40 protein-coding genes are annotated in these 43,529 nt (G+C 43.0%); 12 read left to right on the top strand and 28 right to left on the bottom strand.

The window, feature by feature from the left end:
• The 24 genes from HUU58_14175 to HUU58_14060 all read right to left on the bottom strand — a co-directional run.
• A partial coding sequence (locus tag HUU58_14175) for a hypothetical protein (protein ID NUN46820.1) occupies positions 1–1,409 on the bottom strand: 1,409 nt, incomplete at its 3' end.
• A gap of 9 nt (positions 1,410–1,418) precedes the next feature.
• Entirely contained in the window at positions 1,419–2,945 is a 1,527-nt protein-coding gene (locus HUU58_14170; protein ID NUN46819.1) for a hypothetical protein, read from the bottom strand.
• Entirely contained in the window at positions 2,942–4,009 is a 1,068-nt protein-coding gene (locus tag HUU58_14165; protein NUN46818.1) for an undecaprenyl/decaprenyl-phosphate alpha-N-acetylglucosaminyl 1-phosphate transferase, read from the bottom strand. Before HUU58_14165 ends, HUU58_14170 begins: the two co-directional genes overlap by 4 nt.
• A 21-nt stretch (positions 4,010–4,030) precedes the next feature.
• Positions 4,031–4,831 carry a WecB/TagA/CpsF family glycosyltransferase gene (locus HUU58_14160; GenBank protein ID NUN46817.1) on the bottom strand — a complete coding sequence of 267 codons (801 nt, stop codon included), beginning with the start codon at positions 4,829–4,831 and terminating at the stop codon, positions 4,031–4,033.
• A complete protein-coding gene (locus HUU58_14155; GenBank protein ID NUN46816.1) occupies positions 4,828–6,552 on the bottom strand; it encodes a hypothetical protein in 1,725 nt (574 codons plus the stop codon). Before HUU58_14155 ends, HUU58_14160 begins: the two co-directional genes overlap by 4 nt.
• Positions 6,533–7,723, bottom strand: a complete 1,191-nt coding sequence (locus HUU58_14150; protein ID NUN46815.1) for a delta-aminolevulinic acid dehydratase — start codon at positions 7,721–7,723, stop codon at positions 6,533–6,535. The genes HUU58_14155 and HUU58_14150 overlap by 20 nt, the downstream gene beginning before the upstream one ends.
• 27 nt (positions 7,724–7,750) lie before the next feature.
• The gene (locus HUU58_14145; protein ID NUN46814.1) at positions 7,751–9,988 is read right to left on the bottom strand and encodes a Gfo/Idh/MocA family oxidoreductase; all 2,238 of its coding nucleotides are present in this window, start codon (positions 9,986–9,988) and stop codon (positions 7,751–7,753) included.
• Positions 9,989–10,024: 36 nt separating this feature from the next.
• Positions 10,025–11,884 (bottom strand): asparagine synthase (glutamine-hydrolyzing), encoded by a 1,860-nt coding sequence (asnB, locus tag HUU58_14140; GenBank protein ID NUN46813.1) that lies wholly within the window; start codon positions 11,882–11,884, stop codon positions 10,025–10,027.
• Between the two features lie 43 nt (positions 11,885–11,927).
• Positions 11,928–12,089, bottom strand: a complete 162-nt coding sequence (locus HUU58_14135) for a hypothetical protein (protein ID NUN46812.1) — start codon at positions 12,087–12,089, stop codon at positions 11,928–11,930.
• Between the two features lie 28 nt (positions 12,090–12,117).
• On the bottom strand, positions 12,118–12,840 hold the full coding sequence (locus HUU58_14130; protein NUN46811.1) for a glycosyltransferase family 2 protein: 723 nt from the start codon (positions 12,838–12,840) through the stop codon (positions 12,118–12,120).
• The gene (locus HUU58_14125) at positions 12,827–13,984 is read right to left on the bottom strand and encodes a glycosyltransferase family 4 protein (GenBank protein NUN46810.1); all 1,158 of its coding nucleotides are present in this window, start codon (positions 13,982–13,984) and stop codon (positions 12,827–12,829) included. Before HUU58_14125 ends, HUU58_14130 begins: the two co-directional genes overlap by 14 nt.
• A 1-nt stretch (position 13,985) precedes the next feature.
• Positions 13,986–15,194, bottom strand: a complete 1,209-nt coding sequence (locus tag HUU58_14120; protein ID NUN46809.1) for an SGNH/GDSL hydrolase family protein — start codon at positions 15,192–15,194, stop codon at positions 13,986–13,988.
• A 5-nt stretch (positions 15,195–15,199) separates the two neighbouring features.
• Positions 15,200–16,603: a hypothetical protein gene (locus HUU58_14115; GenBank protein NUN46808.1), complete on the bottom strand. Its 1,404-nt coding sequence runs from the start codon at positions 16,601–16,603 to the stop codon at positions 15,200–15,202.
• Positions 16,596–17,726: a glycosyltransferase family 4 protein gene (locus tag HUU58_14110; protein ID NUN46807.1), complete on the bottom strand. Its 1,131-nt coding sequence runs from the start codon at positions 17,724–17,726 to the stop codon at positions 16,596–16,598. The genes HUU58_14115 and HUU58_14110 overlap by 8 nt, the downstream gene beginning before the upstream one ends.
• 84 nt (positions 17,727–17,810) lie before the next feature.
• Complete coding sequence (locus HUU58_14105; protein NUN46806.1) at positions 17,811–19,034, bottom strand: hypothetical protein; 1,224 nt, start codon at positions 19,032–19,034, stop codon at positions 17,811–17,813.
• A 107-nt stretch (positions 19,035–19,141) separates the two neighbouring features.
• The gene (locus HUU58_14100) at positions 19,142–20,251 is read right to left on the bottom strand and encodes a glycosyltransferase (GenBank protein NUN46805.1); all 1,110 of its coding nucleotides are present in this window, start codon (positions 20,249–20,251) and stop codon (positions 19,142–19,144) included.
• Between the two features lie 47 nt (positions 20,252–20,298).
• Positions 20,299–21,423 carry a dTDP-4-amino-4,6-dideoxygalactose transaminase gene (rffA, locus tag HUU58_14095; GenBank protein ID NUN46804.1) on the bottom strand — a complete coding sequence of 375 codons (1,125 nt, stop codon included), beginning with the start codon at positions 21,421–21,423 and terminating at the stop codon, positions 20,299–20,301.
• Between the two features lie 9 nt (positions 21,424–21,432).
• Positions 21,433–22,221 (bottom strand): hypothetical protein, encoded by a 789-nt coding sequence (locus HUU58_14090; protein ID NUN46803.1) that lies wholly within the window; start codon positions 22,219–22,221, stop codon positions 21,433–21,435.
• A complete protein-coding gene (locus HUU58_14085) occupies positions 22,205–23,152 on the bottom strand; it encodes a glycosyltransferase family 2 protein (protein NUN46802.1) in 948 nt (315 codons plus the stop codon). Before HUU58_14085 ends, HUU58_14090 begins: the two co-directional genes overlap by 17 nt.
• A 3-nt stretch (positions 23,153–23,155) precedes the next feature.
• Positions 23,156–24,025, bottom strand: a complete 870-nt coding sequence (gene rfbA / locus HUU58_14080) for a glucose-1-phosphate thymidylyltransferase RfbA (GenBank protein NUN46801.1) — start codon at positions 24,023–24,025, stop codon at positions 23,156–23,158.
• Positions 24,026–24,040: 15 nt separating this feature from the next.
• The gene (locus tag HUU58_14075) at positions 24,041–25,459 is read right to left on the bottom strand and encodes a hypothetical protein (GenBank protein ID NUN46800.1); all 1,419 of its coding nucleotides are present in this window, start codon (positions 25,457–25,459) and stop codon (positions 24,041–24,043) included.
• Positions 25,449–26,147, bottom strand: a complete 699-nt coding sequence (locus tag HUU58_14070; GenBank protein NUN46799.1) for a class I SAM-dependent methyltransferase — start codon at positions 26,145–26,147, stop codon at positions 25,449–25,451. Before HUU58_14070 ends, HUU58_14075 begins: the two co-directional genes overlap by 11 nt.
• 14 nt (positions 26,148–26,161) lie before the next feature.
• Positions 26,162–27,310, bottom strand: coding sequence for a glycosyltransferase family 4 protein (locus tag HUU58_14065; protein NUN46798.1), 1,149 nt, complete (start codon positions 27,308–27,310; stop codon positions 26,162–26,164).
• A complete protein-coding gene (locus tag HUU58_14060; GenBank protein ID NUN46797.1) occupies positions 27,300–28,028 on the bottom strand; it encodes a PASTA domain-containing protein in 729 nt (242 codons plus the stop codon). Before HUU58_14060 ends, HUU58_14065 begins: the two co-directional genes overlap by 11 nt.
• A 153-nt stretch (positions 28,029–28,181) precedes the next feature.
• Here HUU58_14060 and HUU58_14055 point away from each other — a divergent pair, with 153 nt between their 5' ends.
• Genes HUU58_14055 through HUU58_14045 form a run of 3 tightly spaced genes read left to right on the top strand, consistent with a single transcriptional unit; the run spans position 28,182 to position 30,363 of the window.
• On the top strand, positions 28,182–29,330 hold the full coding sequence (locus tag HUU58_14055) for a response regulator (protein ID NUN46796.1): 1,149 nt from the start codon (positions 28,182–28,184) through the stop codon (positions 29,328–29,330).
• On the top strand, positions 29,327–29,680 hold the full coding sequence (locus HUU58_14050) for a hypothetical protein (protein NUN46795.1): 354 nt from the start codon (positions 29,327–29,329) through the stop codon (positions 29,678–29,680). Before HUU58_14055 ends, HUU58_14050 begins: the two co-directional genes overlap by 4 nt.
• Positions 29,677–30,363 (top strand): ComF family protein, encoded by a 687-nt coding sequence (locus HUU58_14045; protein NUN46794.1) that lies wholly within the window; start codon positions 29,677–29,679, stop codon positions 30,361–30,363. The genes HUU58_14050 and HUU58_14045 overlap by 4 nt, the downstream gene beginning before the upstream one ends.
• A 161-nt stretch (positions 30,364–30,524) precedes the next feature.
• On the opposite strand, the gene HUU58_14040 is transcribed toward HUU58_14045, so the two are convergent.
• Entirely contained in the window at positions 30,525–32,453 is a 1,929-nt protein-coding gene (locus HUU58_14040; protein NUN46793.1) for an ABC-F family ATP-binding cassette domain-containing protein, read from the bottom strand.
• 5 nt (positions 32,454–32,458) lie between these two features.
• Positions 32,459–33,568, bottom strand: coding sequence for a M48 family metallopeptidase (locus tag HUU58_14035; protein ID NUN46792.1), 1,110 nt, complete (start codon positions 33,566–33,568; stop codon positions 32,459–32,461).
• A gap of 171 nt (positions 33,569–33,739) precedes the next feature.
• On the opposite strand from HUU58_14035, the gene HUU58_14030 reads away from it, so the two are divergent.
• The 7 genes from HUU58_14030 (at position 33,740) to HUU58_14000 (ending at position 40,170) form a co-directional block, all read left to right on the top strand.
• On the top strand, positions 33,740–34,822 hold the full coding sequence (locus HUU58_14030; GenBank protein NUN46791.1) for a class I SAM-dependent methyltransferase: 1,083 nt from the start codon (positions 33,740–33,742) through the stop codon (positions 34,820–34,822).
• A 126-nt stretch (positions 34,823–34,948) separates the two neighbouring features.
• Positions 34,949–35,734, top strand: a complete 786-nt coding sequence (locus HUU58_14025; protein ID NUN46790.1) for a hypothetical protein — start codon at positions 34,949–34,951, stop codon at positions 35,732–35,734.
• A gap of 8 nt (positions 35,735–35,742) precedes the next feature.
• Entirely contained in the window at positions 35,743–36,114 is a 372-nt protein-coding gene (locus tag HUU58_14020) for a sulfurtransferase (GenBank protein ID NUN46789.1), read from the top strand.
• An 80-nt stretch (positions 36,115–36,194) separates the two neighbouring features.
• Positions 36,195–36,587 (top strand): hypothetical protein, encoded by a 393-nt coding sequence (locus tag HUU58_14015; GenBank protein NUN46788.1) that lies wholly within the window; start codon positions 36,195–36,197, stop codon positions 36,585–36,587.
• 10 nt (positions 36,588–36,597) lie between these two features.
• Positions 36,598–37,179 carry a hypothetical protein gene (locus tag HUU58_14010; GenBank protein ID NUN46787.1) on the top strand — a complete coding sequence of 194 codons (582 nt, stop codon included), beginning with the start codon at positions 36,598–36,600 and terminating at the stop codon, positions 37,177–37,179.
• An 8-nt stretch (positions 37,180–37,187) separates the two neighbouring features.
• Positions 37,188–38,279 carry a response regulator gene (locus tag HUU58_14005; GenBank protein NUN46786.1) on the top strand — a complete coding sequence of 364 codons (1,092 nt, stop codon included), beginning with the start codon at positions 37,188–37,190 and terminating at the stop codon, positions 38,277–38,279.
• A gap of 190 nt (positions 38,280–38,469) precedes the next feature.
• Positions 38,470–40,170, top strand: coding sequence for a sodium:solute symporter (locus HUU58_14000; protein ID NUN46785.1), 1,701 nt, complete (start codon positions 38,470–38,472; stop codon positions 40,168–40,170).
• Positions 40,171–40,239: 69 nt separating this feature from the next.
• On the opposite strand, the gene HUU58_13995 is transcribed toward HUU58_14000, so the two are convergent.
• Both HUU58_13995 and HUU58_13990 read right to left on the bottom strand, forming a co-directional pair.
• A complete protein-coding gene (locus tag HUU58_13995) occupies positions 40,240–41,280 on the bottom strand; it encodes a DUF2911 domain-containing protein (GenBank protein ID NUN46784.1) in 1,041 nt (346 codons plus the stop codon).
• Positions 41,281–41,294: 14 nt separating this feature from the next.
• Positions 41,295–42,119, bottom strand: a complete 825-nt coding sequence (locus HUU58_13990) for a DUF2911 domain-containing protein (protein NUN46783.1) — start codon at positions 42,117–42,119, stop codon at positions 41,295–41,297.
• A 124-nt stretch (positions 42,120–42,243) separates the two neighbouring features.
• Here HUU58_13990 and HUU58_13985 point away from each other — a divergent pair, with 124 nt between their 5' ends.
• Both HUU58_13985 and HUU58_13980 read left to right on the top strand, forming a co-directional pair.
• A complete protein-coding gene (locus tag HUU58_13985) occupies positions 42,244–42,939 on the top strand; it encodes an NAD(P)H-binding protein (protein NUN46782.1) in 696 nt (231 codons plus the stop codon).
• A 21-nt stretch (positions 42,940–42,960) separates the two neighbouring features.
• Positions 42,961–43,529: MBL fold metallo-hydrolase (locus HUU58_13980; GenBank protein NUN46781.1), on the top strand; the 569-nt coding region annotated here is incomplete at its 3' end.

Genomic DNA, 43,529 nt, shown 5'->3' with positions numbered 1-43,529 from the left:
TCGTAATCCACGTCAAAATAATCCGTCATTTTTTCACGCAAAACGCTCGGCGCAAACGGGCGGAATGATTCGCGGTATTTGATCTTCAGGTTCATTACGGATTGCATTTTCGTAGAACGGGCGTCGCCGATGATACTGCGTGAGCCCAATGCACGCGGGCCGAATTCCATACGGTTTTGAAACCAACCCACGACCTTTTCGTCGGCTAGGATGCCGGCGACGGATTGTACCATAGCAGAGCGATCGTGTTTTTTGTAAGGGATATCGTGGGATATTAAATAGGCTTCAATTTCGGCGTCCGTAAAATCAGGACCGAGGTACGAAGCAAACTGTGTATCATTTTTATTATCGGCGTTGCGCGGGTTGTTGGCATATTGATACCAACCGAAAAGTGCGGCACCCAATGCGCTGCCTGCGTCGCCTGCGGCCGGTTGTATCCATACATTTTCAAAAACACGTTCTTTGAGAAGTTTGCCGTTGGCCACGCAATTGAGCGCCACCCCGCCGGCCAAACAGAGATTTTTTTGACCGGTGATTTTCCGTACATGTTTGGACATACGCATCATTATTTCTTCGGTGACCACTTGCACGGACTTGGCTAGATCCATTTCACGTTGCCCCAGGCGGCTTTCCGGTTTACGCGGCGGTCCGCCGAAGATTGCGTCAAATTTAGCATTGGTCATTGTGAGGCCTGCGGCGAAATCAAAATAGTCCATATTCATCCGAAACGACCCGTCTTCTTTGAGGTCAATCAGATGTTTGTAGATCAGATCGACGTATTTGGGTTCGCCGTACGGAGCAAGACCCATGACTTTGTATTCGCCTGAATTAACTTTAAATCCCGTATAATACGTAAATGCGGAATACAAGAGACCGAGTGAATGCGGGAAATGAATTTCGTAGTCTATTTGTATTTTATTCCCGCGCCCGGTTCCAAAACTGGTCGTAGTCCATTCACCGACACCATCGATCGTCAAAAAGGCGGCATCTTGAAACGGAGACGGGAAAAAAGCCGCTGCAGCGTGCGATTCGTGATGTTCCGGATATATGATTTTTCCTTTAAAGCCCGGTAACTCCTCCAGCAGAAGCTCCTGCATCCAGAGTTTTTTTCTGATCCACTGCGGCATGGCCTTGATAAACGAATTGAATCCTATCGGCGCATAAGCAAAATAAGTACGAAGCAATCGTTCAAATTTGACGAGCGGTTTTTCATAAAACGCGACGACGTCAATTTGCGACATATCAATACCGGCTGTTTTAAGACAAAATTCCACGGCGTGTTTTGGAAAATTATCATCGTGTTTTTTTCGAGTAAAACGCTCTTCTTGTGCAGCGGCGATGATCTTTCCGTCGCGTACCAAGGCGGCCGCCGAATCATGATAAAAACAGGATATGCCGAGAATGTTCATTGCTTAGTCCTATATGTTAAGATATCGATCTATCTGATAATTAAGTGAAACAAATACATTCAAGTAATGCCGCAGAGGAGTTTTTTTGTTAGAACGGTTGCGGACATTGTCAGTTGATATTTTACAAGTAGCCCAGAAATTATGAGCGTGAAAATAATCGGCCTGAATGCCTAATCGCCACGTTTTTTCGACTAAACCTCTGGGAAATTTGCCCACGGTCATGGTCGAATCGGTAAAATCATGACTGCTCAAATTGCGCTCGCCTTGGCGAAAAAAACCACTTTCCAAAGACAACAACCAACGCTCAAAACCAAAATAGCGCCACATCAGTATCCATGCATCGCGATCATTACGCGGGCTGCCAAGACCCAATCCATTATGGGTGTAGGATTGCCATGGACGCGATGATTTAATGTTGTACGTATAAGAGCTGACACGTTCGTAATCGAGCTGGGCTTGAGACGATGGGAGACCGGGATTATTAATAATACCTGTGATCAGAAATCCCAGCCGATCCGGCGATGTCTTTCGATTCGGCGCCGGTTTGTCCGGGCCGTCGAGAATCAAATCGTCGACGAGGAACTGACCTTTAAACACAAACCGACCTAACGGTACATACGCATCGAAAGCGATATTTTCATTCGCATCGCCGCCGCCATTTAATTGCGCTTCGGCAAAAATATTGACGGGATTGAGGTATTTCCAATTTATCGGCTGTGTCTTATCGGCATTTCCATGAATAACGGATTCGGTGATACCCAGATTAATACCGTGAGGCAGACGAATATCCATCCTGTGCGCAGAAAAATACCGCCCCGCATTGTACGCGTGATCTAACTGCGCAACAAAGCTTCGAATAGATATCCTTCTTGTAGTCCAAGATAGTTCGATCCGCTCATAGGGATACGGATTGGCAGACACAATGAGGCTTTTATTTTCAAAAGGTCCCCAGTTTGTCGAATAATGACCGACGGTTAATCGAACATTCTTCCATTGAAGAAGAGCATAGGCATCGGGGAGATATGCGCCACCGATACTTTGTTTACGCCCCTGATAATTGGTGTCCCGGCGCAGTGCATGATCTATGCGCGCGCGCAAATGTATGGCGAAATTATCCGATGATATTTCGAGGTTGGGTTTCACAAAATAATCGCCATGCGTATCTTTTTGCTGGCGACGCAGCGATAACCGGCCTTCCAATGAAGTGCGAATCAGAGTCGTATCCACACAGGCGACCTCTTCTGCAACATCCGATAATTCTTCCCGGATATGTTGGATCCATTTTTTTTCAGCAGAAGAAAGATCGGTCGGGTTCAATTTTTTTACCGCCCCGAATACTTCTTTTCGCGTATAAGGCCTTACCGAAGGGTTGAGCGAAGTCAAATGCCCGCGATCCTGGAGAAGAGTGATGTAAGAATACATCCAGTGATCTATGGGAATAAAAACGGACGCGGAATGATCGGCATGAGTTTGTGCGTGAAGCGCACAGGAACCGAAGATACCGTAGATGATTACGATGCGGATGATATTTTTCACAGATCGTCTGTTTCCTGATCTTCTTCAGTTTTCTTTTTAAAATCCGTTATCATGCGGATAAAAAGAAAAATAAATATGAGTACAAAAAACAAAACGCCGACCGTGAATGTGCCGGATTTATTATATACGGCAAAGAGGAATGCCATCGTCGCAAAGAAAAGGCATATGACGTATAAAAAAATAACCGTTTTGGGATGAGAATATCCGTACGATAAAAGAATATGATGTATATGCTCACGATCTGCCGTAAAAATACTTTTCCCTGCGCGTGCTCTCCGAAAAATAGCCAGTGCCGTATCAATGACGGGATAGCCCAAAGCAATAAAAGGAACTAATATCGCAAAGCTGACGGCCGATTTTTGAGAGCTGATCAAACCCAACGCAGAAATCATCAAACCGATAAACATGCTTCCGGTATCGCCCATAAAAATTTTAGCCGGATAAAAATTATGCCTCAAAAAACCGAGTATGCTCCCGGCTAATCCCAGCGCGATCAATGCCACGTATGTTTTTTCAAGATACAGAGCGATGAGGAAAATAGTCATTGTAACGATAAGCGAAACACCGGATGCCAATCCATCCAGACCGTCCACGAGGTTGATCGCGTTAATAACGCCGATGACCCAAAAAATGGTAACCGGATAATTCCATACACCAAGCTCAATAGATCCACCGAACGGGTTGGATAAACTGCCCATAGAAATGTCAAATGCTATCAAAATCAAAGCTGCCGCGATTTGCGTAAAAAGTTTGTAAATCGCACGAACATTATATACATCATCAAAAACACCAACGACGGCGATAAATGTTCCTGCAACGAGCAGGCCTACGAATTGAGTGATTTTTTCATCAAAAGCAGCGCCTTTAAGAGCATAGGCCGTTAATACGGCGACAACAAATCCTAAATAGATTGCAACACCGCCAAGGCGAGGAATCGCTCTCGTATGGACTTTGCGTGCATCCGGTTGGTCAATAACGCCGCGCGCCAAAAGTTTTTTGCGAAGCATCGGTGTAACACCGACGGCGATTATAAGTCCGGCGAGAAATGTAGCTATAAAAGACAAAGTGAATTCCTGAAATGAATTTTAATTTTTTTTGAAATCGTCGGTCTGTACATCCGTATTGATACCAAACCATTTTTTCAAAAGCACAAGGGTGGCAAATTTGGGCAGCGCCAGCATACGTGGAGCGCGAAACGGCTGTTGTAATAATCGGAAAAGCCACTCCAAATGCAGGCGTAACATCCATCGCGGAGGACGGGGAACATGCCCTGTGATCGCGTCAAAACTGCCGCCTACACCCATGAGCAAAGGTATGGAGATATTTTGATGAGTACAAGCTTTCTGTATCGCCTGTATCCAGTTTTCCTGCACCAGTGCACCCATTGCAACAAATACCATGTCAGGGCGGGCATCAATGATTTGCTGAACTGTTTTTTGTTTTTCATCGTCACTTGAAAAATAACCGTGGCGAAAGCCAGCAATTTGCGCACCGGCGTGGTGCGTCGCAATGTATTGTACGGCTTCGGATACAACGGTTTCTGAAGCGCCGAGAAGGAAAATTTTGTATCCGGATTGAGCCGCCATGGCAAAAAGGTCCAGCATCAGATCGCAACCGGGAATCGGTTTAAATTTATTTCCGGAGAAAACACTCATAGCCCAACTGATACCGAACGCGTCAGGGTATACCATATCCGCCTGCATAATGTGACGAACGAGGTCGGCTTCGTTGCGTGAACGGATCACTTTGATAGGGTTGAGTGCCATGAGATGGCGTGAAGCATCACGCACGGTGATCCAGCGGTTAATCTCCGACAGCAGAGATCGCCGATCCAATGTAGTCGTCGGAAAACCAAGTACGCGTATGGTATGCAAGGTATCGATCATGGGCGCGTTGACCAGTCCACTTCGACGATATAGTTACCGATAGCCAAAGCGTGTAATCGGCTTTGTTCGTAGGCTTTGATCGCTTCTTCCGGCGAGCGCACGATCGGCTCCTCATGCATATTGAAACTGGTATTGACCAAAATCGAATGCCCTGTGCGCTGTTTATAAGCTTTTAGGATGCGATAATACGAGGCGTTAAGATCTTCGGTGACCAATTGCGGTCTGGCCGTTTGATCAACGTGTGTGATGGCCGGCGCCGTGTCAGCACATTTTTGGGTTACGCTGTACGTAATGGTCATATGTTCCGCAGAGTAGGCGCGGTTGGGATCATAATCGGTGAGGTATTCATGCGCGTCTTCTTTAAGTAACACCGGTGCAAACGGCATGAATTCCGTACGATTCAGCTGATCGTTGAGCCACGCATTGACCGTACGATCCTGGCAATGATAGAGAATCGAGCGATTGCCCAGCGCGCGCGGACCGTACTCCATACCGCCGTTAAAACGCGCGACAATTTTTTTCTCCGAGAGCAATCGGCCTATTTCATCTTCTACGTTGTCATAGCGTTTGTAGGGGAATCCGGATTGCCGGAGCGCCGTTTCAATTTCACTGTCGTTGTACGAAGTGCCCAAATATACATCGTGCAAACGATAGGGTTGGCACGTTCCTTTTTGCTGACGAAATACCTCAAAAGCCGCGCCCGTAGACAATCCGCCGTCTCCCATGTTGGGGAAAACATAAACTTCTTCGACCCCGGTGGATTTCCATACATCTTGGTTGAGTTTGACATTAGAAAATACACCGCCGCTCAATGCGATGCGCTTACGGCCGGTTTTACGTACAACGTCTTTTGCGTAGGCCGTAACCATATCTTCAAGATGTTTTTGGATTCCTGCAGCAATGTCTTCTTTACTGAATCCTTCGAGCTGTTTTTGAAGATGCGCCATTTCACCTTGGAGCCATCCGCCACGGTTATCAAAACGAAATTTGTTTGAATCATAGGCGATACGTTCACTAAAGATAGCGGCTGTTTGATCAGACTTGCCGAATGCGGCGAGCCCGGTAACCTTGCCTTCGTGACGCAGCGCGATAAAACCGAGCAAATGGGTCACATAACAATAATAGAAACCCGGTGAATGATAAGCAGGAATGGAGTTGATCAGTTTCATCGTACCGTTTTCACAATCGTACACGCGCGAACACCAACCGTCACCACTGGCATCCAGCGTGATGGTCACGCAGTCATTCCAACCCGACGTATAATAAGCCGACGTCGCATGGGATAAATGGTGATCAATAAAATGAATGGGTGCGTGAATACCCGCCGCGCTGAGAGCCGAATCAATTTCAGAAGTGCCGCGGAAAAAAGAAGATTCGAATACTTTTCGCGTTAGTTTAGTGCCGATTTCCGTTCCCATCAAAAGCCCGGTCAGGGGTGTACGGCTGAGTTCGGCAAAAATACGACGAAAACCACCGACGGATTTGTAACCAAACTCCATAGGTTTGGCACGTGTGGAACTGGTACCGGCGATCGCTACGGCTTGAATAGCACCCGGCTTTATTTGCGCCAAACGCAAACATTCGGGGATTGAAAGCGTCGGAAAGCCCCAATACATTTTTTTTCGATTGAGACGTTCTTCATTGATTGCAGAAATGATCTTGCCGTCAATCATTACACAAGCTCCGGCATCATGACCGGTGCTAATACCGAGAATAACCATGAATCTCCTTAAACGTATCGTAAAATAGCAGATGCGCTAAACCGTAATATGACCAGGCTTGAACCCATCGCATATAAGGTATCTTGTTTATATAATTCGGATGCTTTTGAAAGTAAAAATATCCTTTCGGTGAACGCATATGGAGCAACGTCCAATCGCGAACATGATCCCGAATATTTGAAGCCCGCTGATCCAGTCCGCCTAAACGCGTAAGCGTCACAAAAGCTTGAGCCGGACTGTGCGCGTCGATCGGATATATTCTGTCGTGATAATACTTGGGTGTTCCGTCCTCTAAAAAGAAATTCTCTATGTAATAACGAAAACCGGTTTTTATCGCATTCACAGGTGTTTGATCGCCCGTTCCGCGGACATACCAATCCAGGGAATCCAGCACAAACCCGGTATGAAAGCTATCAATCCAATGCTGGATCGTTTCTTCGGCATAATACCAGGAGCCGTCGGGGCGCTGATAATGTAAAACATATTCGGCGCTGGCTTTGGCATAATCATATAATTCTTTTTCTTTGGTATGGGCATAAACCCTTGCCAGAAGACCCGCACCGAGAATGTTGGCGTTATGTACTTTGAGCCGATCTATCGGTGTATAGCTAAACGAAAGTCGGTCACCCTCCCGGGTATGATACAGATCGCGCATGATAAAATCACACGCCGAACGTGCCTTCACTAAAAACTCTTCGCGGCCTGTCGCAATAAACGCATCAACGAAAGCCTGAGCGACAAACGACGTATTGACGATGGTCGGCGTATATTTGGGTACAAAGAACACACGGCTTTGCCAGTCAAAATTATAACCCCAACAACTGCCCGAATAACCCTGACTTTCATTTTGGCGGAGCAAAGTAGTCAAATGTTCCAGCGATTTCAAATAATTTTTATCATCGGTTGCGCGGTAAGCCATTGCCGTGGCCGACAAGAAAAGTCCCAGGCCTTTGGGGTTGTGGCCGGGCTTTACAAATAAAACAGGGCGAAGATTGATTGGGCATTTTTTGATGAACTGAATCGCAGCAATACGAAGATATTTATGTGGCTTTGTAATAAAACTTAGGAACGGAGAGATCAACGCATCATAGCAATCATATCCGCTATAGTCACGTTGTTGTATGTATCGTTCCAGTTTTTGAAATGCGTCACGTGTGGTGGTGAGATCCATAAATGCTGTTATACAGGGGGAGATTGATTAGTCTGTTTTTAGGTGTTCGGTGTAGATGCGAGATAACCCGGAAAGAAAATCCTGACGGTCATCCAACACAATATCAACCGGGCGACCGAGTTGAAGCGATTCGAGAATTTTGAACGTGGCAATCATCGCATTGACGGATTCGCGTAAGGGGATCGGTGCGTCTTGACCGGACTGAATTGATCCGATAAAAGATTCCACACACTGTTTGTAACCTTTCTCCTGCCTGGAGCCGCCAAAAGTTTTCGTTTTTCCGTTGCGCGTCAGAGTGCACTTTTTGAAATCATCAATCACCGCGACTGAGTTTTCGCAATACATTTCGATACGTTCTTTGGGGAACGATTTGTCGCCCACAGCAACGTATTCGATCGTTCCGATCGAACCATCGCGAAACTTAAACGTAATAGAAGCGTTATCATGAGCGATCAGCGAATCCAGATTGCTTGAGATCGTGTCCGCATACACTTTGATCGGCAGAGAACCCGTAAGATACATGATCAGGTCAACAAAGTGGCAGACTTCGCCGATTATGCGACCTCCGCCTTGCGCCGCATCCTGAGTCCAGTGTTCTTTGGGGACGAATCCGGCATTGATGCGATAATGTATCATCGCCGGTTGTACTTTTTTATCAAAAAATTTTCTTACCTCTTGAATCGTCGGAGAAAAACGACGATTAAATCCGACCATCACGCGTCCGCCGGTTTGATTGTGCGTGTCAATGACGGACTGAAGCTGTTCCATATTGAGCGCCAGAGGTTTCTCGACAAAAACGGATTTACCTTTACGTAAACATTGATTCACTTGATCCGCATGTTGGTGATGGCGCGTAGCTATAAAAACGGTATCAATATCCGTATGCGTTGCTATCGAACGATCATCGGAGGCTGCTTCGCGGAATTTGAATTTTTTAGCAACGCCCGACGAGGTGACCCCTTTGGATGTAGCAACTGCGATAAGTTGAACGCGTTTGTTTTTTTTCAAATGGGGCAATAAATAATTTTGCGCAAAACTTCCTGCACCGATAAAACCAATGCGAACGCGTCCTTCGAGCGGAGGGAATTCGCTCGATTCCCGGATTTGAAATACCGTATCGCTGCTATCCGGCGTGCGATGATCATACGTCAAAAGCAACCCGATATGCGGCTCTTTGGTCTTGGATTTACCGGTAATAAGGTCGTAAGCCTGTATCGCGTCTTCGATTTTAAAACGATGGGTAGTAACCGACTGGAGGTCGATTTTTTTGGCATCAATCAGATCCAAAAAAGCCTGCATGTTTCGGTTTTCTGTCCAGCGGACATACCCATACGGATAATCTATCCCGCCTTCTTCGTACTTCACATCATAGCGACCGGGACCGTAACTCCGCGAAAATCGCACATCAATTTCTTTTTCATAAAAGGGACTGCGGGGTACATTAGCCGGTACGGCACCGACGATAACCATATTCCCTTTATTACGACAAATATCTCCGGCGAGAATGATCGGTTCATTGCCGGACGTAGCGGCTGTAATAATCGCGCTATCCACACCGTACCCGCGCGTAAGCTTTTGCAGCATAGCATCCATATCGTCGGTCGGTGACAGAGCATAATCGGCACCCATTGATTTGGCCCGTGCGCATGCATTGGGGTTGATATCAAAACCGACAACGCGGCATCCGGCGGATTTTAACATCTGCACGGTGAGAAGTCCCAGAAGGCCAAGCCCAATCACTGCGACATTGTCACCGACAGTGACTTCCGATTGGCGAATACCCTGCAAAGCAATCGCACCCAGCGTGGCGTAAGCGGCTTCGTCCAGCGGAACCTGCTCCGGTACTTTTACGGCCAGATTGATTGGTACATATACGACTTCCGAATGCGATGCATAACCTTGTCCTGCGCATGCCACGCGATCACCGACGGCAAACTCAGTAACGCCCTCTCCGACAGCAACAACATAACCGGCAGAGCTATAACCGAGCGGCACCGGCGTATCCAGTTTATTTTTGACCAATTGCAATGTAGCCAGGACGCCGTCCCGTTTTGCAACTTGAAGAACTTTTTTTACAAGGTCCGGCCGGCTTTTGGCTTTACCTACTAAACTTTTTTGAGCCGTTTCGACGGTAGTACGTTCCGTGCCGGCGCTGATCAGAGAATACATCGTGCGTACAAGAATGCCGCCGGGTTGTATGGTCGGAACGGGAACATTATCAACTTTGAGTTCGCCGGTGTTATAATTTTGAATGACTTGGAGCAAGAGGAGAATCCAATATTTTTAATTGTTATTAGTATATTAATCGATGAATTGACGATACCAAAGCTCCAAACACAAGAGCTGCCATAATTGATTGCTATTATAATTTTTTCCGGATTCTTCTTCTTCACGAAGACATGAAATAGCTTTAGGATTAAAAAGCTGGCGCTTTGCGATTTGTCTTTCAGACAGCGCATCATCTAGCATGGGTTTCAAATCTTTGGATAGCCACGAGCGAATAGGTGCGCCGAAACCGGCTTTTTTTCGCCAAATAATTTCTTTGGGAACTATTCCCTCCATCGATTTTTTGAACGCATATTTGCGAGTGGTGCCATTAAGTTTGAGGCGTGAAGGCATCCGGCCAAGCATTTCGATCAATTTATAATCAAGAAAAGGCTCGCGAACCTCAATGGAAGTGGCCATACTCATTTTATCGGTATACATGAGGTTGAGGCAGGGTAAAAATGTTTTAATATCCACATACATCATTTGTGCCAACGCATCGCCGTGAGTCATTCGGTCGAAGTACATAGCATGTTCGTGCATAGGATCAGCCTGTGCATGTTGGAGTGTACTCTGAAAGTCGTGGGTGTATAATGATTTCTTTTCTTCTTCAGAAAAATACGTACGGTACCCCATATAACGCTCTCTAAATGGCAACGTCGAAGAACGGTCAAATTTCTTGAGATTACGAAATAACGCGGACTGTGCGCCGGGTAGCGTTTGAATCAAAGGTGAAATGATCCCTTTGCGCATAAAACCGGGAATGTATTCATACCACGAAGCCATGTGCGCTGCAAGGTATCGCGGATACCCGCCGAATACCTCATCTCCTCCCACTCCGCTGAGTAAGACCGTCAAGGTTTCGCGTGATGCTTTGCATACGAGGTATGTGGTAATAGCTGCAGGATCTGCAAGCGGTTCATCCATGTGCCAAACCAGTTTTGGGAGCAGATCAGCCACATCGGGACGAACAATGATCTCATGATAATCGATAGGGAATTTTTGAGAAGCTAATCGGGCAAATTCCAAGTCGCTTCCTATAACATCGTCTTTCATATCCTCGGGAGGAAATCCGATAGTATACGTGCTGATTTTTTTGTCAGTCATGCGTGCCATCATAGCTACAATTGCAGTCGAATCAATACCACCGCTGAGAAAAGCGCCAAGTGGTACTTCGCTGATCAAGCGATCTTTGACAGAACGTGCCAAATGATGCCGGATTTCATCGTACCATTGTGCGTCGGATATATTCGGCTGAGGATCAAATGTAAGATCCCAATAACATTCTGTACGCAATGTAGAATTTTCCAAAACGGCAAAATGCCCTGGGGGAAGTTTATAAATGTTCTTAAAACCAGTATGCGGATCTGGTATCCATAGGAATGACATGTAGGCGTTGATAGCCTCAGGATCTACTTGACGGGGTGCATCGGGAAACTTTAAAAGTGATTTTATTTCCGAGCCAAATACAAATTGCGAACCCGAATGCCAATAGTACAAAGGTTTTACGCCTAATCTGTCACGTGCTATAAAGAGTCGTTCTCGTTGTGTATCCCAGATCGCAAATGCAAACATCCCATTCAGTTTTTGTAGACAGCGGGAACCCCACGCTTGATATGCATGGATGATAACTTCGGTATCAGAATTGGTTTTGAATGAATACCCTTTAGCAATCAACTCGATACGGACTTCTTTATAATTATATATTTCGCCGTTGAAAACAATCCAAAGAGATTGGTCGGAATTGGAAAGAGGTTGGTGACCGCCGGCAACATCGATAATAGATAACCGACGAAAACCCAGCGCCGCTTTTTTATCAAAAAAAGTGCCGTCGTCATCCGGTCCGCGATGAGCAATAACATCCGTCATCGCTTTCAAAAGAGATGGACGATCCAAATTCTCAGCGCTGATAAAGCCAACAATTCCGCACATAGTGATATTAAAATAATGTGTAAATAAACGGCGCCAATCCTGAACCTTGAGCAAATACGAGCAGTAATCCAAAAAGCACAAGTACTATAACCATCGGTATCATCCACCACAGTTTTTTTTCCCATAAGAACTGCAAAAGCTGACCAAATATTGAGAGTTTATTCATCATACCCATGTTTTCATCCTTATAAATAAGCTTATTTGAATAGATTATATTTTATTATGCACCAAATGGCTGAAAAACCGTCTTTCCAGTTGATTTTTTTTCCTTCTGCATAGGTGCGACCGTGATATGAAATGCCCACTTCATAAATGCGAATGTCTTTGATTTTTGCGATTTTGGCAGTGACTTCCGGTTCAAAGCCAAATCGATTTTGTTCTAGGCGGATATTCCTAATGATTTCGCTGCGAAATACCTTATAACATGTCTCCATATCAGTCAGGTTCAGATTAGAGAACATATTGGATAATGTAGTTAGAAATTTATTACCTAAGTAATGCCAATAATACAAAACTCTATGTGCATCTGATCCGGCAAAACGCGATCCATAAACAACGTCAGCTTTATTATCAATTATCGGTGTTATCAGCTTTATATATTCGTTAGGATCATATTCTAAATCAGCATCTTGTATGATTATGATATCACCACTTGCGTGTTGGAATCCGGTTCTTAAGGCGGCCCCTTTTCCCGTGTTAGTAGTATGGTAGATTGTTTTAGTTACGAGCGATTGAAGCTCATTTTCTAGCAGATCACGTGTGCCATCCGTCGAACAATCATCGACTATAATAGTTTCTTTTATTAAAGTTTGTGCATTTATGGTCAATGGTGCATTGCGTACGGCTTCAATAATAGATCGAATACTATTTACTTCATTAAATACAGGAATGATAACGCTTACTGTATCAATTTTTTTCATAATTTGCTTTCTCAATAATTAATACAGTATTTCTGATGCAATTGTCCCATGACATATTATTGGCTTGTATTTTACCGTTCTTTATTAAGTTAGCCCTTAGATTTTTATTGTTTATCACCGCATTAATAGCGTCTGCAAAACAATTTATATCATGTGGGTTTACGGATAGGACGGCTTCTTTTACTTTTGTTTCATATCCATGCGTATTAGAACATATGATCGGCGCTCCAGCAGCCATTGCTTCGTATATCGAATTTCCAAAACTTTCTGTCTGAGAAGGGAATGCGTAAACACTAGCCCACTGATAAAAATGCTTCAAATCCTGATGCGGTAAAAAATCAATGAATCGTACAACTTCAGATAGTTTGAGGTCAGTTATTAAATCTTTGAGATATTTTCCGTAGCTTTCAAAACTACTGGCTCCCTTGCCAATTAAAACTAGTTGGAAATCGGTTTTCTTTGATTTTCGGTATTTATCAAATGCTAAGATCAGTTTGTCATGGTTCTTATAACTCCATAAAGCTGAAACATATAGGATAAAAGGAGGTTTTATATTCCATTTTTTCCATAGCGTATCTGCGGCGTCAGAGTTTTTTTCACTGCCAAAAAGTTGAATGTCTATGCCGTGTGAAATTACCTCTATGTTATTATCTGATATGTTGAGGTGTTTAATGATTTCAAGTTTAGTATGATAAGAAGGGGTAATTATGATTGCGGCCTTCTTAGCACTTAAAGGAGCTATTATAGATCGGTAAAATGAGCGTATGAGATTTACGCCGTGTGATTTTGTGTTGTATATCAACATACTTCGTATTGCCAAGACAAAAGGCTTTCGGTAGAAAATAGATGCGTAATTGTTAGGAAAAAACATAACATCTACTCGATGATGATCGGAAAACAATGGCAACAAAATGTGTTCGCATACTAACCGTTGAACAGTTCTCGCGGAAAGTGGTAATTCAACTACCACATTAGTTGAAGTATTGTCTGGAAATTCAATAACTTTTGATTCGCCTTTAGAAAAAAACCAAACGAACTCATTATTAGTTTTGATTTCGCCGAGCGTTTTTGCGAAATTTTTTAAATAGGTCTGTCCGCCTGTGTCTTGTGAAACAGCGCCTAAAGCGCAAATACCTATACGCATATTATTGTTTTACAGTCGCTTTCTCATGAAATAATGCCTCGTATATGAATTCTGCCGCAAAACGATTGCCCGATACATTCCAATGTATTCCGTTATATAAAACAGAATCGCCTAACTCTTTTTTTGAGATATATTGCCGAAAATCAAGTAAAGGTATATTGGATGTGTCTGAAATTTTTTTAAGCATTGTCGATGGGACATCGGGACTCCATTCATGATCTTCAAGGGAGAATTTTTCTTTGGTTTTTTTCCAATCGGAGTCATAAACTTCAATACGATCCGGAATATAAAACATAACCAATCGCGTGCCGATTTCTTTTGATTTCTTATTTAATTCATAAATAATGCGCGAAGTTTTCTGCCAAGCGGTATTCATAAAAAAATTATTATATTTTTTATATACCGAAAATGATGATGCTGAAGAATCTGAAATAGAGTTTAAATTAGCGGCGGTAGCAGCCAGTGTTGATTCAGAAATAAATCCAAAATGCGACAATGTTTGTGAAATTCGAGGGTATTTTGTCAAAATGATTTGAGTAACGATCGGATACAGGGCCATTTCTCTAAAAAGATTTTTAATGGATTCTTGACGGTATGGTTCCTGTAACGGAGTATTTGTTAATATGAGTGAATCATTCCTAATTTGAAAAAACGGTTTATTATAGTTCCCGTACTTACTTTTATGATTGTAAAAAATGTCGTTTGCTGGATAAACCATGAGTAAAACCATATCCGGTTTATACTTGATACCTTCAATTTCGAAATACAGGAACTCCTGATCCGTTGAATATCCGCCAGTTCCTGCATTGATTACTTCATATCTAATTGAAGATGAATCAAAACTTGAAGTGTTTAGTTTTGATTCAAGAATTTCAGTAAATAGGTCATTGATTTCAACATCATAACCTTCGGTGAATGAATCACCGAGAACAAGAATTCGAAAAGTGTTTGAAGGTTTCTCATAAGTGTACTCTGAATCGCGTAACCCTCGGCTATTAATTTTTTCATGAATTATAACGTCACCTTTGCGAAATTTTCCCTCGGTTAACGGTGTTTTTTCCCACCCCAGTATTGTATGATAACGGGAAAATTTACGAAGGTAAGTCTGCGGCTTCGCCCCGGCAAGGCGCACTAGCAATTCGAGAGTGACTACCGAAAGTACTATTCCAAAAGTAACTAAACTAAAATATTTTATAAATTTTTTAAACATATCAATTAAGTTAAAGAATTAAAAGATGTGCTTGACACATTGAGATTCTTCTGCATTGGTCTATTCAAAGCTAAACTTAAAATTCCAAAAGTGTACCAGCAATAACCGGGATATAAAAGGGGTACAAGCCCTATACTATCAATAATAAACATAAAAAAGATCATAATTGCACCGGTAGAAAAACCATCACGATAAATCATATATATTGCAATAAGTTTGTAAAACACATAACTGACAAAAACTATAAAAGATATCAATCCGATGACCCCATTAGAAACCAATATACGAATCCAATCATTATGCGCAATAATTCCAACATTAAATCGGAATCCGATTAGTTGTTCACTTAAGTCACGGTTCAAGAAATCATCAATCAACATCTGCCATCGTGCAATTCGACCGCCTAATAATGTGTATTCATGTTCAGGGTTTAGGGTTCCTTCAGTGTATTTTATCTCCTTGTAAAGTAACTTTTCTATCTCAATTTGAATAGTATCATTAGTTAAATACGTCATTCCAAATATAAATATAATAATAATTCCGATTAGAATTTTGTTGTTAAGTATCATATAGCAAAGCAACCATATTATAAGTATTGAGATGGCTGCTTTTGAATATCCATAATATATAATTAACAAAAATAAAGGAACGGCTATTAGTAAGAAGGTCACGGAAGATTTGTAATATTTATCTGTGGTTTTTAAAAAATAACTAAAATAAATAAAAATAATTGCCAGCGCTTGTAGAGAATACATGCGCATATTTGAACTATCATAATATAAACCTGAAATTCGTTGTAAATCGCCCGTCGTTCTCAAGACGCGACCTTCAAAAAAGCCAAAAATTTGGGCTAAACCAGTAACTAACGGAAAAATTAAAGAAAGTATTAATATTTGAAAAAAAAATTTCTGCTCTTTCGGAGTTTTGAATAAAATTGGAAATACTATGAAAGCTGCAAACGAATTCAAAAACTGAAGAAAATGACCGATGTATGCTATCATCAAAGAAAACACGCCCTCAATGCCTGTATTTGAAGAGTTAATACAAAAAAGTAAATATGACATTGTATTCAATACCACAAAAATACTAAATAATCTTAAAGCCTTAGAATTAGCTAATTTAGGGCGCGCAATGAGTAAATAAATTAATATCATTATTGGGAAAACAGAACCAACTATTTGTAAAGCATTTAAACCCACGAATGGAATTTTAAATAACCATGTCGCATCTATAATTGGCTTTGTCAACAATAAAACCAATATCGCCTTTTTTATACTGGTTGTGATTAGATAACCCAAGGCAACGAGAATACCCAACGCTAAAGGGAGTAAGGGGGATATAGTCGCCAAAAATCCGGCAATTACCGTTAAAGAAGCGATCACAGTAAGGGTAACGATTGTTCTAAACATCTATGGCTACCAAGGCCTTAGTAAAAGAGTTTGCACTGAGTTTTATGCTAAATTTTTTTTCGCAAAGTTCTCGACTTAACATCTTCAGTGTAAAATATAGAGTCGTTACTGTTAGCACTGAATACATTTTGTCTGCGAAATCAAGAATATTTTTAGGGTCGAAAAGCATTTGACTGTATTTGCATTCGTGGAGTTCACCAGAAATGCCAGCATATTTTGAAACTAGCACAGGCAAACCAGCTGCCATACCCTCTATGGGCACCAATCCATACAGTTCAGTAAGCGATGGAAACACAAGGATATCCATGGATCTAAATAATGAGCGAATATAATCGGATTGTTGAAAACCATGTAAGCGAATGTTGGCCAGTTTCTTAGTTTCGATAAATTGTACTAAGTTTTTGGCTTGGGTGCCATCGCCTATGATGTGTAATTCAAACTTAAAACCTAAATTTGTTTTTTTGCGTTGTATAATACTAAAAGCTTCAATTAATTCAAAAATTCCTTTTCTTTTTTCGAGATGACCGACAAATATAATTTTCTTTACTGTTGGATCAGGATTTTTTTCGTTGGAATAAAAACTATAAAACTGAGTATCTACGGTATTGATCGCGATTCGTATGTCAGATTCGCTTGCACCAATTGAAAGTAAGTATTCTTTTGATTTGTTTCCATATGAAATGAACCCGTCTGACTTCTTAACCATGAACCGCCTGAAAAGCGTCCTTATCCATTGATACGATCGAGTTGAATTTTCATCGATCGTCTCTCCCGACCAGATGAGAGATTTTTTCCTATTGAGTTGACAATACAGTGTACTCCATATTGTCGGAACCGAAAAGCCACCTGTAACTACAATATCTGGATTGAGTTTGAATAACAGCCCTAGTAGCGAAAATGCAAATGAAAAAAAAACCTCGCCTGTAGTTATTTTAGGATCATTCAAAAAAAAATATTGGAAGTTCCACGTGGAAGCATCAAAAGTCCATTTACGCCTTTGATAGCCTTTTGCCAAGAAAACAACAAAAAGTTCGTATCCATGAATTTTAAGTAATGAGTTTATTCGATTGAAAAGTGGAGTTCTGTATGGACTTGGAATGGTTGTAACTATACAAATTTTCATTTTTTTTCAGATTCTCAATGTTTAATAAGATAAGAAAGTAAGAGAATGGCAGTTAAGTCATTCTCCGGTTTTTTTAGGTTCAGGCTACCGACAATTTTCTCTATTTTTAACTTTATCTGTTGAGACAATTATATTAAAACCGATCAAAAACCAAAATATAAACGATATATTAAAATTATCCCAAGGTTGCGAGAACATATTTGCTACACAGCAAATGCATAAAAATAAAGCTGTGGCGAGACTTCGACTAGGTTTATTCATTGTGAGTATTTTGCGATACATCAGGTATAAAAACAATAACCACATAAATAAGCCAAGAATCCCATTTCTCAATAGCCACGCAATATATTGATTGTGAGATCCGTAGTAGCCACCTGACCCGATAAGTTGGGATACAGGATCTAGCTTTGTATAATGTTGAATCGCATCATTCCATAGCCATATTCTACCGCTACCTAGTTTAGTTACATCAATCGTTGTTTTATCTGTTATGAACTTGTTTGCTAAGTATTTAGTCTCTTTGTTAAATCGCTCCCAAATAATCGGATTTATGAACAGAAGCAACAAAGCCATTGCAGCTATCAATTTTGATTTTATAGTCGGCAAATGAAGCAATAAAATGAAACAAAAGAAAATAAGTGAAATCCATGCACCTCTGCTCATCGTGAACGTTAAGACTATATAAGCTATAGCCAAATAGACTATCATCAGATGATTATACACTCTTTTATTGAATTGGTTGAAAAAAAGAAGGTATAATGCAAAACTTGATCCGAGAAGCATGGTAATAGCCAACGTGCCCGGCCCAGACAAACCGCCGCTGATGCGCCATGTGGTATGGTATTTTAGCGATGATTCCTCATTCAGTTTAAAGAATTGATATCCAATGTCAAAAAGTCCGACAATGCAAACAGGTATTGTTCCAAGTACAAATGCTAGTAGAATTTGTTTTAAACTTAGATCACTCTTTTTTGCAGCCAAACCTGATAACAATGGTATGAAAATGCCTAACATCTTACCCGTCCACGTTACTACTTGGCCAAAACGAATAGGAGAGTGTGGGATTTCAAAAATAAGAAAATAGGAGTTTACAATGCCCCAAATAGCCGAAAGAATGTTAAACGTAATTAATATTAGCATGAGTCGACCAAGTGGGAGTTCTTTGATATGTATATCATTGCGAAATAGAAGAATAGCATTTCCAAACAATATGACCACTGCAGAAATTGCATAAAAAAAATCAGAGTCTGATTGTTGGAATACCAAATCAAGAACGAGTTTGAAGCTAAGAAAAAACAGGATAGACAAAGGAGGTTTACGAGCGCAAAGATACAAAAAAAAACTGCAAAACAAAATCAATGAAAGGTATGGCAAGAACATCTAATCGTAGAATTATGGTGTTAATAGGATGTTTTTTATTGTAGGAGGTCACTGAAAATAGTTGATGATTTTTGAATATCATGATGTTCACATCCGTATTTTATAGCCCTAGCCCGCATTAGGAGAATCTTTTCAGGTGCGTCCAGTTGAGCCCGAAGCCATACGGCGAGTGATTGAAGCGATTCTGTTTTATATCCTATTTCATGTTTCTCAATTAATCCATCCGGGTCACAATGCAATGTCAATACAGCGGTTCCGCGCATCCACGCCTGAATGTAAGTGTTTGGAAAACCTTCTCGACCAGCCAATGTTGTATTTACAAAATAAGTTGCCATAGCAAAGTAGCGATTCGATTCATCCCATGAAATTGGTCCGACATATTCTATGTTAGGCGTTTCACTTAACATTTTCATGATTTCTTTTTCATACGTTTTGTCTGGAATAGGGCCGGCCATTACAAAGCGATAAGGTGTGTCCTTAAGAAGCATTGCAAGTTCGATGAATTTTTCTGGTTGTTTGCGCTTCCCGGTATTGGCTATCCAAAATATCATGGGAGGGTTCGATTTTTCACGGGTTTCAGATGGTAGCTCATGAGCTGACCGTATGATTGTGGCATCTTTATTAAAGAAGCACTTAAATTGAAGTTTCTGAGATTCAGTTTGAGCGATAATAAGATGAGATTGTTGGATAGTTCGATGAAAGTAGTAATCTGAAAGTAAAGCTTCGAACCCGAGAATAATTTTTTTGAATAGTGGTTTTTCACTTTGATGCACTTGTCTAAAATTGAAATTTCTTACAAAATCGTTGTCTTCAGCACAATGATAAATAAGTTTTGCTTTCAATTTTTTTGTAGCTTTAATGCCAATAGGCGAAGATGTGAAGCGAGAGCGGCCACGTTGGTATATATAATCTGGTTTTATTAAACGAACGAGTTTTTGAATATCGCGGCGCCAAAAGGAAAAATGGTTTTTTTTACTAACCCAATGTATTGTCACGCCATCAAATATTTCCGAGCTTCCAATCTTACTTACATCGTATGTTTCACTAACAAAGTCTACTTTCCATCCTAACTTGGAAAGGTGAGTCGCCAATAAATAAGTTTGTATTTCAACTCCACCTACGCGCTCAGAAAAAAAGGTAGGCATGAGAAAAGTTATTTTCTGATCTTTATTCAATGAGGTTGTGTATGTTATTAGGCAATAGATTTGATGATTTTCGCAATTAGCTCAACATCTTCGCGCTCCAGATCATAGTACATGGGTAAACGAAGCAGCGTATCCGTATAACGGTCGCTAAGGGGGAGGTCACGCCCATCGTTGCGGTGTTTATAGAATGTAGAAACGTGCAGGCTTTGGTAATGAAATACCGCATGGATATTGTTTTGCTTTAGTAAATCAATCGTTGTTGCCCGTGTCGCCGTATCAGAAAAAACCAAATAAAACATATGCGCATTGTTGGTTGCGTAATCGGGTATAAAAGGTAGTTTAGCGCGATTTTGTTCTTCTAGAAACGATAGTAATGAATAATAATGATTCCACAATTTTTTTCGTTTGTTTTGAATTTCATCTAAATGTTCGAGTTGCGCGTATAAAAATGCTGCAATGATGTCCGAAGGGAGAAATGAAGAACCAATATCAACCCAGCCGTATTTATCAATTTCACCGCGAAAGAAAGCTGATCTATTGGTTCCTTTTTCGCGAATGATTTCAGCGCGCTTCATAAAGCGCTCATCATTGATAGCCAGCATACCACCTTCGCCGGCAATAACGTTTTTAGTTTCATGAAATGAAAAAGCCGCAAGATGTCCGATAGATCCTAAAGGACGTCCTTTGTAATAGGAATCAATAGCTTGTGCCGCATCTTCAATGACATAGATGTTGTGTTTTTGAGCGATTTCCATAATCGTATCCATGTCGCAAGCGACACCGGCATAATGAACAGTAACGATGGCTTTGGTGCGCGGTGTAATTAGGGATTCGACTTTGGAAACATCAATATTTGGGGTTATTCGCTCGCTGTCTGCGAAAACTAATTTTGCACCACGTAATGCAAACGCATTGGCGGTGGATACAAAAGTAAACGAAGGTAGAATAATCTCATCACCCGGTCCAGCATCAATAAGAATGGCCGCCATCTCAAGAGCATCAGTGCAAGATGTGGTGAGTAAGCATTTTTTAAATCCGTACCGTTGTTCAAAAAACGCATGGCATTTCTTGGTGAAGACACCATCACCTGAAATTTTCCCAGATTCTACGGATTGACGGATATATTCAAGTTCTTTGCCTGTGAGAAAAGGTTTGTTAAATGGAATAAACATATTGTTAATTCACTTTGCAATAGGAGTAAATTTGGCTTTATCCGGAAGCAGAAAATTCATGAATTTTATTTCTTCTGGGTTTAAAGTTTTTGTGTATTCCCGTGTTTCAATACAGAAATAGGATCTGCCGTCGTCCCGTATTTCACTGCGAGTTTTTACAATCTTAATCATATCTTTACTTATACCGGATTCGTTCAATAATTCCATCATTCTTTGATATTTCTGTTCGATATCAATATGTTGGAAAGGGGTACCCGCCTTTTCTGTAATATCTTTGGCGGGGCTACCTGCATACATCCGATTGGGTTCCATATCTCTTGTTACCACAGAACCCACCAAAGCCATTGATTTATCATGCGCTGTAATGGGGGAAACGATACAGTGACCTACGAACCATACATCTTTTCCAATTCGCAATGGACTTTCGGATTTGAAGCGAGAACCTTCCAAAGTATCACCGTATTTAATATGGCTCCAAAGTTGTGAATGGGCGCCAATCCCGCAATTATCGCCTATGGTCGTGCCACCGATACTATCGATGATAGAATATTGTCCGATCCAAGCATTATGTCCGATCTGACAAGGCATATACCCGTGCACGTTAGTACCATGATGAATTTTCGAATAATCTCCTAATCTGAAATCGTCACAAATAATTTGGACATTGGCGCCGATGTATACATTATCACCTATAATGATTCGCTTAGCTTTACCCTTTACACCGCGCATAACGACACTTTCATGAATAATTGTGTTTTTTCCGATTTCTACGATTTCTGCATCAATGTTGCGTATCATGTATTTCACCAATCGAGTATTGAGGTTTGGAAAGCTGTAATGAGTAAATTCTAGCTAAATATTCGCCGATAATTCCAAGTACCAATAAGGTTATACCACCCATAAAAAAAACAGCTACAATTATAGCCGTAAATCCAATGGGTACGCTTAAAATTAACTTCCTATAGATAAATATCAACCCGATTACAAAACTCATGAACGATAAAGTCAAGCCGGTGTAAGTAGCAAACCGAAGAGGAATAGTTGTGTAATTAAAAAATAAATTAAAACCCAATCTTGCTAATTTATGAAAATTATAGCCGGATACGCCCTCTGTCCGATTAAGATGCGTAACTAGTACGTATTCAACTTTTTTTGTATACCAAAAAATAAGCCCGTCAAGAAAAACAAAGCTTTGTTTATGATGAATTATTTGTTCAATGATATTTCTACGTATTAGACGAAAGGAGGTAATGCTGTTTGTATTCCCAAAGCTTTGTTTGAAAAAGAATTGAATCGTGTTGCTTCCAATGTTTCGACCGACGGAATGTTTTTTGTGTTCATAAATTCCGTAAACTACATCGGCGTTGGTCGCATTGGCCTTAATTATCAGAGTTTCAATTTCTTCCGGGGGGATTTGCAAATCATCATCAATAGTAATGATGTATTTGCCGCGTGTCCAATGTAATCCGCATAGAATGGCGTTATGTTGGCCGAAATTTTTACTCAGACGGATGACGCAAACTTTATTTGAATTTTGTTTTTTCAAGGACAACAAAGTTTCCCAACTATTATCGGAGCCGCAATCTTCAACAAATATAACCTCAAATGATTTTTCTAACTTACTAAAAACAGTTTCAATTCGCCGGTAAAGTTCAGCTAATGTAGAACTGCTATTGTAAACCGGTACAACCACGGAATAATCATGTGCGGAATCGGGTTTGGACTGCATGGGTTATCGGGTTTCGTTAATGATTCGATCAAGGTAGGAGCGGTAATCACATTTGGGTAAGTTTTGGATAACTTGTTTTAGTTGGCTGGTTGTACATATTTCGGCCCTCCATGCCGCCTCTTCAATACATCCGATCATCATGCCTTGCCGCTGTTCAACGGCGCCGATAAAATTATTGGCTTCCAATAACGCTTGGGGAGTTCCTGTATCAAGCCACGCTACACCGCGTCCGATTTTTTGAACCATGAGTCGTCCCATCTCAAGATAAACACGATTGAGATCAGTGATTTCAAGTTCTCCACGTGCTGAGGGTTTAAGGGACTTTGCGATTTGTACTACTTGATCATCATAAACATATAAACCTGGTATAGCATAATGCGATTTGGGCTTTTGGGGCTTTTCTTCAAGAGAAATAACTCGATTTTGAGTATCAAACTCTACGACGCCATATCTCTCCGGATCCTGAACAATATACCCAAAAATGGTGGCTCCAGTTTGAGTGTTTTTTATAGCGCTTTTGAAGAAATCTAAATAACCGTAAAATAAATTATCTCCCAAAACCAAAGATACTGGATCGTTGTTGATGAAACTCTCGCCGATGATAAATGCCTGTGCCAAACCCTCGGGCTTCGGTTGTTCGGCATATTGCAGATTAAGTCCTATATGCTTTCCATCACCAAGTAATTTTTTAAACATAGGTGCATCATCGGGGGTCGTGATAATGAGAATATCTTTTATGCCGCCCAAAATCAGTGTCGATAGAGGGTAATAGATCATTGGCTTATTGTACACATACATCAGTTGTTTACTATAAACCTTGCTAATCGGATAGAGACGGCTGCCAGCGCCGCCTGCGAGGATTATGCCTTTCATAATTTAACAATCGTATTAGTTATAGTGTTCATTGAAAATATCCGAATTATTATTGACAGAGCGACGCACTTTTTTATACAAAAAAATAGTCATAAGAATCGAAAACATAAATATAAAAGCGTGAATAGGTAATGCTCTTCTAGGTTCATTACCGATAAGTGGCAGAATGCAGAAAAAATAAGAGAAAGGCATTAGAATGATGTATGTCTTTCGAAGGAAAAACAATATACCAGGTAATGCCAAATAACCGAAAACGAATGGAATTAACGATGCGATCAAGAGAAAATAATTTTCGCCTTTCATGTAGATGGTATGCGGGCGTAGATGCATTCTTCCATTATCCATTTCAATAAACCATAACGATTCAATCCATGAAGTTCGAAAATTAATAAACAATGAGCGTAATTTATCATGTATTGACAATCTCATAGATGAGTTTGTTGAATAAAGTGTTTTAACGGTTCCAGTAAATGAATTTTCAAATTTTTGATACTCCGACGTATTGTACCATATATGTTGAACTCGGTTTAATGAATCTTGAGTGATTTGACTCATTTGCGTTTGTTTGTTTAAATAGCTGATATAAGAAGAATATTCATGAGTTAAGCTTGTTCCAAAGGATTTAAAAACTCGAATATCAGGATAAAACGAGTAGGTGCGAATCAGCCATGGTGATGCAATCGCCATCATAATAAAAAACGAAAGCATACTATGTCTAAAAGCGAGAAACCATGCGCGGTATCGTATTAGTATAAATAATGCGGCGAACGGGAAAATCCACAGTGTGATTTGCAAACATAAATTGGATAAACTCCAAAAAAGAGAAAACAAAATATTCCATTTCAGATTCAAGGATATCAGTAAGCGCGCGAAGCAATAGGTCATGGACAAAACAAAAAAACTTTGTAAAGTTTCACGCATCAGCATGGAGGCATATATAGCAAAAGGTAAATATAGTGAGAAAAGAAAAGCTATAATGAAACTTACCCGGCTGCTTAAAACCAATAATAAAGTTAAATAAAAAATAACACATGCTCCTGCGCCAATGAAACTCTGAACAATTCTTGCGAGCATGATTTCGCCATGAAGCTTCAAATTCGGATCTTCATGGGACAGGTATGAAATACTTCCGAACCAACTGTAAAACTTATAAACGGCAGATAAAAAAATTGGATAGGCAGGTTCCCGAAAAAAGTAAGGCTCATAAGGTTCAGTGGTCGCTCTTGAATAGCCGTTACCATGTACTATGTTGACCGCTATATTATGATAATCGACACCATCGCTTTGCGTATAATTTTCAAAAAAATTATTTATCAATACCAATCTGACCAATATAGCAACAGCAAAAATACAGAGAGATGCTGATTTTGTGTTTTGAGAACAATTTTTAATAAAAGTCATTGATGATATAATGCCGAAATTTTTAATGATCACGTTTCTCCATTAAAAAATATATTTTTCTCACCAACAAACCGTGCAAAAATCTTGGCCAACGAAATGTCTTCGTATAGCCGATAAGCTTCAGAATTTTACCTAGGCCGAACGTGGAGGCGTAGTGATTATGCGTAACAATGGTAAATCCGCTTTCGCGAAGAGTGGATTCCAGTGAATACACTGTATAATAGCGCCAGTGGTAGCCTTCGCCGTCTATAGGCTTACCGAAAAGCACAGAAAGACGACGCCATAGGAAGTACGGATTGGGCGTGCTTAAGACGAGAAATCCGCCGGGTTTTAAAATGCGATGTGTTTCTTTGAGTAATAATTCGGCTTGGGTAACGTGTTCGATGACTTCCAGCATAACGGCGCCGTCGTACGAATCGGTTTTTTGATTCGCCATACCGCTGTTGGCGTCAATGACATATCCTTCAAATCCAATGGATTTTGCAAATTCGACATTCGCCGGATTGATATCGGTAAAAACGACCTCAAAACCGTAGTCTTTAAGTAGTCTGCTAAATTCACCGCGACCACCGCCAAACTCAATGACACGACCTTTAGCTAGTCCTGTAGCTTTCACCAGATCCATACCATATCGATACTGTGGTCGTTTGAAATTTTCAGAGCGCAATTCATTTTCTAATTCGACAACCCGTTGATGTTTTTGTTCGCTAATACTAGACATAAAGTTTTCTTTAATTATAAAGTTTTCTCAATTTGATTGACGATGGAAACCACTGAATAGTTTTCTTCTGCATATTGGCGGCACGCATTACTTTGGCGGTGCCATACCGCAAATTCAAAAATAAACCGGAGTATCGTTTCTTTTAAGTGTACCAATCCCGGATTGACGTAGCCTAAGTCATTTTTCATGATCACGGCATCCGGATCGGTATGCAGACTCAATGTAACAGTTCCGGCAAGCCAAGCTTGGACAAAGGCGTTCGGTAATCCTTCATAACCGATTTCGGTCGTATTGACCAATATGTGCGATGACGCGATAAGTACGCTGCTTTGTTCAAACGGAACGGCGCCAAGATAGCGAATGTTGTTCATCTTTGCAATGCGCTCTTGCATTTTATGACCTGTTTCATCGTGCACAATCTGCCCGGCAATCCAAAATTCGATGGGCTCATTTTTACACATATCAGCCAGATCTAAAAACAAATCAACGCGTTTGACCGGTTTGATGCTGCTGATCCATAGTACTTTTATAGGCAAGGCACGTTGAACGGATGGAGGCAAGGGATGGCCGGATTTGATGATCGTCGAGGAACGGGCATAAGTAACAAGTAGACGTTGTTGTTGATAGGCTGTTTGTACGATCATCTGGTCAGTGCGGCGCATACCAAAGTTACAGATCGTATCGTTGATCAGTGCTTCGATTTGCAATACCCAACGACGAATAAAATTACCCTTTTGACGATTTTTTTGGGACGCATATTTTTTACGCTCAACACCCGTTTCGCCGGCACTTGCCCAGAGTGTGCGTTTACCATACATCAGGCCGTACAAAGCCATAAGGCCGGTCAATATGTCGCGCCCACGTTGATACAGCACGTCCGGATTGATACGAATTAACGCCATCCATACAGACGGTAAACTGAGCATGGGTAAATAGCGACGTGCTTTTATCCAATGGACATGTAATCCTTCATGCATCATGTAGCCATGCATGCCGGACTTATTATAGGCTACGTAGTGTACTTCCCAATTACGATTTGAAAGCTCTTTACCTATGATATAAGTTTGAACCATGGGTCCGGTAATGGTTGCCGCCGGATCGGCAATAAATCCATCGGTTACGAAACAAAATTTTCGGAGATTTTTTGGGAATTTATAGTTCACTATCGGTCGAACTCACGGTAAGATCAATGATTGTCAGTGGGGTCACGACGAGTGACGAATCCAACGATTGGCCGACAACCGTATCAGGTATCAAATCGGGCAAAAATTTACGTTCGATTTTTCCGAGTCGCAGACCGGAATCGGATATCCGAGCTGTGGCATCTTTGAGGCTGAGGTTGATCAAAAAAGGTACCTTGGATTCGGTTATATTATTTCCAAGGCTTATTGTAAGATCGACAGATTGCCCCAGGCGAACGACGGTGTTGGGTTCAATCGATTGTTTGAGTATAACGCCCTGAGGAAATTCATTGGACGAAGCCGAATCAAGTACGCCAATGGCAAGACCGATAGATTGTAAATTAAAAACAGCATCACGATATGTGGATAAAGTCAGCGAAGGCATGATGACCGTTTGATTGTCATCCGCGATAACCAAATGAATCTGACGACCTGCTTTTACCAACGCTTGCGCTTCCGGGCTTTGTTGTATCACCGTGTTAGGGGCTACCGAGATATCATAACGGCGCTTTAGTACCACCGAAAATCCTAATTCACTAAGTTTTTTTTGTGCCATTTCCGAAGATAGCCCTGTGACGGCCGGTACGGCGATATCTTTGCCCAAATCCACGTACATGGGCATCAGCCATTTATCCAGTAAAAGAACAAAAAAAAGAACGATGACGCAAAAATAAAATGCTGAATAAAATAATCGGCGCATAGGGTGGTATATCAAACAAAAAAACTGGTGTATGAAAAAAACAAATACGTGCGCGCAATATAAACGGAATACGACATAGGCGCAAGACGATTTGGGCTTTCGTAAATTTATTTGATTATCGTGTACGAACTTAGTACACTTGTGTCCGGTCTCATGAAAAAACAACATCACCAAATATTAGTCGTTGACGATGAGGAATTAAACGTTCGGTTCCTAAGTCAATTTCTCATTCGTAAAGGCTTTGCTGCGATTACAGCGCATTCCGGCGAAGAGGCGTTGGCTCTTGTTGCGTCAGAATCTCCGGATCTTGTTTTACTCGATGCCATGATGCCGCAAATGGACGGATTTGAAGTCTGCCGTCGCTTGCGGGCCAATCCGGAAACGGCATTACTGCCGGTGGTCATGGTTACGGCCTTGCAGCGCCCGGAGGATGAAGCGCACGCATTGGATGCCGGCGCTGATGATTTTTTGCCCAAACCGATCAACTATACCGAACTCATGTCGCGCATTCGTTCCCTGATGCGTATCAAAGACTTGCATGACGAACTGCGTACCAATCAAGATGCACTTGAAGAAAAACACGACCAGCTTCTGCAACTACAGCACTTGCGCGAATCGCTCACGCAAATGCTCGTTCATGATCTCAAAAACCCGCTAACCGGGATCATGGGATGTACCGAATTGCTCACGATGCTGAGCGAGAACATGACCGAAAAACAAGTTTCTATTCTCAAAAAACTGGAAGATAATACCGGTACGTTACTCAAAATGGTGACGGAACTTTTGGATGTGAGCCGGATGGAGGAGAATAAACTGGTGATTCGCCCGGAAGCCGTGTCTGTGAAAGAAGTGTTTATGCACAATATCGGCGAACTGGAATATATGATCGAAAAATACCAGTTGGTTATGGATATGCACTTGCGTGACGATAACGTGATGGTGTGGGCGGATCGCGATTTACTGATGCGCATCATTGCTAACCTCCTTTTTAATGCCATCAAACACAGTCAGAAAGGCGGGAAACTGACCCTGACGTGCGAATGGCAAGCGGCAGAACATCGCATGTATTTTGCGGTGGCGGATACCGGCGAAGGGATTCCTGCCGAATATCTTGAGAAGATTTTTGAAAAATTTTCACAAGTTGATCTCAAGCAACGCGGGCTCAAGTCGGATCGCGGCTTAGGATTGACATTTTGCAAACTCGCCGTTGAAGCGCACGGCGGTAAAATATGGGCCGAAAGCGAATTAGGTAAAGGCAGCACTTTTAAGTTTTTCATTCCTTCATCCATGCCATCCGCATGATTTTGCTCTTCGTCGAAGACATACTTTTTTTGTCCAAAATAAAAACGCAAGCCCGTGCGCTGGGCATTCAAATGGTCGTTGCGGATAAGGCGAATGAAAATGTCCACGATTTATTTTTGAAGCAGAGCTATAGTAAAATTTTTATAGATCTCAATATCCAAAAAAGAGACCCGTTTGCTTTGATCCGTTTACTCAAAGCGGATCCGGTGTCTATGTCTATTCCTATCATTGCTTTTTTTTCGCATGTACAAACTGAATTAGCACAAAAGGCGTCCGAAGCCGGTTGCGATACGGTGATGCCGCGTTCCCAATTTTCTGCACGCCTTAACGATTTACTCGCGGGTGTATGATGTTAGCCTCGTTGCGTATTAGCTTATATTGGCTGGCCGATTTTTTTTATCCTTCAACTTGCCTGGCTTGCCGAGTACGTTTGGGTCCTGCCGACAAACATATTTGCGCGTCGTGCTGGAACGCTCTCAAAACGGTCGGCGAAAGTGATTATGAAGGAATACTCCGATGCGACGCGATCGATGCGATCCATGCGGGATATTATTATGATGAGGTATTACAGAAATCTATCCATGCTTTGAAATACGAGCGTGCGTTGTCGCTGATTCCAAAGTTTGCTGACCGATTGGCGCCGATAGTGCATACTAACCCGATGTTAAAAACAGCTACACGGATTACCGCTATACCTTTGAATCCCATTCGTAAACGTGAACGCGGATACAATCAGGCCGAATTACTAGCCCGTGCCGTGGGGCAATTGGCCGGTTTATCGTATGTAGAAACTTTGCAGCGCGTTCGGCACACCGAGTCACAAACGAAAATGAATACGGCGGAAGATCGTATCAAAAATGTGGATGGGGTTTTTATAGCGAAGGCTGATGCGAGCGTACAAGATCAATCCGTGATCCTCGTGGATGATATTATTACGACAGGATCCACGGCAAATGCCTGTGCTGCGGCTTTAAAAAAAGCCGGTGCTTCAAAAGTATTTGTTCTTACCGTAGGCCGTCCCACCTTGGGTTAATACCCGTTTTATCCCGATGGCAACTTTTCTTGTATGATTACGTATTGGAAGAGTACTGTACGGTCAAACGTATGGTTTTCCTCTCCTCCTCATAGTAAAGCCCCGATAATACCATGTATTACGGGGCTTTGACTTTTAAAAAATTTTCAGATCGAAAACAATCACAGCTCGGCAGCGAGGGCATTCCACTCTTCATACAGCGCCGTGATACGTGCATGCAAAGCATTGTATTCGGATTGGACCGTTTTTTGACGATCCGGGTTTTTATATAGCAGCGGATCGGCTAACTGAGCTTCGATTTCGATTTTTTGGGTTTCGGCTTTTTGAATATCGCTTTCGATTTGGCCCAATTGTTTTTCGCGTTTACGTTTGGCTTGTTGGTCGGCTTTGACCGGTTCTTTTTTAACCTCGCGTTCAGGCTTTGAAACAATCGGTTTTACTTTTACTTCAGCGATAGATTCGCGCGCAGCGGCTTCGGCGTGCTCTTTGACTTTGCGTTCGTGATATTCAGCAAATGTTCCGGGGTAAATTTTAGCATGCCCTTCGCGCACCTCTATGACCTTTGTGACAAGGCTTTCCAAAAAATAGCGATCGTGGGAGACGATGAGCAATGTGCCTTCATAATCAGTGAGCGCACCCTGCAGAATTTCTTTGGATTGTGCGTCAATGTGATTGGTCGGTTCATCCAAAATGATAAAATTTGCCGGATTGAGAAGCATTTTGGCAAAGGCGAGACGCGAGCGTTCTCCACCGCTGAGCACTTTGACTTTTTTATTGATATCATCGCCAGAAAAAAGAAAGGCGCCTAAGATGGTACGCAGTAGTAGGGGCGGTTGATTCGTTGCCGCCGAAGCGATTTCTTCATACACACTGCGCGTCATGTCCAGTTTATCGGACTGCTGCTGTGCAAAATATTCCATCGTAACATTGTAACCGTGCTTGATCGTACCCGTATCCGGCGTTTCATCGCCCGCGATGATACGCAACAGCGTTGATTTACCGGCGCCGTTAGGACCGACAAGGGCTACTTTTTCGCCGCGCTCAAGAGCAAATTCGATACCTTTGAGAATCGGTCGTCCGTCGTACGATTTTTGTATTCCAGCGATCTCAAGCGCGACCCGTCCGCTTTTGATCGGTTGAGGGAACCGAAACTGGATGGCCCGTTTTTCTTCCTCAGGCAATTGAATGCGGTCCATGCGTTCCAGCATCTTGACGCGACTCTGCGCTTGGCGGGCTTTGGTCGCCTTATAACGGAAGCGATCAATAAAAAGCTGAACACGCTTTATTTCATCCTGCTGGCGTTCGTACGCCGCGAGAAGTTGTTCTTCAGCCAATGCTTTCTGTTCTTCATAGTCGTCGTAAGAACCTACATAATCGGTCAACGTTTGGCGTTCGAGTTCGACGATACGGTTGCAAACATTATCTATAAAATAACGATCATGCGACACCATAAAAATGGCGCCTTCATAATTTTTGATGTATTCCTCCAGCCATTCGATGGAGTCAATGTCCAAATGGTTTGTCGGTTCGTCAAGCAATAATACATCGGGGTTTTGCAAAAGAAGCTTAGCTAAGGCGATACGCATTTGCCAACCGCCGCTAAAAAGTTCGCACAGTTTATCAAATTCGCTTTCTTTAAAACCGAGACCGTTCAGAATTTTGGCGGCTTTAGATTCGGCGGAGGCCGCGCCCATATCATCTAAGCGCTGATGCAGATGTCCGTATTCGTCCAATGCTCTGGCATAGGCCGGCGCTTCGTGATCCAGAGTGTGCAAAGCATGTTCCAATTCATCGAGTCTTTGTTTGATACGAACGATTTCATCAAATGCCGATACGACTTCTTCGAGAAGCGGCTTACCGTGGGCATGCAATCCGTCCTGGGGCAAATATCCGACGCGCAAATGTTTGGGTTGGGCGATGGCGCCGCTTGTTGCCGATTGCTGACGCGCGATGATTTTGAGAAGTGTGGATTTTCCGGCCCCGTTGGGACCGATCAAGGCCACGCGGTCGCGATCATTGATCTTCCATGTGAGGTTAGAAAATAACGTGCGTCCGCCAAATTCGACCGTAAGATTGACAAGCTGTAACATAGATGCTATTCCAATATCATCGTTTCCGCGGAGGCAATGCGTTTGCCGATCGCGGGATGTGAATAAAAATACCATTCCACCAGCGGATGCGGATTCTCATCCGCAAGATTGGTATCCGACAAACGCTGCATGGCTGAAATAAAAGCCGCACGGTTTTTGGTTTCACGCAGTGCATACGCGTCCGCTTCGCGTTCATGCCGACGACTGAGAATATGGCCGGCCGGTGTAGTGATAACGTTGTATAGACTCAGCAGGATAGCAATGAGAGGCAATGCGCCCAATTCCGCGCGATCCGTATATTCAAAAATAGGAAATAAATTATCATATACGAAGGCTGTCAAACAAAGTCCGCCGAATGTAGAAAGGATGCCCCAGATCATGCCTTTGGTAATGTGGCGGTGCGCGTAGTGACCGGCTTCGTGAGCGAAAACAACTTCGATTTCATCGTCAGAAAATTGTTCTAACAGCGTATCGCCCAGCAAAATACGTTTGGATTTCCCGATACCGGCAAAAGCCGCGTTGGCTTTTTTGGTGGTTTTACTAAGATTAAATTCGAATACCCCCTGGACTTGCAAACCGGCTTTTAAGCACAAGCGGGTGATGCGCTCGACGAGCGCTGTTTTTTCGACCGGTTTAAACGTATAGAACAAGGGAAAAATCAACGTCGGGGCAATGCGCGCTAACAAAACGGAGAATAAAAACAATACGCCGGCCAAAGGCAGCCACCACCAAAATCCAAAGTTGCGGAGCGTGTAAAAAAAGATCAAAAGTAAAGGGACGCCGATCACGATACCCAGCGTCAAGCCTTTTACATTTTCAACACACCATTGTTTGAATGACTGATTGGATAAACGGTATCGGTGCTCTAAAATATATCCGTTATAAAAACTCAAAGGAAAAGTGACGATGCTTTGCAATAAACCCAGAGTAAATAGATACAGCAGAAATTGTATATAGGGTTGCTCCGTTTGCGACATCACCCATCGGGCCAACGTATCTGACAAACCGGAAAAAAAAACCGCGATCAATACACAAAAACTCAATACACCGGATAGTATGCCGAGCCACAGTTTTTGGCGATTGTAGGATTTTCGATCGTCCATTGTCGCATGCATATAGTTGTTTATTCCTTTCATGCGCGCGCAATTTATCAAAAACAGCCATACTTACAAATATAATTTGCATTCATAATTCATATCGACGCAGTGAAATACATTCTTGCGAATCACGCCATTTTCTGCGACATTAATTATCATAGACGATTTTAAAAAAGGAATATCTGTATTATGCGATTTGTTTTTCCGGGATTGCCGGTTAAAAATAACACCGACCTATTGACGCAACTCAACCGCGGCGCGGAAGTGGTAGCCGAGCGACTGAAAACGATGGATTGGTCTGCCGTGCCCGTATCGGACTACAATAAAAGGTATTTAAAAAAATATACTGCAAAATTGACGCCGACGTTTCAGAAATATGTGTATATACTTGCACTCGCATTGGAGAAACAGGATGACATTGCGCGTTGTACTTTGGTTGATTTCGGCGGGGGATGCGGTTTGCTTTCGTGCATAGCCAAAGCAGCCGGTGTGGGGCGCGTCGTGTATAATGATATTTTTGAAACATCCGTACAAGACGTACGAAAACTTTCGGAGCTTTGGCAAATCCCTATCAATGATTTCGTATGCGGCGATCTGGATGCGATTCATCAGTTTCTTGAACGCGAAAAAATAAATTGCGATGCGTTTGTGTCATGCGATGTGTTGGAACACATTTATCGGCATGAACTATTTTTTAAACAAGCCGCGGTGTTGCCTTCTAAAGCGATGTCATTGGTCATGTCAACGCATGCCAATCCGCTCAATCCGGCTATTCGCCGTTCACTGCAAGCCAGTCAACGTCGTGTCGAACTCGAGGATCGTAAAGCCGAATGGGGTCACAAAGATCGGGATGATTTACGTTCCTATCGTCGCATCAGAGCCGAAATGATCGGCGCTGAAAATTCGGATTTGAAGAAAGAAACGATATATGAATTAGCGGAGCGCACACGCGGTATGAAAGCGGAGGACATTCGCGCAACGGTGGAAATTTTTAAAACGGAAGGTCGTATGCCACCTAAACCGGACCATCCTACCAATACGTGCGATCCGGGCAACGGAAACTGGGCGGACCGGCTTTTGGAACCGCAGGTATACGCTCATGCCTTGAAAGAAGCGGGATTTGAAACGACGGTTTATTCCGGCTTTTATGGTCATCCGCACCCGACGGTGCGTCGCGCGATAGCGCGATTATTAGACACCGGCATTCGTTGGCTGGGGCATCATCAGGGCGTGCGACTCGCATCCTATTTTATCGTCAAAGGTGTTAAATAAACGACACTTGCGGTTTTTTTATATTTATACGATATTCGCTATACTTATCTGTAATGATTTTATTACTATCATAAACATAAAGCTTATCAAAACTATTCGAAATAAGTTCGCGTAACGGGAGTGTGCATGGCGACGGAACCGACTTTTGATTTGTATCTTTTTTCTACGCATGAAGAAACTGTAAAATCAGCGCTGCAAGCCGGCGTGAAAGGTATCGGTATTAATTGGGAGCATATTGGTAAAAGCTCTACGGATGGTACCGTCACACATGATAGCATTGACGATTTAGCTAAAATAAGAGCTATCACCTCGGCGCCGATCCTCTGCATCATCAACCGCTTTAGCCCCGGAACGGAACGTGAGATCGAAGATGCGATCAAAGGCGGTGCAACGGAGATTTTACTACCCATGGTAACCGAAAGCAGTCAAATCGAAAAAACACTGCAGTGGGCTAACGGGCGCGCGGGTGTGGGTATCGTTATCGAAACGCAAGCCGCTTTGCGCAGTGCACGGCAGTTGGCGCGTTATCCGCTGAGCCGCGTATTTATTGGTCTTAAAGATTTGGCGGAAGAGAGTCGTCGTACCGGAAAAAATACGCATATCTACGAACCGATCGTGGACGGCACAATCGAACGGGTACGTAGCGGTTTCAAAATGCCGGTTGGTTTCGGTGAACTTACATTACCCGAATGCGGCACTCCGATTCCCAGTCGTCTTTTGATGAGCGAGATGGCGCGTTTGCAATGTTCGTACGGCGTTCTCAAACAGGCTTTTCTACAGGATATTAAAGATAAATCTATGGCCGACGAAGTGCCGCGCATTATTCGCGCGATACAGGATACCTTTGCGTATTCACAAACCGTCTTTGGGCTCAATCGTCGCGCATTGACCAGTATGTTATCTCAAAAATAAGAGGTCGTATGAACCACAGCCCGGGCTTTCTAAAAGTTGTAAATGATTCCAAAACACGGGTGCAAGAAGTTTCGGTACAACAGTGTCTTGACGATGTTCAAAAAAATCCCGCGATAGCATTGATCGATGTGCGTGAAGAAAGCGAATATGCGGCGGGCCACGTTTCCGGTGCGGAACATATCGGGCGCGGTGTTATCGAAAGAGATATCGAAACCAAACACCCGGACCACGATCAAGTATTGTACCTCTATTGCGGCGGCGGTTTTCGTTCTGCGCTTGCGGCGGATAATCTGCAAAAAATGGGTTATTCGCGCGTCTATTCCGTAGCCGGCGGGTGGCGAGCATTTTTAGATATCCAGGCACCGGTCGAAAAACCATAAATTAAGTTGCAGTTGCATTTTTGATCGGACGTTGCGTATTATCAAATAAGGTTCTCCTAAGACATAAGAAATCGGAAAATATGGCTGAACAGAATTACGTCAACCACAAGCAATACCGTCCTTTGTATCACGGGCTTACGTTTGTCTTGATACTGGTGATCGGTGCGCTTTCAATTCACAAATTCGTATCCGCATATCGAGAGAACTCAGATTGGATGCCGGCATTACTTTTTGTTTTGATATGGATTGTGTTGGTATTTATTTTTTTCTATGCGCGTATTTTTGCACTTCGAGCACAGGATCGTGCGATTCGCGCCGAGGAAAATTTTCGTCATTTTATTTTGACCGGAAAACGGTTTAGCTCGGATAGTGAATTTCCGGAACTTGCGCGTAAGGCGGCAGAAGAAAATATGGACTCGGACACAATAAAAAAATCCATACAAAACTGGCGCGCAGATCATTTGCGAGCTTGAGGAATATATTATGAAAAATATGGTTTATCTTTTATTTGTAATGGTCTTATGTGTTACAGATATCCGGGCGCAGTTGCCGGAAGGCTGGTATATGGCCAAAGATCCGCAATCCTTGGATCCGGCTTGTCCGAAAGATTACGCCATCGGTATTGATAAGGGTACCAAATATAATGGCAAAGTAAGCGCTTTCATCGAGTCCCGAAATGCCCAGCCGGAAGGCGCGGCGATCTTATTACAAGAAGCTTCTCCCGCGGATTACAAGGGTAAACGCATACGCATTTCGGCTTTTGTCAATGCGGATAATATTCAAAATTGGAGTGGTCTTTTCGTTAGTTTGGATGCACGCGGTTACAAAGGCTTCAATGATTTTATGTACGATCGTCCGATCAAAGGTACGATCGAATGGAAAAAACAGGAAGTCGTCATACAAGTACCCGTGGATGCCGAACGCATTTTTTACGGTGTATGGCTGGAAGGTAAAGGAAAAATTTGGGTCGATGATTTTGTGATCGAAATCGTCGGTGAAGAAACACCGATTACGGCAGGACGACGAATACTGAAGCGTCCTCGTAATCTCAATTTGGAGGAATAAACCGCCGTATGAGTACGGAGGGCAAACTTAAAAAATTAGACTTAATGCACTGGTACACGGAGCGTCGCCACAGGGTTTTGCTGGTGGACGACGAGATGCGTATTGCGCAAGAAGTGCAGGACATGCTGATCAATGACGGCATCGAAGTGCAGATAGCACCCAACGGTAAAGCCGCTCTTGAAATGCTACCCAAATTTCAGCCGGATGTTGTATTGACGGAAACGGTGATTCGTTATGTCAACGGGTTTGAGCTCTGTCGTCAAATCAAAGAAAATAAAGCCACGCAAAATATACCTGTGATCATCGTAACCGGACTTTCGCGACCCGCCGACAAGATACGCGGTATCGAAGCCGGCGCCAACGATTTCGTGACGAAACCTTTTGATGCGATGGAGCTTAAGACGCGCGTTCGTTCGGCCATACGTATGAAAGAGTTGAATGCGAATCTCGAAGATTTTGATGAAGTGATCCTCGCGTTTTCACGGGCTGTGGAAGCGCGCGATCCGTATACGCGTGGTCACTCCGAAAGAGTCGGAAAATATTCGATCAAGCTGGGCGTCGCGCTCGGTGTACCCAAAGGGTTTCAAGATATTTTGTACAAAGGCGCAATACTGCATGACATCGGTAAAATCGGCGTACGCGATTCGGTACTGCTCAAAAAAGGCAAGTTGACCGAAGAAGAGTATGATGAAATTAAAAAGCATCCCGATATCGGCGTGAAAATCTGCGGTCCTCTGAAGTCCAGTCAGCCGCTGATTAATATCATAGCTTATCATCATGAGCGCATGGACGGCAAAGGTTATCCGTACAAAATCGGAGGGAAAGACATTCCCATCGAAGCGCGTATCGTTGCTATTGCCGATACTTTTGACGCGTTGACCAGTGCGCGCCCGTACCGCGAACCATTAACATCTATCCAGGCTTGCCATTTGCTTGAGGAGGGGATAGGTAAACATTTTGATGAAGAGCTGCTCCCGGAATTTATTGATATTGCGCTGCGCGGCGAATTGCAGGAAGTGATGCAGGATCCTGTACAGGCATCACCGCCGGTTCAAAATCTGACGGATGATTTTGTAAAAGAGCTCGACTTTTTGATGTGACACGAAACCATCTTTCTTAATATTCGTACCACTATCCAAGTTTTATCCACATTATAAATTCGGGTTGTATGTCTGACGAAGAACAAAATGTACCGTCGCCGTTTGAGTCATGGCGCGGTTGGTACGGATTGACTGTAACGATGTTGGCCGTTTACATTTTCATCTTCTATATCATACGGATTGCCTACCAATGACCGCCCTGGATTGGACGGTACTCGCCGTTTCTCTTATTTTTATTATTGCGTACGGTATCTATAAAAGCCGCGGTGTGGCTACAATGGATTCGTATGTCCTTTCCAATCGCGACATGCGGTGGTGGACGGTTGCGATTTCGATCATGGCGACACAAGCGAGTGCGATCACTTTTATTTCGACGCCGGGACAGGGTTATGCCGACGGTATGCGTTTCGTACAATTTTATTTTGGCCTCCCGCTTGCGATGGTGTTGCTTTGTATCACGGCCGTGCCTTTTTATCGGCACTTACAAGTATATACTGCATATGAATTTCTCGAAAAACAATTTGACCTCAAAACGAGGACACTGGCTTCATTTCTTTTTTTGATTCAGCGCGGACTTGGTGCAGGTCTTACGATATATGCGCCGTCGCTCATTTTGTCATTACTTTTGGGTTGGAATCTGGTATTGACGAACCTGCTGATCGGCGGACTGGTGATCATTTATACGACGACAGGCGGTGCACGTGCGGTGAACTGGACGCAATTTCATCAAATGATGATTATTTTAACCGGCATGGCGGCGGCCTTTGTGACGGTAATAGCACTTTTGCCGGATGGCATTTCAGTCAATGATGCATTGCATCTTGCCGGCAGTCAGGGTAAAATGAATACGGTAGATTTTACCTGGGACTGGGATAATCGTTATACGTTGTGGTCGGGGCTCATCGGCGGTTTTTTTCTACAGTTAAGTTATTTCGGAACAGATCAATCACAGGTCGGCCGTTACCTTACCGGTCAGTCTATTGCACAGACGCGTCTCGGACTTTTGACCAATGGTCTTTTGAAAATACCCATGCAGTTTTTGATTCTTTTACTCGGTGTTATGGTTTTTGCATTTTACCAATTTACTATGCCGCCTGTTTTTTTCAATCGTTTGGAAACCGAACGTATATATCAAAGCTCGTATGCCGCCGATTATGTCCGATTGGAAAACGATCACGCGGGATTATTTAAACGGCAACAAGAGATTCTGCATGTATGGAATGCCGCAAAAGAATCCGGTGATGAAATGCGTATGGAACAGCAAGAGGCGAATTTGCGCGATATCAACAAACAGATGGCCGCAGTGAAAGAAAAGGCTAAGGACCTGATCAAAGCCCACGATCCTTCGGCGAATACCAACGATACTAATTATATTTTCCTCACGTTTGTGCTGGATTATCTTCCGGTCGGATTGGTAGGGCTTATCATCGCGGCTATTTTTGCGGCATCCATGTCTTCCACGTCGGCAGAACTCAACGCATTGGCTTCGACTACAGTGGTGGATATTTACCGGCGGATGTTTCGCTCAGATGCTTCGGATGCGCATTACGTACGCGTTAGCAAATGGGCTACTGTATTTTGGGGTGCATTCGCTGTTGGATTTGCCGAATTGGCGGGTCAGTTAGGTTCTCTGATTGAAGCCGTCAATATTCTGGGATCCTTATTTTATGGCACGATCCTGGGAATATTTTTATTGGCGTTTTACTGGAAAAAAGTGGGCGGCACATCGGCTTTTACGGCGGCGATCATAGCCGAAGTTATTGTCTTTTTATGTTACTTTTTTACACCCATTTCTTTTTTGTGGTACAATGTGATCGGATGTGCTTTGGTGGTGGGTTTGGCCTGGGTGATTTATTTTTTCAGACAAAAAACAACGTTGTTCCAAGGATAGTAACCTTTTTGTTTTACCATGGTTTTTAATAACTACCCTTGAAACAACTTTGATATGATTTACCTGCGATCAGCGACCGCTTAACTTTTTGATAGTTTCAGATAACCGCTGCTTATTCCGTCCGTCTTTTACCAGCGATAACGCCTTACGATAGTTTTCGATCGCGGCTTTTTTATCGTTCATGCGTTCGTATAACTCCCCCAGGCTGTCAAAAACATTCCATGATGTCGGATGCTCTTTGGCGTTTTTCTGAAAAATCGCCAAGGCCTCTTTGAAGTTATTTTCGCCCATGAGGCTATAGCCCAGATTGTTGAGATCAACCTCCGTGGCGAGATACATGGCACGCGCATTGAGCGAATCGGCTTCCTTGTTTTTTCCCATTGCTGCCAGCAGGCGCGATTTTGCATTCAGATTGGCAAATGATTCCTGCAGCTCAATCGAGTGATCAATCCAACGAAGCGCCTCATCGTAATTTATTTTATTACGTACGCAATAGTTGACGGCCTGAACATAAGGTTCAGGGAAAAAACCGGACACGTTGGTTAATTCGTCTCTGAAACCGGCCAGGACGGTGGCATGCAGATCAACCCGGATCGGAATCGGTATTCGGATTTTTTCCCATTTGAGCGCGAGGGTTACACGGTCCGATTCGATTCCGTCGAAAGTATAAAGCAGGCGTTCCTGAAATGCCGAGTTTTCCGGTTCGACATTAAACCGAATAACGTCGTGGTTCTCATTGTAAAAAAAACTGCCCCATGCCTTGTGATCACGGTTCAGTATGATCGTCCACTTGTCGCGCATCGGGATCATATGAAGGCCGTAAGTGCCGGGAGGTATTTCTCTATCGCCGATGATTACGGGGGTCGAAAACGAAACGGTCGTATTTTCATTGGCTCCGGCGCGCCAGACTTCGCCATAAGGCACGAGATCGCCCCAGATGATTCGTTCATGCACCGCCGGCCGGTAGTAGGTTACACGTATTTCGGTCATACCGACGGTTTGTTCGACTACGGCACGCGGACTGGCATCGGGCGTTTTGAGGCGCTGCTGGGCGTGTGCCGTGATGATCCCCGCGATAGCGATGAACACGTAAAAAACTATTTTTTTCATGAAAACTCCGGAAATTATTTTTTCTTTTTCCACTCGTTGAGTACTTCTTCCATGCGCTTGATATCAAAGGGCGGAGAGGGCATTTTTTTAGAAAGCTCCATGGCACGTTCCATGACTTTGATAGCGTCGGCACGTTTTCCGGTTTTATCTACAAACTGGGCTTTGGTGCGGAGATTATAATAATTTTCATTCATACCGATGGACAAATCAATCCACTTCATGCCTTCTTCGAGGTTGATATTATTATCAAGACAATACGCTGCGGCCTGCATAAGTCCGCTCCAATTCATGGCGGCGCGTGCTTTGGTAAATGTCAGATTCGGTGTGTCGGTTTCTATTTTAAACGCGACTTTCAATTTTTCCCATTGCATGGTAAGCAGGGTGCTATTGTCGTTGACATCTTCAAATGAATATCGAAGACGTTCGGTCATTTCTGCGGAAGTGGGTTTGGCTTTGATGCGCACGGCATCGTTTTCGGGTTTATAGTTAAATGATCCCCAAAGTTTGGCGTCCTTGGTCAAAATTACGGTCCACTCATTGGCCTCAGGTATCATCTGAATGCCATACAAACCGGCGGGGATTTTTTGACCTTCGATTGTGACATCGTCAGAAAAACTGATGGTGGTGCTTTCGTTGGCTCCGGCGCGCCACACCTGGCCGTAAGGCACCAGTTCACCCCAAATCGTACGACCCTTTACACCCGGACGATGATAGCTTACGGTCATTTCCGTAACACCGACGGTTTGCGATACGGTTGCGCGGGGGCTTGGCCGCGGCGTCGAAATTTGTTGAGCATTTAAGGAGAGTGCGGTCGCTAAAAATAATATCCAGGTTTTCATTTTACGTTCCTCTTCATCTAAAAAAATTATTTTGGACAATGTAGTTGAAATGATGTTATTTTTCTACTGTTTTTAGTCAAAAAATAGTTTAAACTAAACAACGGTTTATCATCCTTTTAGCACTATGCAAAATAAACGTTCCGCATTGATCGTAGGTGCTTCCGGCCTTATCGGACAGCATTTGCTCAATGCGCTTTTAGAAGATCGGGACTATGATCGCGTCATTGTTTTGGTGCGTAAGCCTATTGCTTTTACGCACGCAAAATTGACGCAACATGTCGTGGAATTTGATAAGTTGACCAATGCCGCGCATTGGATCAAAGCGCATGATGTGTTTTGTACGCTCGGTACGACGATGCGCACGGCCGGTTCAAAACAGGCTTTTTACAAAGTGGATTTTACATATCCCTTCGAATGTGCACGTATAGCGAAAGAGAACGGCGTTAATAATTTTTTGGTCGTTACGGCTATCGGTGCAAAGCCATCGTCCGGTGTTTTTTATAGTCGGGTCAAAGGCGAACTGGAGAACGCGTTGGAAACTTTGCGCTTTCGTTCGCTATCAATTTTCAGGCCTTCCTTTTTGGTCGGCGAAAGATCCGAGCGACGCATCGGAGAAGCGTTAGGAATTGTTGTATTTCGAGCGCTTGGCTTTTTATTGGTCGGCCGATGGAAAAAATATCGCGCAATACGCGCCCAGGCGGTCGCAGAGGCGATGATCGAAATGGCTAAACATGAGCGTGCCGGTAAAACGATATACGAATCGGATGTCATACAGACTATTTTTGATGTATTGATTGAACGGCGACGCCGGACGGTATAATTAAATTATTACGGAAGTATCATGGATATACAATTTTGCGGGGCAGCCCGCAGTGTGACCGGTTCGCAGCATCTGATCCGTATCAACGGTCAAAAACTGTTATTGGATTGCGGCTTATTCCAGGGGCGGCGTCAGGAAGCTTTTGAACGGAATCGTACGTTCCCGTTTGACCCGGCTTCCGTTGATGCGATGATTCTCTCGCATGCGCATATTGATCACAGCGGCAATATTCCCAACCTCGTCAAACAAGGTTTTAAAGGTACGATTTATTGTTCGGAGCCGACGGTGGATTTATGTTCGGTGATGCTTCAGGATTCGGCTTTTATACAAATGCGCGATGCGGAGCATGTCAACTATAAGCGTGAAAAAAAGGACGAGCCTCCGATTGAGCCGATATACGACATCGAAGATGCGCAGCAGGCGATGCGTCATTTTTTAGGGATTGGTTATGGTCAGGCGTTTGAGCCGCTGCCGGGCGTGCGTGCTACGCTGTATAACGCAGGGCACATGTTTGGTTCGGCGATGATCCTGCTGGAGATCACTCACAACGGGCGTAAGGTTCGGTTTGGTTTTACCGGTGACTTAGGTCG

This window comes from bacterium (genome assembly GCA_013360215.1).
Lineage (GTDB): Bacteria > CLD3 > CLD3 > SB21 > SB21 > JABWCP01.
This window is presented reverse-complemented; position numbering and strand designations above follow the sequence as displayed.

Coding starts and splice junctions, on each gene's coding strand:
- HUU58_14160 (NUN46817.1), bottom strand. CDS start 4,831: ATGATCGATACCTTGCATACCATACGCGTACTTGGTTTTCCGACGACT.
- HUU58_14155 (NUN46816.1), bottom strand. CDS start 6,552: ATGGTTATTCTCGGTATTAGCACCGGTCATGATGCCGGAGCTTGTGTA.
- HUU58_14150 (NUN46815.1), bottom strand. CDS start 7,723: ATGGATCTCACCACCACACGTGACGCATTTCAAAAACTGGAACGATAC.
- HUU58_14135 (NUN46812.1), bottom strand. CDS start 12,089: ATGATGAATAAACTCTCAATATTTGGTCAGCTTTTGCAGTTCTTATGG.
- HUU58_14130 (NUN46811.1), bottom strand. CDS start 12,840: ATGAAAAAAATTGATACAGTAAGCGTTATCATTCCTGTATTTAATGAA.
- HUU58_14125 (NUN46810.1), bottom strand. CDS start 13,984: ATGCGTATAGGTATTTGCGCTTTAGGCGCTGTTTCACAAGACACAGGC.
- HUU58_14120 (NUN46809.1), bottom strand. CDS start 15,194: ATGTTTAAAAAATTTATAAAATATTTTAGTTTAGTTACTTTTGGAATA.
- HUU58_14115 (NUN46808.1), bottom strand. CDS start 16,603: ATGTTTAGAACAATCGTTACCCTTACTGTGATCGCTTCTTTAACGGTA.
- HUU58_14110 (NUN46807.1), bottom strand. CDS start 17,726: ATGAAAATTTGTATAGTTACAACCATTCCAAGTCCATACAGAACTCCA.
- HUU58_14100 (NUN46805.1), bottom strand. CDS start 20,251: ATGCCTACCTTTTTTTCTGAGCGCGTAGGTGGAGTTGAAATACAAACT.
- rffA (NUN46804.1), bottom strand. CDS start 21,423: ATGTTTATTCCATTTAACAAACCTTTTCTCACAGGCAAAGAACTTGAA.
- HUU58_14090 (NUN46803.1), bottom strand. CDS start 22,221: ATGATACGCAACATTGATGCAGAAATCGTAGAAATCGGAAAAAACACA.
- HUU58_14085 (NUN46802.1), bottom strand. CDS start 23,152: ATGCAGTCCAAACCCGATTCCGCACATGATTATTCCGTGGTTGTACCG.
- rfbA (NUN46801.1), bottom strand. CDS start 24,025: ATGAAAGGCATAATCCTCGCAGGCGGCGCTGGCAGCCGTCTCTATCCG.
- HUU58_14070 (NUN46799.1), bottom strand. CDS start 26,147: ATGTCTAGTATTAGCGAACAAAAACATCAACGGGTTGTCGAATTAGAA.
- HUU58_14060 (NUN46797.1), bottom strand. CDS start 28,028: ATGCGCCGATTATTTTATTCAGCATTTTATTTTTGCGTCATCGTTCTT.
- HUU58_14055 (NUN46796.1), top strand. CDS start 28,182: ATGAAAAAACAACATCACCAAATATTAGTCGTTGACGATGAGGAATTA.
- HUU58_14050 (NUN46795.1), top strand. CDS start 29,327: ATGATTTTGCTCTTCGTCGAAGACATACTTTTTTTGTCCAAAATAAAA.
- HUU58_14045 (NUN46794.1), top strand. CDS start 29,677: ATGATGTTAGCCTCGTTGCGTATTAGCTTATATTGGCTGGCCGATTTT.
- HUU58_14040 (NUN46793.1), bottom strand. CDS start 32,453: ATGTTACAGCTTGTCAATCTTACGGTCGAATTTGGCGGACGCACGTTA.
- HUU58_14035 (NUN46792.1), bottom strand. CDS start 33,568: ATGCATGCGACAATGGACGATCGAAAATCCTACAATCGCCAAAAACTG.
- HUU58_14030 (NUN46791.1), top strand. CDS start 33,740: ATGCGATTTGTTTTTCCGGGATTGCCGGTTAAAAATAACACCGACCTA.
- HUU58_14025 (NUN46790.1), top strand. CDS start 34,949: ATGGCGACGGAACCGACTTTTGATTTGTATCTTTTTTCTACGCATGAA.
- HUU58_14020 (NUN46789.1), top strand. CDS start 35,743: ATGAACCACAGCCCGGGCTTTCTAAAAGTTGTAAATGATTCCAAAACA.
- HUU58_14015 (NUN46788.1), top strand. CDS start 36,195: ATGGCTGAACAGAATTACGTCAACCACAAGCAATACCGTCCTTTGTAT.
- HUU58_14010 (NUN46787.1), top strand. CDS start 36,598: ATGAAAAATATGGTTTATCTTTTATTTGTAATGGTCTTATGTGTTACA.
- HUU58_14005 (NUN46786.1), top strand. CDS start 37,188: ATGAGTACGGAGGGCAAACTTAAAAAATTAGACTTAATGCACTGGTAC.
- HUU58_14000 (NUN46785.1), top strand. CDS start 38,470: ATGACCGCCCTGGATTGGACGGTACTCGCCGTTTCTCTTATTTTTATT.
- HUU58_13995 (NUN46784.1), bottom strand. CDS start 41,280: ATGAAAAAAATAGTTTTTTACGTGTTCATCGCTATCGCGGGGATCATC.
- HUU58_13990 (NUN46783.1), bottom strand. CDS start 42,119: ATGAAAACCTGGATATTATTTTTAGCGACCGCACTCTCCTTAAATGCT.
- HUU58_13985 (NUN46782.1), top strand. CDS start 42,244: ATGCAAAATAAACGTTCCGCATTGATCGTAGGTGCTTCCGGCCTTATC.